The sequence below is a fragment of the Streptomyces swartbergensis genome, from assembly GCF_002148965.1.
GTDB classification, from domain to species: domain Bacteria; phylum Actinomycetota; class Actinomycetes; order Streptomycetales; family Streptomycetaceae; genus Streptomyces; species Streptomyces swartbergensis.
Genome location: NZ_NGFN01000026.1, coordinates 1 through 44,058 on the forward strand (window position 1 = coordinate 1; position 44,058 = coordinate 44,058).

A 44,058-nucleotide genomic window follows, 5' to 3' on the forward strand; every position below is an offset into this window, starting at 1 on the left:
CGCGCGCGTGGTGCCCGGTCAAGCGGACGGTTCGGCATCGGGTGTGCTCGCGGGGCCGGCCGGGGACTCGCAGGACCTGTACGCGGACGCGCGGGACCCGCACGCGCGCGTGGAAGCCGCCGAAGGGCTCGCCCCGGCCGTCGGCGCCCCGCGCGGGGAGTGTGCCGACGGTGCCGCCGTGGCCGACGAGGACGGCCCCGCCTTCGAGGTGATCTACCTCCTGGAGGCCGAGGACGCGGCCGTGGCGCGGTTGCGGGAGCGGCTCGACGCGCTCGGGGACTCCCTCGTCGTGGTCGGCGGCGACGGGCTGTGGAACGTCCACGTCCATGTCGACGACGCGGGCGCCGCCGTCGAGGCCGGTATCGAGGCCGGGCGGCCCTACCGGATCCGGATCACGCACTTCGGCGCCGGGGACGTGCACACCACCGGCGCGGAGCGGCCTCCCCGCGAGCGCGCCCAGCGTGCCGTCGTGGCCGTGGTGCCCGGCGAGGGCCTGGCCGGGCTGTATGCCGAGGCCGGCGCGACCACCGTGCTCGCGCGCCCCGGGGAGCCGCCCGCGAGCGGCGAGCTCGTGCAGGCCGTGCGGCGGGCACACGCGCGCGAGGTCGTGCTGCTGCCCAACGACGCCGAGCTGCGCCACACCGCCGCCGCGGCGGCCGAGCAGGCTCGTACCGAGGGCATCCGCGTGGCCCTCATCCCGACCCGCTCGGCGGTCCAGGGCATCGCCGCGCTGGCCGTGCACGAGCCGGAGCGCCGCTTCGACGAGGACGTGGTGTCGATGACCTCGGCGGCCGGCGCGACGCGCTACGCCGAGGTCACCGTCGCCGAACGCCAGGCCTGGACGATGGCCGGCATCTGCCAGGCGGGCGACGTACTCGGCCTGATCGACGGCGACGTGGCCGTGATCGGCTCGGACGTCACGGCCACCGCCGAGACCGTCCTGGACCGCATGCTCGCGGCCGGGGGCGAGATGGTCACCCTGGTGCTCGGCGACGAGGCTCCCGGCACCATCGCCGAGCACCTGGAGGGCCGGGTCCGCGAGGGGTACCTCGCCGTCGACACGGTCGTGTACCGGGGTGGGCGGCAGGGGGCCGTGCTGCTCATCGGCGTGGAGTGAGTGGAGCGGAGCAACAGGAGCGGAGCGGGTGAGCGGAGTAGGAGGAGCGGAGTAGGAGAGGAGCGGAGTAGGAGGAGCCGTTCAGTCCGGCTGCTCCGCCAGGAGCCGGAGCATCTGCTCCGCCTCCGCCCGCCGGGCCCGTACGATTTCGCCGTCGCCGTCGCCGGTCTCCGCCCCGCCGTGGCCGCGGTATCCGTCGTACGCCGCCAGCACCGCACGCGCGCGGGCCGCCGCGTCGGCCGGGCGGCCCAGGTCGGCCTCCAGTCGGCCGGCGGCGAGTTCGGCGCCGGTGCGGCTGTGCAGGGCGGCGTCCCCGAGGGAGGTGAACACCTCGGCCGACCGCAGCACTTGGGACAGGGCCTCCTCGAACACGGCCCGGGCCGAGGTGTCGTCGGCGTCGTCGGAGACGGACCGGGCCAGCAGGTCGCCGAACTGCCGGTGCGTGTGGCCGAGTTCGGCGACGAGCTGCTGCCGGGACTCCGCGTCGGGCGCCGTGTCCCGTGCCGCCTCGCCCTCCCGGACCGCCTCCGCCATCAGGGCGCGTGCCTCCTCGAGGCCGTCCTGTGCGCGCAACGCCAGCCAGGCGCGGGCGCGCAGGGAGCGGATCAGCCCGTGGACGTTGCCGAGTTCGCGCCACAGGTCGCCCGCGCGCGAGTAGGCCCGGTCCRCATCGTCGGCCAGCCCGGCCTGCCCCAGGGACTCCCCGGCCAGGTGGGCCAGGGTCGCGTGGTCGTGCTGTTCGGGCCAGTGCCGGGCGATCTCGGCGGCCTGGAGACGCCGTTCGGCGGCAGCGCGGTGCTCGCCGAGTTCGCTCAGGCAATCGCCGAGCCACCACTGCGTCTGCACGATCGCCCCGTCGCCGTGCGTCTCGGCGGTCAGGTCGGGCAGCGCCGACTCCAGGACCTCGGCGGCCTCGGCCCACCGTCCCTGCCGCAGCAGGAACCCGCCGAGCTGCTGCCGGGCCCAGGCGCCCAGGGTCGCGCCCTCGCCCGCCTCGTCGGCCCAGTGCGCGGCCTCCAGGGCGTGCTGGGCGGCCTCCACGGCATCGCCCCGGCCGCCGGTCAACTCGGCGAGCTGGAGGTGCAGCTGGGCCCGTCCGGGCGCCTCCAGCTGGGCCCCGCCGTGCTCCAGGGCCGCCCGCAGCGCCCGTTCCGCCTCCGCCATGTCGCCGAGGTGGTGGGCCAGGGAGGCCAGCCGGGCCTCGTACTCCACCGCGAACCACGGCAGCCCCGCCGCGACGAACGCCGCCGCGCCCCGCGCGAACAGCCCCGCGGCCGTCCTCAGATCCCCGCCCAGTCCGGCCAGCTCGGCGAGCATCGCCTGGGCCTCGGCGGCCCGCGCGGCCAGCCGCACGTCCTCCCCGACCCGCCCGTCGACGAGCGCGAGAACCTCCCGGACAGCGGCCTCGGCCTCGCCGAGAACCGCCTCCGGGCCGTCGCGCTCGGCGTGACCCTCCGCGAGACCTTCCCCGGCCTCGTGCGCCCGGCGCATCAGGATCCGGGCCCGGCCCATCAGGACGGACGCCGTCTGCCGTATCCCGGTGTCGCCGGCGGCGTACAGCGCGAGGATCTCGTCGTAGGGTCCGGACACGGCAGCGAGCGCCGCGTCCACGTCACCCCCGAGGGCGCGGACGTACGCCGCACGCGCGCGTGCGGCCAAGGCCTCCCCGGGGTCGCCCGCCGCCGCGTACAGCTCCGCGGCCCGTTCGAAGAGGGCGGCGCCCTCCGGGCCGAGGTCCATCGCCTCGTGGTCGGCCAGTTCGGCCCGGTCGCGCGGGTCCAGCTCCACGCCCTGCGCGGCTTCGGCGACCGCCGCCCACGCCTCCACGGCGTTCGGCCGCAGGTTGTCCGACAGCCGCCGCGCCTCGGCCAGCAGGGCGGGCAGATCCGGCTGCCCGGTGGCGGCGGCCGTGACAACCGGGGGAGCGGGCGGCGGCACCGGCCGTACGGACCGCACCCCGAGCGGCAGCCGCTCCACCAGCGGGCGCCGCTCCATACGCGCGCGTGCCCGCTCGCCGACGTACGTCGTGCCGTTGCGCTCGTCGAAGCGGGCCGCCAGGGCGAGGGCCTCCGTACGCGCGTGCGTGGCCAGTTCCCCGGCAGTCCACTCGCGGCCGGCCGGACCGGGTACCTGTCGGTCGCCCAGCCCCAGCCCGGTCAGGCGGTCCATGAGCAGGGCCACCACGCTCATGAACTCCAGCCTGCTCTGCGGCTGCCCGTCGTCCGTGAAGTACGCCGGCCGCTCCGCGAGCAGTTCCAGACCGCGTGCCTCGTTGCCGGTCAGCGCGCAGAACTCCACGTGCTCCGCGTAGGCGCCGCGCATGCTCTCCATGGCCCGCACGAGCCGCAAGCCCCGCAGATGGTTCGCACGGGCCTCGTCCGGGCGGCCCAGCCGCAGCAGCGGCACCAGGGAGGAGGCGAGGGCGGCGTGCGGCTCGTGGGCGCAGGCGTACTCGCCCTCCAGCACCGGCCGCCACAGCTGAAGCGCCTGCGCGTCCCGGCCCCGCTCCGCCTGCCACCAGCCCTGCCCGTGCAGTTCGCAGGCGTGGCAGTCGGCCATGCCGTCCCGGTCGGCGGCCAGCCACGCGGCATACGCCCGCTCGGCCCGCGCCAGGTCCCCCACATGCGCGGCCACGCTGTGCTCGGCGCTGCGCACGGCCCGCTCGGAGTATCCGGCGAGCCGGTAGCGGTGCTCCATCTCGCCGAGCCACTTCTCGATCGACGCGAGCGGGATGTGCGGCTGGTCGAGCATGCCGGACGACACCCACTTGAAGACCCAGTGCAGCGAGTGGGACTCGTACTCGTCGAAGTCCTCGGGGTGTTCGTCCCACAGGCGCAGCAGGCGCGCCAAGGGGACGAACATCTTCCCCTTCTCGGAGCTGTAGTTGTAGACCTTGAGCTGGTGTCCGAGCGCCTCGATCACGGCGAGCGGGACGTTCAGCTTCTCGGCGGCGGCCAGCAGTTCCTCGGCACGCGCGTTGCGGGCCGGGCCCTCCGGCTGCTCGGAGTTCTCCGCCATCGCCCGGCGCAGGGCGTCGAAGTCGGTGATCTCGCTCATGCCTGACCGTCCTCGCTGTGCGTGGCCCACTCCAGGAGGCCGATGAACGCGCGGTTGAGCAGCGCCGAGTCGGCGGGCCTGAGCGGCCGCTGCGCCATCAGCAGCGCCTGCCCGTACAGCGACTCCGTGGCGGTGCCGATCAGCTCCGGGTCGTGCAGCGAGCTGATCCGCCGGACGAGGGGGTTGAGGTGGTTGAGCACCAGACGCGCGCGCGGGGCGCTGCCGCGCAGGGAGCCGAGGATGCCCGCCCACAGGTCGTCGGCCTGTGCCTCGGCGTCGGCCCGGGCCTGTTCGTGCCGGGCGTCCCGGTCGTCGAGGTGCAGGGCGGGCAGGGAGAGCGGGTGGAAGGCCCGCAGCACGACGTCACAGCCGAGCGGGTCGAGCCGGGCCCGCGCCGCCGCCAGGAAGCCGGACAGGGCCAGCTCCTCGGCCGGGTCGACCGCGTCCAGATGCGCGGTCACCGTCTCGGCGTCCAGCTCGGCGACCACGGTCCCCGGCCGCACCGACGGCAGTGCCTGAACCAGCTCGCTGTCGTACGTGTAGCCGCCGTTGATCACGCCGATGCCCTGCGCGGACGCGATCGGCGCGACCTGCCGGTACTCCTCGACGGTCTGCGTGAAGTGCACCACCGGGTGCCGCTGCGCGAACTCCTCCAGGGACAGCCGCCCGTCGGTCGTCTCGAAGGGCAGCCACGGCAGCATCGTGCGCAGCATCTCCCGGTCGTGCCGGGCCAGGGACTTCACGCCCAGGTGGTGCACCGACAGGAACGCGGCCAGCCGCTCCGGATCACCGGCGGCCAGACCGGTGAGCCAGGCCCGGATCCGCTCGCCCAGCGCCTCCCGTACGGCGGCCAGCGTCTCGTCCTCGTACAGCGCCTCGCGCGACGCCGTCGGCCGCAGACTGTCCGTGTCCAGGACACAGCGCACGAAGAACGCCCAGTCGGGCAGCAGCTGTTCGGCCCGCTCGGTCAGCAGCATGCCCTTGAGGTGCACGCGGTGCCCCGCGCGCTGGGCCGGGCTGACCGCCGACGGCAGCACGTACGCCACCCCGCGGACGCCGGCCAGCGGCACGGACAGGTCGATCGTGTCCAGCGGGGTGAAGCCGAACATCTCGTGGCAGTGCCGGGCGAGGGCGACACGGCGGGTGGCCGGGCTCGGATAGGACCGGTCCCAGGGCGCCGGCAGGTCGGTGACCGGCTCGTCGCCCACCCGGACGTCGTACGGCAGCAGCGACCCGAAATCCCGCGCCAGCGCCTCGACCCGCTCGGGCGTGAGCCACTCCGCGGCCCCGGCCCGCGCCACCAGATGCACGGTGGTGCCCGGTTCGGGACGCTCGGCGTCCGGCAGCGTCCGCACGGTGTACGAACCGTCGTCGGACGCCGTCCACTCCACCGGCGGCGCCCCGGGCGTACGGGCGCTGCGGCTGACCACCCGGATCCGCTCGGCGACGACGAAACAGGCCAGCAGGCCGATGCCGAACTGCCCGAGAAACTCGGAACGCGCCTCCTGAAGGCCCTCGGCGCGTTTGGAACTGCGCCCGATCGTGGCGAGCAGGTCGTGCACGTCCGCCTCGGTGAGTCCGACGCCGGTGTCCTCGACGCGCAGGGCGCCGCCCTCCGCGGACAGCCGCACCCGGGCCGGAGCGTCGGGTTCCGTCGTGCGCCTGGCGGTGATGGCGTCCACGGCGTTCTGCAGCAGCTCCCGCAGGTACACCTTGGGACTGGAGTAGAGGTGGTGGGAGAGCAGGTCCACCAGACCACGCAGGTCGACCTGGAACGTATGAGGTGACTGGGGCGGATGGGACGGCTGGGATGCCTGTGAGATCTGGGAGTCCATCTTCACGGCGCCGGTGGGGGACTCGCGACGGCGCGGGGTCGGGCGGTCCCGGTGAGGCGGTGACCGCGAAAGAGGGCCGGGAGCGCGTCATCCTAAGGCCCGAACCAGCCGCCTGACCAGGGATTTCCGGGACGTATACGGCGACCTGCGCCACGGCCTCTACGGCATTGTCAGTGGTGTGGTGTGCAATGGATCTCGTGCCCGCACTTCACGAACCGCTGCGACAACCACTGAAGTCGGTGCTCGGCCCCGCCACCGCGAAGGTGATGGCCGAGCACCTCGGCCTGCTCACCGTCGGCGACCTCCTCCACCACTACCCGCGCAGATACGAGGAGCGCGGCCAGCTCACGCACCTCGCCGACCTCCCCATGGACGAGCACGTCACGGTGGTCGCCCAGGTCGCCGACGCCCGCCTGCACACCTTCGCCTCCGCCCGGGCCCCGCGCGGCAAGGGCCAGCGCCTGGAGGTCACGATCACGGACGGCAGCGGCCGCCTCCAACTGGTCTTCTTCGGCAACGGCGTTCACAAGCCCCACAAGGAGCTCCTGCCGGGCACCCGCGCGATGTTCGCGGGCAAGGTCTCCGTCTTCAACCACCGCCTCCAACTCGCCCACCCGGCCTACGAGTTGCTCCGAGGCGATCCGGAGGAGTCCGTCGAGACATGGGCCGGCGCCCTGATCCCGATCTACCCGGCCACCGCCAAGCTGGAGTCCTGGAAGATCGGCAAGGCGCTCCAGACGGTCCTGCCCACCGCCCAGGAGGCCGCCGACCCGCTGCCGGAATCCCTGCGCCAGGGGCGCGGCCTGGTCCCCCTCCCCGAGGCACTCCTGAAGATCCACCGCCCGCACACCAAGGCGGACATCGAGGACGCCCGCGCCCGCCTCAAATGGGACGAGGCCTTCGTCCTCCAGGTCGCCCTGGCCCGCCGCCGCCACGCGGACGCCCAGCTCCCGGCGGTCTCCCGCAAACCCAGCCCCGACGGCCTCCTCACGGCCTTCGACGCCCGCCTCCCGTTCACCCTCACCGAGGGCCAGCAGCGGGTTTCCCGGGAGATCTTCGAGGACCTGGCGACCGAGCATCCGATGCACCGGCTGTTGCAGGGGGAGGTCGGATCGGGCAAGGCCCAGCCCCTCGACTCGCTGGTGCTCACACCCACGGGCTTCCGCCCCATGGGGGATCTGCGGGTGGGCGACGAGGTGGTGGTGCCGGACGGGGACATCGCGCTGATCGATGGCGTCTTTCCTCAGGGAGAACGCGATGTGTGGCGCTTGGTCCTGTCCGACGGGAGTTCCGTCGAGTGCGACGACGAGCATCTCTGGATCGTCGGCACGAGCTGTGGTGGGCACCGTGGCCAGGCTCCCAAGGTCATGACGACCCGGGAGATCCGTTTCGACACGTTCGAGGCCGACGGCTCCTCGAAGTGGTACATCCCGCCGGCGAAGCCGGTCGATCTCGGCGGCGACGCCGGGCTGCCCCTCGACCCGTACCTGATCGGACTGCTGCTGGGGGACGGTTCGTTCCGGCACGATCTCCGTCTTTCCACCATCGACGACGAGATCCGTGACGCGGTAGCGGCGGCAGTAGCGCCCGAATGCCTGCTGGTACCGGTGAGGGGATCGCACTGTGACTACACCGACTACACGATCCAGCTCAAGCAGCGTGCGGGAGGCGTGCGCAACCCGGTGATCCAGGTCCTGCGCGAGCTGGGCCTCTGGGGAACGACGTCCCACGACAAGTTCGTCCCGCAGGCTTTCAAGAACGCTCCGATCAAGGACCGTCTCGCCGTGTTGCAGGGACTTCTGGACACGGACGGCACCGTCCAAGCCGACGGCATGAGTATCTCCCTCTGCTCGGCTTCGCGCCGACTCGCGGAGGACGTGGCATGGCTCGTACGCTCTCTGGGCGGCCGGGCGCGAGTGCTGCCGGAGGAGGCCGCGTACACCGTGCAGGTGTGCCTGCCGGACGCTTACGCCCCGTTCCGGCTCACCCGCAAAGCAGAACGCGTGCGTCCGAGGCCGAAGGACGACACGTTCCGACGCGGCATCCGGGCGGTCGAGTACGTGGGGCAAAAGCCCGTCCAGTGCATCAGCGTCGCCCACCCGAGCCATGCGTACGTCACCGACAACTTCACCGTCACCCACAACACCATGGTGGCCCTGCGCGCCATGCTCGCCGTGGTCGACGCCGGCGGCCAGGCCGCCATGCTCGCGCCCACCGAAGTGCTCGCCCAGCAGCACCACCGCTCGATCGTCGAGATGATGGGCGAGCTGGCCGAGGGCGGCATGCTGGGCGGGGCCGAGCAGGGCACCAAGGTGGTGCTGCTCACCGGATCCATGGGCGCGGCCGCCCGCCGCCAGGCCCTGCTCGACCTCACCACCGGCGAGGCCGGCATCGTCATCGGCACGCATGCGCTGATCGAGGACAAGGTGCAGTTCCAGGACCTGGGCCTGGTCGTGGTCGACGAACAGCACCGCTTCGGCGTCGAGCAGCGCGACGCCCTGCGCGGCAAGGGCAAACAGCCCCCGCACCTCCTGGTCATGACGGCCACGCCGATTCCGCGCACGGTCGCCATGACGGTCTTCGGCGACCTGGAGACCTCCGTCCTCGACCAGCTCCCGGCCGGCCGCTCGCCGATCGCCAGCCATGTCGTCCCGGCCGCCGACAAGCCCCACTTCCTGTCCCGCGCCTGGGAACGGGTCCGCGAGGAAGTGGGCAAGGGCCATCAGGCGTACGTGGTCTGCCCCCGCATCGGCGACGAGGACGACGACCCGAAGAAGTCCACCAAGAAGAAGTCCCCCGAGCCCGCCGAGTCCCCGGAGGACGCCGAGAAGCGTCCGCCCCTCGCCGTCCTCGACGTCGCCGAACAGCTCTCCAAGGGCCCCCTCCAGGGCCTCCGGGTCGAGGTGCTGCACGGCCGTATGCACCCCGACGACAAGGACGCGGTCATGCGCCGTTTCGCCGCAGGGGAGACGGACGTCCTGGTCGCCACGACGGTCATCGAGGTCGGCGTCAACGTCCCCAACGCCACGGTGATGGTGATCATGGACGCCGACCGCTTCGGCGTCTCCCAGCTCCACCAGTTGCGCGGCCGCGTCGGCCGTGGCTCGGCCCCCGGCCTGTGCCTCCTGGTCAGCGAGATGCCCGAGGCGAGCCCCGCCCGCCAGCGCCTGAACGCGGTCGCCTCCACCCTCGACGGCTTCGAACTCTCCCGCATCGACCTCGAACAACGCCGGGAGGGCGACGTCCTCGGCCAGGCCCAGTCGGGCGCCCGCACCAGCCTGAGGATGCTCGCGGTCATCGAGGACGAGGAGATCATCGCCGAGGCCAGAGAGGAAGCGGCGGCAGTCGTGGCGAAGGACCCGGAGCTGACCCACCTCCCGGCCCTGCGGACAGCGCTGGACGCCCTCTTGGACGAGGAGAGGGAGCAGTACCTGGAAAAGGGGTGACAGGTGTTGCCGCCAAGGGGCGCGGGGCTGTAGGCCATATGCGGCTACCGCCGCGCGGGCGCGACCAGCCACACTGGTACCTGAAGCCGTCCACGACCAAGGACCGAAGATGACCCGCGTGATCGCCGGCACAGCCGGCGGACGTCGCCTGGCGGTACCCCCAGGCACCGGCACCCGCCCCACCTCCGACCGCGCACGCGAAGGTCTCTTCTCCACCTGGCAATCCCTCCTCGGCGGCCCTCTGGACGGCGAACGCGTCCTGGACCTCTACGCGGGATCAGGAGCCGTCGGTCTGGAGGCCCTCTCCCGCGGCGCCGGCCACGCCCTCCTCGTCGAGGCCGACGCGCGAGCGACCCGCACGGTCCGCGACAACGTGAAGTCCCTCGGACTCCCCGGCGCCGAGGTCAGACCCGGCAAAGCGGAACAGATCATCCGCACGACACCCCCCGGCGACCCGTACGACCTCGTCTTCCTCGACCCGCCGTACGCCGTCACGGACGACGATCTTCGCGAGATCCTGCTCACACTCCTCTCGGAACGCTGGCTCGCCGAAGAAGCCCTCGTCACCGTGGAGCGCAGCACCAGAGGCGGTGAATTCCGGTGGCCCGAGGGTTTCGAAGCCCTCCGGGCCCGTCGGTACGGCGAGGGAACGTTTTGGTACGGTCGCGCCGCCTCTACGTGCGAAGACGCACGATGACCGGACCGGAGAGCGAGGGATCACAAGTGCGCCGCGCCGTATGTCCCGGGTCGTTCGACCCGATCACCAACGGACACCTCGACATCATCTCCCGCGCCTCCAGGCTGTACGACGAGGTCTACGTCGCGGTGATGATCAACCAGTCGAAGAAGGGCCTGTTCGAGATCGACGAGCGGATCGACCTGATCCGCCGGGTCACCGCCGAGTACGGCAACGTCCGCGTCGAGGCCTTCCACGGCCTGCTCGTCGACTTCTGCAAGCAGCGCGAGATCCCCGCCATCGTCAAGGGCCTGCGCGCGGTCAGTGACTTCGACTACGAGCTCCAGATGGCCCAGATGAACAACGGCCTCTCGGGCGTGGAGACCCTCTTCATCCCCACCAACCCCACCTACAGCTTCCTGTCGTCCTCCCTGGTCAAGGAGGTCGCGACCTGGGGCGGCGACGTCTCCCACCTGGTCCCCGCGGAGGTCCTCCAGGCCCTCGGCGAGCGCCTGCGGAAGGACTGAACGCGCCCCGGGCGCCCCACGGGACCCTGACACCCCGTCACCCGGTGTTCCCCGGGTACCCCGTGGCCGTACAGTCGTCCCGTCCGTCTCCAACGCATCTGTAGAGAGTGGCGAGCACACGGTGGACGTGCAGAAGAAGCTCGACGAGATCGTCGCCGCGGTCTCCGGCGCCCGGTCCATGCCCATGTCGGCCTCGTGCGTGGTCAACCGCGCCGAACTGCTCTCCATGCTGGAAGAGGTGCGCGCGGCGCTGCCCGGCTCCCTCGCCCAGGCGCAGGAGCTGATCGGCGACCGCGAGCAGATGGTCGAACAGGCCCGCCAGGAGGCCGAGCGGATCATCCAGAGCGCGCACGCCGAGCGCGGCTCCCTGATCTCCGACACCGAGGTCGCCCGCCGCTCCCAGGCCGAGGCCGACCGGATCCTCGCCGAGGCCCGCCGGGAGGCCGAGGAGATCCGCGCCGAGGCCGACGACTACGTCGACTCCAAGCTCGCCAACTTCGAGGTCGTCCTCACCAAGACCCTGGGCTCGGTTGGCCGCGGCCGCGAGAAGCTCCTCGGCACCGGCCCCGGCACCGACGAGCAGGGCTACCAGGACGAGGACGCCCCCGAGCGCAGCCACGACCCGGAGACCCAGCGCCGCAGCGCCGACGAGTACGTCGACGTCAAGCTCGGCGCCTTCGAGGCGGTCCTCGCCAAGACCCTGGAGGCCGTCGGCCGCGGCCGGCAGAAGCTGCACGGCCGGATCGCCACCGACGACCTCGGCGCCCTCGCCGACGAAACCGGCACCGTGCAGCACACCAGCGACGCCGACTACCTCGCCGGCCTGGTCGCCCTCGCGGAGGAGAAGCCCCCGGCCGAGCAGCCCGCCCAGCAGCAGGACTACGGCCGGCCGCAGCCGGCCTACGCCTACCAGCAGCAGCCCGACCCCTACGGCGGCTACCCGCAGCAGCCGTACGCCGCCCAGCAGGACCAGTACGGCTACCAGGCCGATCCCTACGCCTACCAGGGCTACGACCCGCAGCAGGCCGCGTACGACCCGAACCAGGACCAGCAGGCGCAGCAGTCCCAGCAGCAGCCACAGCCGGGGCACCAAAGCCCTCAGAGCCCTCAGAGCCACCAGGGATACGCCCTGGACGAGACCAGCCTCTTCGACACCGGCATGATCAGCGCCGAGCAGCTCCGGGCCTACGAGCAGGGCCGCGGCAACGGCTGAGCACCGGATTGGGCCGACAGGCAAAGGTCCAGTATCCTGGCTCTTCGGTCGCGCGTACGTCCGCGATCAACGCTGCCCGGGAACACCGAAGGGCGGCGTCTCCCTCAGCTCGGCAGACCGAAAGCAGGAATGGCCCTGAACGCCCGCCTCGACCACCGCAACCCCCTCGTGTTCGACACGCACGAGCTGGGTCGGCGGCCCGGTGCGCTACAGCGCCTGACCCGCACGGTCGACGCTCCCAAGGACTTCGGCATCAAGGAAGTCATCGGAGTGCCGGAAGGCGCTCCGGTGGAGCTCGAACTCCGCCTGGAGTCGGTCATGGAAGGGGTGCTCGTCACAGGCACCGCCCGTGCCACGGCAGAGGGGGAGTGCGTAAGGTGTCTGGAGCCGCTTCAGCTAGACGTCGAAGCGGAGTTCCAGGAGATGTTCTCGTACCCTGACGCCGACGACCGGGGCCGCGCGATCGCGGAACCGGGCGACGACGCCGAGGACGACGAGGACAGGCTCTTCCTCGAGGACGGCCTGTTCGACCTCGAGCCCGTGCTGCGTGATGCGGTGGTGCTCGCACTGCCGATGCAGCCGGTGTGCCAGGAAGACTGCCCTGGTCTGTGTGCCGAGTGCGGCGCACGGCTGGCGGACGACCCGGACCACCACCATGACGCCGTCGACATCCGTTGGGCGGCATTGCAGGGACTCGCCGGCACCATGTCGGACGGCGAGAAGGACGAGATGAGCGGCGCCGAATCTGGCGTCGACGAGAAGCAGGAGAAGTAGCCGTGGCTGTTCCGAAGCGGAAGATGTCGCGCAGCAACACGCGCCACCGCCGGTCGCAGTGGAAGGCTGCGGTCCCCACCCTGGTTGCGTGCGAGCGCTGCCACGAGCCCAAGCTGCAGCACATCGCGTGCCCCTCGTGCGGCACTTACAACAAGCGCCAGGTCCTCGAGGTCTGAGCGGCTGGTGAGAGGCACTGTGTCCACGCCTAAGAACAAGTCTTCCCGCGAGAGCGGGAGCACGACGGCGGACAACCAGGCCTCGTCCCACACGCTTCTGGAAGGGCGGCTCGGCTACAAGGTCGAGTCCGCCCTTCTGGTGCGAGCACTGACCCACCGGTCGTACGCATACGAGAACGGCGGTCTGCCGACCAACGAGCGCCTGGAGTTCCTCGGGGACTCCGTGCTCGGCCTGGTCGTCACGGACACGCTGTACCGCACCCACCCCGACCTGCCTGAAGGCCAGCTGGCCAAGCTGCGGGCCGCGGTGGTGAACTCGCGTGCGCTTGCGGAGGTGGGGCGCGGGCTCGACCTGGGCTCCTTCGTCCGGCTCGGCCGGGGTGAAGAAGGCACGGGCGGGCGGGACAAGGCGTCCATCCTCGCCGACACCCTCGAAGCGGTGATCGGCGCGGTCTATCTCGACCAGGGGCTGGACTCGGCGGCGGAGCTGGTGCACCGCCTGTTCGACCCCCTGATCGAAAAGTCCTCGAACCTCGGTGCCGGCCTGGACTGGAAGACCAGCCTCCAGGAGCTCACCGCGACCGAAGGGCTCGGCGTGCCCGAGTACCTGGTCACGGAGACCGGCCCCGACCACGAGAAGACCTTCACTGCTGCCGCCCGCGTCGGAGGCGTCTCGTACGGCACCGGCACCGGCCGCAGCAAGAAGGAGGCGGAGCAGCAGGCCGCCGAGTCCGCGTGGCGGTCCATCCGGGCCGCGGCGGACGAGCGTGCCAAGGCGGCGAAGGCCGCCGAGGCGACGCAGACGGCGGCGGTTCAGGCCGCCCACACGGCCGTCGACGGCAGCGTCGACGGCTGACAGCCACCGCCCGGCGCCTCAGCCGGGCGGCCGGCACAGCACAGCGCACCCGAGCGCCCGCCCCTGCCCGGGGGCGGGCGCTCGGGTCATCCGCAGGTACGTGACGGGGGACCCCATGCCCGAGTTGCCCGAGGTCGAGGTCGTACGGCGCGGCCTGGAGCGGTGGGTCGCTCACCGGACCGTCGCCGAGGCCGAGGTGCTGCACCCGCGCGCGGTGCGCCGCCACCTCGCGGGCGCCGACGACTTCGCGCACCGTCTGAAGGGCCACCGCATCGGCGTCCCGAGCCGCCGCGGCAAGTACCTGTGGCTGCCCCTGGAGGACACGGACCAGTCGATCCTGGCCCACCTCGGCATGAGCGGCCAGCTGCTGGTCCAGCCGCACACGGCCCCGGACGAGAAGCACCTGCGCATCCGCGTCCGCTTCACCGACGTCCTGGACACCGAACTCCGCTTCGTCGACCAGCGCACCTTCGGCGGCCTGTCGCTGCACGACAACACCCCCGACGGCCTGCCCGACGTCATCGCGCACATCGCCCGCGACCCGCTCGACCCGCTCTTCGACGACGAGGCCTTCCACCGGGCGCTGCGCCGCAAGCGCTCCACGATCAAGCGGGCCCTGCTCGACCAGTCGCTGATCAGCGGCGTCGGCAACATCTACGCGGACGAGGCCCTGTGGCGCGCCCGCATCCACTACGAGCGCCCGACCGCGACCTTCACGCGCCCGCGCTCCCTGCTGCTCCTGGGCCATGTGCGGGACGTCATGAACGCGGCCCTCGCGGTGGGCGGCACCAGCTTCGACAGCCTGTACGTCAACGTCAACGGCGAGTCGGGCTACTTCGACCGGTCCCTCGACGCGTACGGCCGCGAGGGCCTGCCCTGCCGGCGCTGCGGCACCCCGATACGCCGACGGCCCTGGATGAACCGGTCGAGCTACTACTGCCCGAAGTGCCAGCGGCCCCCGCGGATCACGCCCTAGCGGCGTCGTACCGCTCCCGCGCGGCCAGTACGTCGTCCATGCTGCCCTCCACGAAGTGGATCAGGGCGAGCAGCCGCTCGGCCACGCCGCGTCCCAGCGGCGTCAGTTCGTAGTCCACGCGGGGCGGGTTGGTCGGCTGCGCCTCGCGGTGCACCAGGCCGTCGCGCTCCAGCGCGTGCAGCGTCTGGGACAGCATCTTCTCGCTGACGCCGTCGACGCGGCGACGCAGCTCGTTGAAGCGGAGCGAGCCCTCGTACAGGGCGCCCAGCGTCAGTGCGCCCCAGCGGCCCGTGACGTGCTCCAGCGTGCCGCGCGAGGGGCAGGCCCTGGCGAACACGTTGTACGGGAGGTCGTCGAACCCCGCCGTGAGCTCCTGGGTGGTGGTCATATGCCCAGCCTACGCCAGCGCAGCGCTGACCGACAGGTTGCGCTAACTCCTGGTTAGCGTCGGGAGGGCCTAGTAACCGAAGTTCTGGGTCCACCACGGGCCGCCCGACCCGAACTCGACACCGACGCCCAGCGTCTTGAAGTCGCAGTTCAGGATGTTGGCGCGGTGGCCGGGGCTGTTCATCCAGGCGTCCATCACGGCCGCGGCATCGGCCTGGCCGCGGGCTATGTTCTCCCCGCCGAGGTTGGATATCCCGGCCTTCTCGGCCCGGTCCCACGGCGTCCTGCCGTCCGGGTCGGTGTGGTCGAAGAAGCCCCGCGCGGCCATGTCCTCGCTGTAGTTCTGCGCCAGCTCGGTCAGCGCGCTGTTCGCGGCGACCGGGCTGCAGCCCACCTGCGCCCGCTCCTCGTTCACGAGCTTGAGCACCTGGGCCGCGGCGGCGGACTCCTCGGACAGGGCGGCGGGCGCGCTGGGCTTTCGCGGCGCCTTCGTGGCCGTGCGGGAGGGGGTGTTGTCCGGCTTCTCGCTGGGGGTGGCCGCCGGCTTCTTCTTCTCCGGGGTCTTCTCCGGGGTCTTCTTCTGCGTCTTCTCCGGCTTCTCCGGCGTCTTCGTCGGCGCGGCCGACGACTTCGAGGCGGACGGCGACGGCGAGGGGGAGCGCGCGGCGTCCCGGCTCGTGGGCGCGCCGTCCCGGCCGTCGGCGCTGCCGGTGGTGCCGCCCTGCTCGGCCGGGCTGTTCGTCGGCGTGTCCCCGGCCTGCACCTTGTCGGCGCCGCCGTTGCCACCGCCGAGCTTGTAATTGTCGAGGCCGGGCACCGCGCCCGTGGCGACCGCGACCGTGCCGAGGGCGACCGCCGCGGACACGCCGAGCAGCCCGGTGCGCATCGGCCGCGCGGCCTTCTTCCGGCGGCGGTGCGAGCCCGGACGTCGGGTGCCGTAGTCGGGTGTGAAGCCGTCGCCGGCGAAGACGGCCGGGTCGGCGGTCCGGGAGTCATAGCCGTCACCCGGCTCGGAGGCGCCCGTGGCGAACAGGTAGGCCTCACTCTTCGCGTAGGTGCCGGCGTACGCCTCGGGGTTCAGGTAGGGCGCGATGCCCATCGTCGGGCCGTCTGCCGCGGTGGAGTGCAGCGGGTCCTGGCCTGCCACGGAGCCGTCGGCCTGCGTGATCCCCGTGGCGCGGCCCGTGGCGGCGCGGCCGGCGGCGGAGCGTCGGTGGCGTCCCATGTCCTGGCCTTCCTCGTCCTGGCGGTCGACTCGTCCTCGAGATCAACACCAAACTCACTCGATCGTGTGAGTTTCATATGAGATTCGTTGGGTGGGGACGGTACCGCATGGCGCAAGTGGAGGAAGTGCCCGGAGGGAAGATGGGGCGGTTAGGTTGCAGTCATGAGCGAGGATGTGCGACTGGTCGCCTGGGTGCGTGGACGCGTCCAAGGTGTGGGTTTCCGCTGGTTCACACGGGCCAAGGCCCTGGAGATCGGCGGCCTGAGTGGTTTTGCTCTCAATTTGGGCGACGGACGCGTCCAAGTGGTCGCGGAGGGCGCGCGCGAGGGCTGTGAAGGCCTGCTGGAGTGGCTCCGCAGTGACGACACGCCCGGCCGCGTGGACGGCGTCACCGAGATCTGGGACACACCGCGTGGCGGCTACGAGGGCTTCGCCATCCGCTGATCCCATACCGCCGGGCGGCCCCGGGGGCCGCTCGCGGACCGGCCGCCGAGGGCCGCTCAGGACGGAAACTTGCTGGTGATTGCCAAGAATCACTTGCCTTGGCAGGCGGCACACGCAAGGATGATCGCCACGCCCCGAGGGCCCCGCAGAAGCCGCAGCATCGCCGTTCCAGGCCATGTGCGCCCGGGTCGCCCGCCAATACAGGGCGTGATCGTGTTGACCGTCAAACTTTTTGGTGAGACGCTGAAAGCACCCCGCGCACCTAGCTGTTTGGCATGGCTGAACGGCAGCACAACTCCAGGCCCTGCCAAGACTGCGGGTGCGGAATCCCTCACGACCCACACCGCATCGGTCGGTCACTCATTGTGGAGGACCATCCATCATGGCAAAGGCGCTTCTCGGTTACGTCGGCGGCTCCGACCCTCGACTCCTCGCCGAGATGCGACGGCTCCAGCAGCGCGTCCAGGACCTGGAATCCGAACTCGTACGGATCCAGGCCGAGAACGAGGCGCTGACGGCTGCCGCTTCTCACGACAGGATCATGGAGAGCGTTGACGCACACCAGGCGGAGCCTGCGCTCACCTGATCACTGCACCGCTCCACAACAGCACCGCAGTGGTTGGGACGCTCGTCATAACCGCTGAGTTGTCAGAAGTGCAAGGGACGCCGTAGGCGTCCCTTCTTTCTTGCCCCCGCATCCTTTCACCGTCTTTAACGTCTGGTCTGCCCTGTGCGTTCAGTGGCGAAACCGTGGGTTCATGGAGTGAGACGAACCCGAGCGGTAGAGTCCGGCGGCGTGCACCTTAAGGCCCTGACCCTCCGCGGGTTCAAGTCGTTCGCCTCGGCGACCACACTCCGGTTCGAACCGGGGATCACGTGCGTCGTCGGACCGAACGGCTCGGGCAAGTCCAACGTCGTCGACGCGCTCAGCTGGGTCATGGGCGAGCAGGGCGCCAAGTCGCTGCGCGGCGGCAAGATGGAGGACGTCATCTTCGCCGGCACCACCGGCCGCCCACCACTGGGCCGCGCCGAGGTGTCCCTGACCATCGACAACTCCGACGGGGCCCTGCCCATCGAGTACGCCGAGGTCACCATCACGCGGATCATGTTCCGCAACGGCGGCAGCGAGTACCAGATCAACGGCGACACCTGCCGCCTCCTCGACATCCAGGAACTGCTCTCCGACTCCGGCATCGGCCGCGAGATGCACGTCATCGTCGGACAGGGCCAGCTCGACTCCGTGCTGCACGCCGACCCGATGGGCCGCCGCGCCTTCATCGAGGAGGCCGCCGGCGTCCTCAAGCACCGCAAGCGCAAGGAGAAGGCGCTGCGCAAGCTGGACGCGATGCAGGCCAACCTCGCGCGCGTGCAGGACCTCACCGACGAACTCAGACGGCAGCTCAAGCCCCTCGGCCGCCAGGCCGCCGTCGCGCGCCGGGCCGCCGTCATCCAGGCCGACCTGCGCGACGCCCGGCTGCGCCTGCTGGCCGACGACCTCGTACGGCTCCGGGAAGCCCTCAAGGCGGAGGTCGCCGACGAGGCCGCGCTGAAGGAACGCAAGGAGGCCGCCGAGCAGGAGCTGCGCAGGGCGCTCCAGCGGGAGGCGCTCCTGGAGGACGAGGTACGGCAGCTCACGCCGCGCCTCCAGCGCGCCCAGCAGACCTGGTACGAGCTCTCCCAACTCGCCGAGCGGGTGCGCGGCACGATCTCGCTGGCCGACGCCCGCGTCAAGAGCGCCACCTCCGCGCCGCCCGAGGAACGGCGCGGCCGCGACCCGGAGGACATGGAGCGCGAGGCCGCCCGCATCCGCGAGCAGGAGGCCGAGCTGGAAGCGGCCCTGGAGGCGGCCGAACGCGCCCTGGAGGACACGGTCGCCCACCGCGCCGAGCTGGAGCGCGCCCTCACCGAGGAGGAACGGCGCCTCAGGGACGCCGCGCGCGCCATCGCCGACCGGCGCGAGGGCCTGGCCCGGCTCAGCGGCCAGGTCAACGCGGCCCGCTCCCGCGCCGCCTCCGCCCAGGCCGAGATCGAACGCCTGGCCGCCGCCCGCGACGAGGCGCAGGACCGTGCCGTCGCCGCCCAGGAGGAGTACGAGGTCCTCAAAGCCGAGGTCGACGGCCTCGACGCCGGCGACGCCGAACTCGCCGAGCAGCACGAGGCCGCCAAGCAGCAGCTCGCCGATGCCGAGGCCGCCCTCACGGCAGCCCGCGAGGCGACCACGGCGGCGGAACGCAAGCGCGCCGCGACCCAGGCCCGCCACGAGGCCCTGGCGCTCGGGCTGCGCCGCAAGGACGGCACCGGGATACTGCTCGCGGCGAAGGACCGTCTCTCCGGCATCCTCGGCCCGGCGGCGGAACTCCTCACCGTGACCCCCGGCTACGAGGTCGCTGTCGCCGCGGCTTTCGGAGCGGCAGCGGACGCGGTCGCCGTCACGACCCCGGCCTCGGCGGCAGACGCGATCAGACTCCTCCGTAAACAGGATGGAGGCCGGGCAACCTTGCTCCTGGCGGGGGCTGCCGACGACCTCAGGGGCGCGGGGAACTGCGCGAACAGCCCCAACGGACCCGCAGACGCAGGTCGTACCTTCGCCGCAGAACTGGTCCGCGGCCCTTCCGACCTCATGCAGGCCGTCCGCCGTCTCCTCCACGGCATCGTCGTCGTCAGCACCCTCGAAGACGCCGAAGACCTCGTCTACGCCCACCCCGACCTCACCGCCGTAACCGCCGAGGGCGACCTCCTCGGTGCCCACTTCGCCCACGGCGGATCGGCCGGCGCCCCCAGCCTCCTGGAGGTGCAGGCCTCCGTCGACGAGGCCGCAGCCGAGCTCGAAGAGCTCGCCGTCCGCTGCGAGGAGCTCACCGAGACCCAGGCCTCGGCCGTGGCGCGGCGCAAGGAGTGTGCCGCGCTGGTCGAGGAGCTGGGGGAGCGGCGCCGGGCCGCCGACCGGGAGAAGTCGGCCGTCGCCCAGCAGCTCGGCCGGCTCGCCGGGCAGGCACGGGGAGCCGCGGGGGAGGCCGAGCGGTCCACCGCCGCCGCGGCCCGTGCCCAGGAGGCCCTCGACAAGGCGCTCCAGGAGGTCGAGGAACTCGCCGAGCGGCTCGCCGTCGCCGAGGAGATGCCGATCGAGGAGGAGCCCGACACCTCCGTACGGGACCGGCTCGCCGCCGACGGGGCCAACGCCCGCCAGACCGAGATGGAGGCCCGACTCCAGGTCCGTACGCACGAGGAACGGGTGAAGGGTCTGGCCGGGCGGGCCGACTCCCTGGACCGGGCCGCCCGCGCCGAACGCGAGGCACGCGCGCGTGCCGAGCAGCGCCGGGCCCGGCTGCGGCACGAGGCGGCGGTCGCCGAGGCCGTGGGCTCGGGTGCCCGGCAGCTGCTCGCCCACGTCGAGGTCTCCCTCGCCCGCGCCGATGACGAGCGCACCGCCGCCGAGGCCGCCAAGGCCCGCCGCGAACAGGAACTCGCCCGCGCTCGCACCGAGGGGCGCGATCTCAAGGCCGAACTCGACAAGTTGACGGATTCGGTTCACCGCGGCGAGGTACTCGGCGCCGAGAAGCGGCTGCGCATCGAGCAGTTGGAGACCAAGGCGCTGGAGGAGCTGGGTGTCGAACCGGCCGGACTGGTGGCGGAGTACGGACCGCACCAGCTCGTGCCGCCCTCGCCCCCCGCCGAGGGCGAGGAGTTGTTGGAGGACCCGGAGCACCCGCGCAACCGGCCCAGGCCGTATCTCCGGGCCGAGCAGGAGAAGCGCCTGAAGGCCGCCGAACGCGCCTACCAGCAGCTCGGCAAGGTGAACCCGCTCGCCCTGGAGGAGTTCGCGGCGCTGGAGGAGCGCCACCAGTTCCTCAGCGAGCAGCTCGAGGACCTCAAGAAGACGCGGGCGGATCTCCTCCAGGTGGTCAAGGAGGTCGACGAGCGCGTCGAACAGGTCTTCACCGAGGCCTACCGGGACACGGCCCGGGAGTTCGAGGGCGTGTTCAGCCGGCTGTTCCCGGGTGGTGAGGGGCGGCTGATCCTGACCGACCCCGACAACATGCTCACCACGGGCGTGGACGTCGAGGCCCGGCCGCCGGGCAAGAAGGTCAAGCGGCTGTCGCTGCTCTCCGGCGGGGAGCGGTCGCTGACCGCCGTGGCGCTGCTCGTGTCGATCTTCAAGGCTCGGCCCAGCCCGTTCTACGTCATGGACGAGGTCGAGGCCGCCCTCGACGACACCAACCTCCAGCGGCTCATCCGGATCATGCAGGAGCTCCAGGAAGCCTCCCAGCTGATCGTGATCACCCACCAGAAGCGCACGATGGAGGTCGCCGACGCACTGTACGGCGTCTCCATGCAGGGCGACGGTGTGTCGAAGGTCATCAGCCAGCGCCTCCGCTAGATGAGTGTGCTCTACACCGGTCTCACCTGCGGCTCTCGACGGCTTCAATTCTTGAACACATCACCGACACACTCCTGCCTCAGTTTCACAGCTACTGACCTATTGACTTCGAAACTTGAAGGCATAGTCTCGGCAACGTTCCTTTTACCTTCAGGTACCTTCAGGTGGCACCTCGAAGGCTGATTCGCTCCGGCAGCGTTGCCGGTGGCCCGAGGAGTACACGTGACCAGCACAGCGCAGGCACCCAAGTCAGGAGCCAGGACGGCTCATCCCGATCATCTCGGGCACGTCATCTTCATCGCGGCGGCGGCCGCGATGGGCGGTTTCCTCTTCGGCTACGACAGTTCCGTGATCAACGGCGCCGTCGAGGCCATCCGGGACCGCTACGACGTCGGCTCCGCAGCCCTCGCCCAGGTCATCGCCATCGCCCTCATCGGCTGCGCCATCGGCGCGGCGACCGCCGGCCGCATCGCCGACCGCATCGGCCGCATCCGGTGCATGCAGATCGCCGCCGTCCTCTTCACGATCAGCGCCGTCGGCTCGGCGCTGCCCTTCGCGCTGTACGACCTCGCCTTCTGGCGCGTCGTCGGCGGCTTCGCCATCGGCATGGCCTCGGTGATCGGCCCGGCCTACATCGCCGAGGTCGCCCCGCCCGCCTACCGCGGCCGGCTCGGCTCCTTCCAGCAGGCCGCGATCGTCATCGGCATCGCCGTGTCGCAGCTGGTCAACTGGGGTGTACTGAACGCCGCCGACGGCGACCAGCGCGGCAAGCTGATGGGCCTGGAGGCCTGGCAGGTCATGCTCGGCGTCATGGTCGTCCCGGCCGTCCTCTACGGGCTGCTCTCCTTCGTCATCCCCGAGTCCCCGCGCTTTCTCATCTCCGTCGGCAAGCACGAGCGCGCCCGGGAGATCCTCGCCGAGGTCGAGGGCAAGGACGTCGACCTGGACGCCCGTGTCACCGAGATCGAGCACGCCATGAAGAGCGAGCACAAGTCCAGCTTCAAGGACCTGCTCGGCGGCAGCTTCTTCTTCAAGCCGATCGTCTGGATAGGCATCGGCCTGTCGGTCTTCCAGCAGTTCGTCGGCATCAACGTCGCGTTCTACTACTCCTCGACGCTGTGGCAGTCGGTCGGCGTCGACCCGACGGACTCGTTCTTCTACTCCTTCACCACGTCGATCATCAACATCGTCGGCACCGTCATCGCGATGATCTTCGTCGACCGCATCGGCCGCCGGCCGCTCGCGCTCATCGGCTCGGTCGGCATGGTCGTCGGCCTGGCGCTGGAGGCCTGGGCGTTCTCGTACCACCTGGTCGACGGCAAGCTGCCCGCGACCCAGGGTTGGATCGCCCTGATCGCCGCGCACATCTTCGTCCTCTTCTTCGCCCTGTCGTGGGGTGTGGTCGTCTGGGTCTTCCTCGGCGAGATGTTCCCCAACAAGATCCGCGCCGCCGCGCTGGGCGTGGCCGCCGCCGCGCAGTGGATCGCCAACTGGGCCATCACCGCGAGCTTCCCGTCGCTGGCGGACTGGAACCTGTCCGCGACCTACGTGATCTACACCGCGTTCGCCGCGCTCTCCATCCCGTTCGTCCTGAAGTTCGTCAAGGAGACGAAGGGCAAGGCGCTGGAGGAGATGGGCTGAGCCCGTCCCGCACACTCGGGGAGAAGGGCCAAAGTCCCCGCTGCCCCTCTCCCCGTAACCCGCCGTCGCCCCGGTTCGGCCACTGCCCGAGCCGGGGCGGCGGTCCGCTGCCTCACCGGCTCAGAACGCCGGCGCCGCTTTCCAGGGCGCGCAGGGCCGTCGCCTCGATGTCGCGCAGCCGTGACTCCAGCTGGTCCCGGCGCTCCGTGATCCCGCGCGGGCGCTCAGTGGTGGCGGCGATCAGATCGAAGGCGGCCGACACCGCGGCGTCGGCCGCCGCGTCGAGGGCGGCGTCCGGGAGGACCATGGTTCGCCCGCAGCAGTGCCACTTCCCGCAGGAAATCCGGCACCTCCGGGGCCTTAGGGCGTGTATCAAAAGTGGATCATGGGCATGCGATGATCTTGGATCGTGGCGCGTGGAGATCTGACCGACGCACAGTGGGCAGTGCTGAAACCCCTGTTGCCCAAGGGCAAGAAGACCGGTCGGCCGCCGATATGGACCCGGCGGCAGCTGATCGACGGCATACGGTTCCGGGTCCGCACCGGCATCCCCTGGCGGGACATACCCGAGGAGTTTGGGCCGTGGGGCCGGGTGTACGACCTGTTCCGCCGCTGGCAGCGAAACGGCATCTGGCAGCGGATCGTCACCCATCTCCAGGCCCGGGCTGACGCGAAAGACCTGATCACCTGGGACATCAACGTCGACTCCACCGTTGTGCGCGCCCACCAGCATGCCGCCGGGGCGCGGAAAAAGGGGACCTGCAGAAGGAGCCGCCCGGCGGCATCGCCACCGAGCCGGACGATCACGGGCTCGGACGCTCGCGCGGCGGCCTGACCACCAAGCTGCACCTGGCCGTCGAGCAGCGCCAGAAGCCCATGTCGATCGTGGTCACGGCCGGACAGCGCGGCGACTCCCCGCAGTTCGAGGTCGTCCTGGGCCGCATCCGGGTCCCCCGACTGGGGCCGGGCAGGCCGCGTGTTTGCCCCGACCGGGTCCGCGCCGACAAGGCGTACGCCTCCCGCAAGAACCGCGCCTACCTGCGCCGACGTGGTATCCGCTGCACCATCCCGGACAAGGTCGACCAAGCCCGCGACCGCAAGAAGCGCGGCTCCCGTGGCGGCCGGCCGCCGAAGTTCGACCCGGCGGACTACAAGGCGCGGCATGCAGTGGAGTGCGGCATCAATCGCCTCAAAAGGCACCGCGCCGTGGCGACGCGCTATGACAAGCTCGCGGTCCGCTACGAGGCGACCGTCCTCGTCGCGGCCATCAATGAATGGCTGTGACCACTCACACGGCTCGTTCCATGCAGACCAGCTGATCCCGCTCGTCCCACGACTCAGTGACGGTGAATCCGAGCCGCTCGTACACGGCGATCGCTCCTGACCGCCACTTCCACACCGACAGCCGCACCGCGCTGACGTCATTTTCCGCAGCATGCACGAGCGCGGCGCTGACCAGGCTGGACGCGATACCCCGCCCCCGGAACGCCGGGTCCGTCCAGAGCCTCTTGACCTCGGACCGTCCGTCGACAGAGGCGGTCAACACCAGGCAGCCCACTGCGGTGTCCCCGCTCAAAGCCAGCAGCACGACATCGTCAACGAACACGGCCTGTGGATCCGCGACCTCTACCCGGTAGCGCTCCGGCAACCCACCCACACCGGCGACGGCCTCACCCTTCTCGGCCTGCGTCTGCAGATGGTAGGCCGCCAGCAGATCTGCCAGCCCATCCTGGGCGGAAGGAACCTGACCTGGCCAGCGGACGATGGCAACCTCGCGTTGCTCAGTCATGACGTGAGCATCGCATGACACATGCCAGGGCCGGAACGAGTACCTTGATCCACTTTCGATACGCACCCTAGGCGAGCAGATCGCTCTCGGCCAGGACCGGAAGGAAGCGTGCGCTCGGCGAGCGCACCGTCTCGGAGCCCCACACCGTCCGGCGCCACGACTCAAAACCGGCCGAGTCGGCGCAGCCCTCGGGGACGTCCAGGACCCGCCACTCGCCGTCCGCGTCCCGCACCGAACACATCCACCGCCGAGGTCACGAACACATCCACCACCAAGGTCATGCGCGCAGTGCGTCACCGACGGGCGCAGACGTTCCACCGGATACCGGGAGTCTCAGCCCGCCAGCTGCGGCATCACCCGCTCCGCGAACAGCTGCAGACTCCGCCACCCCTCCTCCACCGGCATCCCGCCCGCCAGCGGATGCAGGACGAAGGAGTCCAGCCCCAGCCCCGCACACTGCTCCGGCGTGAGGATCCGGTACACGCCCTCCGCGCGCAGATCCGCGACCGTCGTCGCCGCCGATTTCACCGCCGAGCGCACGCCGCTCGACTGCCAGGAGGCGTACGTCCGCGCCTCGTGCAGGAAGTGCTCCCCGTACTCCGCCCAGGCCCGGTCCGGATCCTCGGCCACATGCAGCAGCGGTGTCTCGGCGGCGGGCATCATCACCCAGCCCTCGGTGCCGTACTCCACGAGCCGCTCCTTGTAGTACGCCTCCAGCTCCGGCAGGTGCGCGCTGGGGAAGAAGGGCAGGCCGAGCCGGGCGGCCCGGCGGGCGGCGGCCTTGGAGGAGCCGCCGACCAGGAGCAGCGGGTGGGGCTCGGTGTACGGGCGCGGGGTGATGCGGACCGTGCGGCCCCGGTAGGAGAAGGGCTCGCCCGTCCACGCCTTCAGCAGCGTCTCCAGCAGCTCGTCCTGGAGCCGCCCGCGCCGGGCGAAGTCCACGCCGAACAGGTCGTACTCCTCGGGCCGGTACCCGATCCCGGCGACCGTCACCAGCCGGCCGCCGCTCAGCAGGTCCAGCACGGCGATCTCCTCGGCGAGCCGCAGCGGGTCGTGCAGCGGGCCGATGACCGCCGAGACGGTGACCGCGACCCGCCGGGTCGCGCCGAAGACCGCCCCCGCGAAGGCGAACGGCGACGGCAGCCAGTTGTTGTCGGCCCCGTGGTGCTCCTCCGTCTGCACGGTGGTCACGCCCCGGTCGTCGGCGTACGACGCCATCTCCAGGGCCGCCCGGTAACGGGCGCCGAGCTCGGCGGGGGTGGCCCCGGGAGCGACGAGGTTGAAGCGTACGACCGAGACGGGCATGGGACGTCTCCCCCTTCACCGGCGGCTGTGCGGGGACCATAGCTGACGGGTCGTCAGACTGCTAGACGCTCTCACCGGGGAAAGGAGGGTGTGTCACGGCCCACCGCATGGGCCGTGACACACCCTGGGGGCGCTGCTCCGCGCACCCTTTGTGTCCAAGCCGATACTGGACGCGTTTTGAACCCTCCCCCAAATGAAGCTGGGGATTCCTGGCTCACGCCGCTCGGTCGCTCAGCGAGCGGTCGAGTCTGACTGCGATCAACACCAGCCGGGTTGGAACCAGCCCGGCGGGGCTTTCGCGGCCCCGCGTGGACAATGAACTGCCGGGCGGGCGGTCACGCCATACTGGGCTTGTTATGGAAATCGTCATCCTTGCTGTAGTCATCRCCGTGGTCGTGCTCGGCGCGCTCGGCGGGCTCATCGTCGGCAGCCGGCGCAAGAAGCAGCTGCCTCCGCCCCCGCCCGCAGCGCCCGACATCACCGCCCCACCGGCCGAGCCGCACGTCGGCGACGAGGCCGAGACGCCGCGGGAGGAACCGCGGCGCACGATAGAGGAGGTGGATCTCCCGGACGGCTCGGCTCCGGTCGTCGTCGAGGAGCCGCCCACCGAGGCTCCCGCAATCGAGATCCCGGAGCCCACCGCCGGCCGCCTGGTCCGGCTGCGGGCCCGGCTCTCCCGCTCGCAGAACGCTCTGGGCCAGGGCTTGCTGACCCTGCTGTCGCGCGAGCACCTCGACGACGACACCTGGGAGGAGATCGAGGACACCCTGCTGACCGCCGACGTCGGCGTGCAGCCCACCCAGGAACTGGTCGAGCGTCTGCGCGAGCGCGTGAAGGTCCTCGGCACCCGCACCACCGAGGAACTGCGCACCCTGCTGCGTGAGGAACTGATCACGCTGGTCGGCCGGGACATGGACCGCACGGTTAAGACCGAGCCGGAGGACCGCAAGCCGGGCATCGTGCTGGTCGTCGGCGTCAACGGCACCGGCAAGACCACCACCACCGGCAAGCTCGCCCGTGTCCTGGTGGCCGACGGGCAGAGCGTCGTCCTCGGCGCCGCCGACACCTTCCGGGCCGCCGCCGCCGACCAGCTCCAGACCTGGGGTGAGCGCGTCGGGGCCTACACCGTGCGCGGACCGGAGGGCGGCGACCCGGCCTCCGTCGCCTTCGACGCGGTCAAGGAGGGCAAGGAGATGGGCGCGAACGTCGTGCTCATCGACACCGCCGGCCGCCTGCACACCAAGACCGGCCTGATGGACGAGCTCGGCAAGGTCAAGCGGGTCGTGGAGAAGCAGGCCCCGGTCGACGAGGTGCTGCTCGTGCTCGACGCCACCACCGGCCAGAACGGCCTGGTCCAGGCCCGGGTCTTCGCCGAGGTCGTCGACATCACCGGCATCGTCCTCACCAAGCTGGACGGCACGGCCAAGGGCGGCATCGTGGTCGCGGTCCAGCGCGAGCTGGGCGTTCCCGTCAAGCTGGTCGGGCTCGGCGAGGGCGCGGACGACCTGGCACCGTTCGAGCCGGAGGCGTTCGTTGACGCCCTTATCGGAGAGTGAGCTGCGGACAGCGCCGGAGCGTGGGCTCCTGACGTCCGTATACAGCAGGGAAGCGCCCGCCCCCGAGATGCAGTCGGGGTCGGGCGCTTCGCTGTGTTGTGGGGCGCGACTCTAGGCCCGTGACCGGTGCGCCACATATGCCAGCGTGCCCAGTACCAGGCGGGCCTCCGGTGGCCTGGATGCCGAGTCGAGGGCGGGGGAGCGCAGCCAGCGCACCGGGCCGAGACCGCCGTGGTCCGAGGGCGGTGCCGTGATGTGCGTGCCGGGGCCGAGGCCGCGCAGGTCGAGGGCGGCCGGGTCGTCCCAGCCCATGCGGTAGAGGAGGCCGGGCAGGTCGGCGGCGGCGCCGGGGGCGACGAAGAACTGGGCGCGGCCGTCCGGGGTCACCGCGACGGGGCCGACGGGCAGGCCCATGCGCTCCAGCCGGGCCAGCGCGCGGCAGCCGGCGGGTTCGGCCACCTCGATGACGTCGAACGCCCGGCCGACCGGCAGCATCACCGAGGCGCCGGGGAACTCGCCCCAGGTCTCGGTGACCTCGTCCAGCGTCGCCCCGGCGGGAACGACCGGCGCGAAGTCCAGCGGGTGCGCGCCCGCTGCCGGGCAGTCACGGCGGCCGCAGGAACAGGCGCCCGCCGCGGCCCGGGCGCCCGGCACCACGTCCCAGCCCCACAGGCCGGTGTACTCGGCCACGGCGGTGCCGTCCGACGTGCGGCCGCGGCGGCGTGAGCCGGACCGGATGTCGCGCATGCCCCGGCTGATGCCGATCGTGAAGCCCATGCCCCCTCCAACGGGTCCGACCCACCGCTAGTTACGCAGCGGACGCGAGACGTGACTCTCTGTTCCCGCCTTCCCGGCGACGATCGGTTCACTCGGCGCCCGGAAGTGCCCAGGGTGGTGTGCCTGGCGACACGCGCCCCTGAGTGCATCGCTGCACCCGCTCCTGGGTGTCCTGTGTCAAGTGAATCGCGGTGACGCGTCCGTGAGTTCATTCGTTGGGGTGGCGAATGGTGGCGTTTCCGTGTGAGCCATGGCTGGACGGGTGATCGTAGGATTACTTTGTGTGCACGAGTCCTGGGGGCACATGCACTCGTGGGTATGCCGGAGGCAAGTCGGTATTCCGTTCGAAGGGCGACAAGGACCGGGTGGACGGCCGTACGAACCGGCATGCTGATAGGCCTTGGCGCACTCGGCGACAAGTGGTCTCAGGGATGGGGGCGTTCCAGTGAGCGGCAACGGCGGAAGCGGGACGAACGCTGCAAACGCGACGCACGCCGACAAGCGCCCGAACGAGCTGCTCACCTCCTGGTTCGTGCGCAGCGGCTGGTCCAAGGGTGAACTGGCCCGCCAGGTCAACCGCAGGGCACGCCAGCTCGGCGCCAACCACATCTCCACGGACACCTCGCGCGTGCGCCGCTGGCTCGACGGCGAGAACCCCCGCGAGCCGATCCCCAAGATCCTGTCCGAGCTGTTCTCGGAGCGCTTCGGCGTCGTCGTCTCCGTCGAGGACCTGGGGCTGCGCACGGCGCGCCAGTCCCCCTCGGCGACCGGCGTCGACCTGCCCTGGACGGGCCCGCAGACCGTGGCCCTGCTCAGCGAGTTCTCGCGCAGCGACCTGATGCTGGCGCGGCGCGGCTTCCTCGGGAGCTCGCTGGTCCTGTCTGCGGGCCCGGCCCTCATCGAGCCCATGCAGCGCTGGCTCGTCCCCTCGCCACCGGCCCCGCGGTCGGAGCCCGAGCCCGCATCAGGCCCGTCCGGGCGGGCCCGCGGCCGGCTCTCCAAGCCCGAGCTGGACCTGCTGGAGTCCACGACCGTGATGTTCCGGCAGTGGGACGCCCAGTGCGGTGGCGGCCTGCGCCGCAAGGCGGTCGTCGGGCAGCTGCACGAGGTGACGGACCTGCTCCAGGAGCCCCAGCCCGAGGCCACCACCCGGCGTCTGTTCAAGGTCGCCGCGGAACTCGCCGAGCTGGCCGGCTGGATGTCGTACGACATCGGGCTCCAGCCGACGGCGCAGAAGTACTTCGTCCTCGCGCTGCACGCCGCGAAGGAGGCCGGTGACCGGCCCCTCGGTTCGTACGTGCTGTCCAGCATGAGCCGGCAGATGATCCACCTCGGCCGGCCCGACGACGCGCTGGAGCTGATCCACCTCGCGCAGTACGGCAGCCGGGACTGCGCGAGCCCGCGCACCCAGTCGATGCTGTATGCGATGGAGGCCCGCGCCTACGCCAACATGGGCCAGCCCGGCAAGTGCAAGCGGGCGGTCCGGATGGCCGAGGACACCTTCGCCGAGGCCGACGAGTGGGACGAGCCCGACCCCGACTGGATCCGCTTCTTCTCCGAGGCCGAGCTGTACGGCGAGAACTCGCATTCGTACCGCGACCTGGCCTATGTCGCCGGCCGCAGCCCCACGTACGCCTCGCTGGCCGAACCCCTGATGAAGCGGGCCGTGGAGCTCTTCGCCGAGGACGACGAGCACCAGCGGTCGTACGCGCTGAACCTGATCGGGATGGCCACGGTGAACCTCCTCCAGCGCGAGCCCGAGCAGTGCACGGTCTTCGCCTCCCAGGCCATGCAGGTCGCCAAGAAGGTCCGCTCCGAGCGGGTCAACACTCGTATCCGAAAGACGGTCGACACGGCCGCACGCGACTTCGGTGACCTCGGCGAAGTCGTCGACCTCACCGAGCGGCTGGCCGCCGAGCTGCCCGAGACCGCCGAGGCGGTCTGAGCCCCACTCTCCGGGGATCTGCCCGCGCCCCCTGAACCCCGGCCGCGGCCGGCCCTCCCGAACTGCCCGACTCGGCTCCCCCATGCCAGGTCATCGGAAGGCCGACCGCGGCCGGACCCGCTTCCGCGCGGAAGATTGCGTCACGATAACGATCGACGCGCTCACAATCCGGCAGTTCATCGAGGCGTAACACACAGAGGGCCTTCGTCACGGCGGCGAAACAACGAGGGGCTTCCACCGAAACCGCGCTGCGCCAATCTCGTGGCGCATAACCGGCCCACCCCTCATTCCGCTCGAGGCTTCGCCCGCACGGGGCCGTACCAACGACGAGGAGACGCCGATGGCACCAGCCATCACCCTTGCCGCAGAAGCACCCAAGCTGTCTGCCGCCAACACAGGGTTCATGCTCATCTGTTCCGCCCTGGTGATGCTCATGACCCCGGGCCTGGCCTTCTTCTACGGAGGCATGGTCCGCGTCAAGAGCACCCTGAACATGCTGATGATGAGCTTCATCAGCCTCGGGATCGTCACCATCCTGTGGGTGCTGTACGGCTTCTCGATGGCGTTCGGCACCGACTCCGGCCACATCATCGGCTGGAACTCGGACTGGATCGGCCTCAGCAACGTCGACAAGGGCGAGCTGTGGAGCTCGGCCGGCACGACGTACAACATCCCGCTGCTGGTCTTCTTCGTCTTCCAGCTGATGTTCGCGATCATCACACCCGCCCTGATCAGCGGCGCCCTCGCGGACCGCGTGAAGTTCTCGGCATGGGCGCTGTTCATCACGCTGTGGGCCACGGTCGTGTACTTCCCGGTCGCCCACTGGGTCTGGGGCGCGGGCGGCTGGGCCTTCGACATGGGTGTCATCGACTTCGCCGGTGGTACCGCGGTCCACATCAACGCGGGTGCCGCGGCGCTCGGTGTGATCCTGGTCATCGGCAAGCGGGTCGGCTTCAAGCGGGACCCGATGCGTCCGCACAGCCTCCCGCTGGTCATGCTCGGCGCCGGTCTGCTGTGGTTCGGCTGGTTCGGCTTCAACGCCGGCTCGTGGCTCGGCAACGACGACGGCGTCGGCTCCCTGATGTTCGTCAACACGCAGATCGCCACCGCCGCCGCCATGCTGGCCTGGCTCGCCTACGAGAAGATCCGCCACGGCGCGTTCACCACGCTGGGCGCCGCCTCCGGTGCGGTCGCGGGTCTGGTCGCCATCACCCCGGCCGGTGGTTCGGTCACCCCGATGGGCGCGATCGCCGTCGGCGCCATCGCCGGTGTCCTGTGCGCCATGGCCGTCGGCCTGAAGTACAAGTTCGGCTACGACGACTCGCTCGACGTCGTGGGCGTCCACCTCGTCGGTGGTGTGGTCGGCTCCATCCTGATCGGCTTCTTCGCCAGCGGTAAGGGCCAGTCCGATGCCGCGGGCGTCTTCTACGGCGACCACACGTTCGACCAGCTGTGGAAGCAGCTCGCCGGTGTCGGCGGTGTGCTCGCCTACTCGCTGATCGTCTCGGCGCTCCTCGCCTTCATCCTCGACAAGACCATCGGCATGCGGGTCCCCGAGGACGACGAGATCGCCGGCATCGACCAGGCCGAGCACGCCGAGACCGCATACGACTTCAGCGGCGCCGGTGGCGGTGCCGCCAAGACCGGCACCGTCGCGGCCGCCGTGGCCGGCGCCGAGAGCAAGAAGGTGGACGCATGAAGCTCATCACCGCCGTCGTCAAGCCGCACCGGCTCGACGAGATCAAGGAAGCCCTCCAGGCCTTCGGCGTGCACGGCCTGACGGTCACCGAGGCCAGCGGCTACGGTCGGCAGCGGGGCCACACCGAGGTCTACCGCGGTGCCGAGTACACCGTCGACCTGGTCCCGAAGATCCGCATCGAGGTCCTGGTCGAGGACGACGACGCCGAGCAGCTGATCGATGTCGTGGTCAAGGCGGCCCGAACCGGCAAGATCGGTGACGGCAAGGTCTGGTCCATCCCGGTCGACACGGCCGTACGGGTCCGGACCGGCGAGCGCGGTCCCGACGCGCTCTGAGGCAGGAAAACAGAACAGGAGTCGCTGGGTGACGGGTACGGACGTGCAGAAGGAAGCAGAAGACTCGGGACCCAGCGGCTACGCGGCGGCCCGGCTGCGTCTCCTCACCGAGGAGGCGCGGTCCGGGCCGCCGCGCCGTGCGGCCCTGGCCGAACTGACCGACGACTGGCTCACCGGCCTGTTCACCGCGGGCGCGGAGGGGCTGCGCGGGGTCTCCCTGGTCGCCGTCGGCGGCTACGGACGCGGCGAACTCTCCCCGCGCAGCGACCTCGACCTGCTCCTGCTGCACGACGGCAGCGACCCCAAGGCGGTCGCCGCCCTCGCCGACCGGCTCTGGTACCCCGTCTGGGACCTGGGCCTGGCCCTCGACCACTCCGTCCGTACGCCCGCCGAGGCCCGCAAGACCTCCGGCGAGGACCTCAAGGTGCAGCTCGGCCTGCTGGACGCCCGGCACATCGCCGGTGACCTCGGCCTCACGGCCGGGCTGCGTACGGCCGTACTGGCCGACTGGCGCAACCAGGCGCCCAAACGCCTCCCCGAACTCCAGGAGCTGTGCGCGGAACGCGCCGAGCGCCAGGGCGAGTTGCAGTACCTCCTGGAGCCCGACCTGAAGGAGGCGCGCGGCGGGCTGCGCGACGCCACCGCCCTGCGCGCCGTCGCCGCCTCCTGGCTCGCCGACGCCCCGCGCGAGGGCCTCGCCGACGCCCGGCGCCGGCTCCTCGACGTACGGGACGCACTGCACCTGACCACCGGGCGGGCGACCGACCGGCTCGCCCTCCAGGAGCAGGACCAGGTGGCCGCCGAGCTCGGCCTGCTCGACGCGGACACGCTGCTGCGGCAGGTGTACGAGGCGGCGCGGCTCGTCTCGTACGCCAGTGACGTCACATGGCGCGAGGTGGGGCGCGTGTTGCGATCGCGCGCCGTGCGGCCCCGGCTGCGCGCCATGCTGGGCGGCGGGAAGCCGACCGCCGAGCGTTCTCCGCTGGCCGAAGGCGTGGTGGAGCAGGACGGCGAGGTGGTGCTCGCCCGTGCCGCACGCCCCGAGCGCGACCCCGTCCTGCCGCTGCGCGCCGCGGCCGCCGCCGCACAGGCCGGGCTCCCTCTCTCCCTGCACGCCGTACGGCGCATGGCGGCCACCGTGCGCCCGCTGCCCGCGCCCTGGCCCGCCGAGGCACGCGAACAGCTCGTCACCCTGCTCGGCTCCGGCCGCCCGACCATCGAGGTCTGGGAGGCGCTGGAGGCCGAGGGGCTGATCACCCGGCTGCTGCCCGACTGGGAACGGGTGCGCTGCCGCCCGCAKCGCAACGCCGTGCACATCTGGACCGTCGACCGGCACCTCATCGAGACCGCCGTACGCGCCTCCGAGTTCACCCGCCGCGTCAGCCGCCCCGACCTGCTGCTGGTCGCCGCGCTGCTGCACGACATCGGCAAGGGCTGGCCCGGCGACCACTCGGTGGCCGGCGAGATCATCGCCAAGGACGTGGCCGCCCGCATCGGCTTCGACCGCCACGACGTGACGGTCGTCGCCACCCTCGTCCGGCACCACCTGCTGCTCGTCGAGACGGCCACCCGGCGTGACCTGGAGGACCCGGCCACCGTGCGCTCGGTCGCCGAGGCCGTCGGCTCCCAGGGCACCCTGGAACTGCTGCACGCGCTCACCGAGGCCGACGCCCTGGCCACCGGCCCGGCCGCCTGGTCGTCCTGGCGCGGTTCGCTCGTCGCCGACCTGGTCGAGCGGGTCTCGGCGGTGCTCGCCGGGGACGTCCCGGCCGACCCCGAGGATGCCGCGCCGACCGCCGAGCAGGAGCGGCTCGCCATCGAGGCGGTCGCGACGGGCAGCCCGGTCCTCTCCCTGCGGGCGCAGACCGAGCCGCCCGCCGGGCAGGAGCCCTCCGGCGACCCCGAGCCGCTCGGCGTGGAACTGCTCATCGCCGTGCCCGAGCAGCCGGGTGTGCTGCCCGCGGTGGCCGGTGTCCTCGCCATGCACCGGCTGACCGTACGGACGGCGGAGCTGCGGTCGCTGACCCTCCCGGACGGTGTCGACGGCACCGTCCTGCTGCTGGACTGGCGGGTCGCCGCCGAGTACGGCTCCCTGCCGCAGGCCGCCCGCCTGCGCGCCGACCTCGTGCGGGCGCTGGACGGCTCCCTGGACATCGCCGGCCGCCTCGCCGAACGGGACGCGGCCTATCCGCGGCGCCGGGGCGTGGTGGCCCCGCCGCCCCGGGTGTCGGTCCACCCCGCCGCATCCCGGCTGGCCACCGTCATCGAGGTCCGCTCCCAGGACGCCCCGGGCCTGCTGTTCCGCATCGGCCGCGCCCTGGAGGACGCGAGCGTACAGATGCGCAGCGCGCACGTCTCGACGCTCGGTGCCAACGCCGTGGACGCCTTCTACGTCACCGGCCCTGAGGGCGCGCCGCTGCCCGGCGACGAGGCCGAGTCGGTGGCGCGGAAGCTGGAGGAGACCCTGCGTGGGTGAGGGCGACCCGGCGACTTGTCACGCCGGGATACCCTGGAGGGCGATTCCCCAGTCTGTCTCCGACCCCGAGGACCGCGAGCGCCGTGTTCGATACTCTTTCCGATCGCCTCTCAGCGACCTTCAAGAACCTGCGCGGCAAGGGACGGCTCTCCGAGGCGGACATCGACGCCACGGCGCGCGAGATCCGGATCGCGCTGCTCGAGGCGGACGTGGCGCTTCCGGTCGTCCGGACGTTCATCAAGAACGTCAAGGAGCGCGCCCTCGGCGCCGAGGTCTCCAAGGCGCTGAATCCGGCCCAGCAGGTCCTCAAGATCGTCAACGACGAACTGGTCACCATCCTCGGCGGTGAGACCCGGCGCCTGCGCTTCGCCAAGCAGCCGCCCACCGTGATCATGCTGGCCGGTCTGCAGGGTGCCGGTAAGACCACCCTCGCGGGCAAGCTCGGCCACTGGCTGAAGGAGCAGGGCCACTCGCCGCTGCTGGTCGCCTGTGACCTCCAGCGCCCGAACGCCGTGAACCAGCTCAGCGTCGTCGCCGAGCGCGCCGGTGTCGCGGTCTACGCGCCCGAGCCGGGCAACGGCGTCGGCGACCCGGTCAAGGTCGCCAAGGACTCCATCGAGCACGCCAAGTCCAAGGTCCACGACATCGTCATCGTGGACACCGCCGGCCGCCTGGGCATCGACCAGGAGATGATGCAGCAGGCCGCGGACATCCGGGACGCGGTCAGCCCCGACGAGATCCTGTTCGTCGTCGACGCGATGATCGGTCAGGACGCCGTCAACACCGCCGAGGCCTTCCGCGACGGCGTCGGCTTCGACGGCGTGGTGCTCTCCAAGCTCGACGGTGACGCCCGCGGTGGTGCGGCCCTGTCGATCCGGCAGGTCACCGGCAAGCCGATCATGTTCGCGTCGAACGGCGAGAAGCTCGACGACTTCGACGCCTTCCACCCGGACCGGATGGCCTCCCGCATCCTCGACATGGGTGACCTGCTCACCCTGATCGAGCAGGCGGAGAAGACCTTCGACCAGGCCGAAGCCCAGAAGATGGCCGAGAAGCTGGCCTCCAAGAAGGGCCAGGACTTCACCCTCGACGACTTCCTGGCCCAGATGGAGCAGGTCAGGAAGATGGGCTCCATCTCCAAGCTGCTCGGCATGCTCCCGGGCATGGGCCAGATGAAGGACCAGATCAACAACCTCGACGAGCGGGACGTCGACCGCACGGCCGCGATCATCAAGTCGATGACCCCGGTCGAGCGCCAGGACCCGACGATCATCAACGGCTCGCGGCGCGCCCGGATCGCGCGGGGTTCCGGTGTCGACGTCAGCGCGGTGAAGAACCTGGTCGAGCGGTTCTTCGAGGCCCGCAAGATGATGTCCCGCATGGCCCAGGGCGGCGGCATGCCCGGGATGCCCGGCATGCCGGGCATGGGCGGCGGTCCCGGCCGGGCGAAGAAGAAGCAGAAGCAGGCCAAGGGCAAGCAGCGCTCCGGCAACCCGATGAAGCGCAAGCAGCAGGAGCAGGAGGAGGCCGCCCGCCGTGCGGCCGCCGCCGAGGGCGGAGGCGCCTTCGGGCTGCCGCAGCAGGGCGCCAAGGACTTCGAACTCCCCGACGAGTTCAAGAAGTTCATGGGCTGATTGAAGAAGTTCACCGGCCGGCCGCTCGTTTCCGTACGGCGCGGGTTCCTGAACGGCGCTGAGGGCGCCCCCCTTTTCGAAGGGGGGCGCCCTCAGTGGTTCGTCGCCGGCTCGCCGGTCAGCCGTTCGGGAACTTCCAGATGTACGGCTCGCCGTCCTCCTCGGACCAGTGGACCTCGACGCTCTTGGCGTTCGCCGGGATCACGTACGTCTCGCAGAAGACGTGGCTCTCGCCCTGCTTCCAGCTCTCGACGTCGTACGGGTCCTCGCAGCCCGTCGCGTCGTCGGACGCGCCGATGAGGACGCTGCCGCGCTGCCCGTCGGCGAAGACCGTGGTGCCGTCGTGCACGTCGGAGCCGTCGGTGAGGGCGGGCCCGCTCTTGTGCGTGTACTTCACGTGGGCGACGGCCAGCACCATGCCCTTGACCTTGTCCGGCTCCGACACGGCCTTGGCCGCCTCCGCCTCGGTGCCCACGTCGACCTGCTGCGCCACGACGTCGTAGGTGACCGCTCCCGGGTCCTCCGCGACCTTGCCCGTGGCGCTCTCGCCGGTCCCCAGCTCGCCACCGGACGTCGGCTCCGGCGACGGGAAGACCTTGGCCTTCTCGGTGTCCGGGCTCTTCGCGTCGGCCTTGTCGTCGCCGCCACCGCAGGCGGTGAGCGTCAGAGCGAGGACGGCGACGGGCGCGACGAGACGCAGCGCGGTCTTGTGGTGCGGCAAAACAGCTCCTGTATGCAGATGTGTAGGTCCCCCGAGCGGTGGATCACATTAAGCGTTCATGATCAACCTGGTGAAACCCAAAGGACCTCATGGTGCTTTCTTCACACCATTCACACCTGCACTGAAGACCTGCTCGTCACCGTGTCCGGGCGATCAGATACCGGAACACGTTCGGCATCCACACCGTCCCGTCCTGCCGCTGGTGCGGATGCAGCGCCTCGGTCAGCTCCTTGTCCACCTGCACCTGGTCCGTCGCCGTGATCGCCGCGTCGAACAGCCCCGTCGACTTGAGCCCGCGCACCGCGCTGTCCACATCGGCGTACCCGAAGGGGCACGCCACCCGCCCGGACCCGTCCGGCTTGAGACCGGCCCGCTGGGCGACGTCCTCCAGGTCGTCGCGGAGGGCGGGGCGCCAGCTGCCCGTGCTGCGCAGCGGCTCCGCCAGCTTGGTGGCGACCCGCAGCACGGACGTCGTCGCGCATCGCTCCGGCGGACCCCAGCCGGCCAGCACCACGGCCGCTCCGCGCCCCGCCAGCGGCGTCGCCTCCGCGAGCAGCCCGCCCAGCCCCTCCGAGTCGCCCGCGAGGCACCCGATCGGCTCGAAGGCGGTCACCAGGGTGTACGCGGGAGCGCCCGGCTCCAGCGTGTCCCGGGGGGAGCCGTCGACCAGCCGGGCTCCCGCACGCGCGCGCGTGGCCCCGGCCTCGGGCAGCAGCCGCTGCCGTGCGAGGGCCATTCTTTCGGGGGATGCGTCGACACCGGTGACCGCCGCTCCCCGGGCGGCGGCCATCAGCAGGGCGAGTCCGGAACCGCAGCCGAGGCCGAGCAGCCGCGTCGCGGGACCCACGTCCAGTCGCTCGTAGACGGCCTCGTAGAGCGGTACGAGCATCCGCTCCTGGATCTCGGACCAGTCACGCGCGCGTGCACGCAGGTCCACGCGGGGTGCGGCCCCCGCGTGAGGCAGCTGCTGCCGCACGAGCGTAGGTGTCATAAGTAAGCGCCCCAATCCGCCGAGAGTTGCCTCTTGCCCGATTCCATGGCCCCCGTGACAGTGCGCTCGCACTACCCCCGTATGCCAGGAAACTCCCCCCTCGACCTGTCGTCCAGTGGAATGCGGCTCGGTATATGAGTTGTCATGTGCCTATGGCGAGATTTCACATTCCGGCAACGCGGGCCCGTACCATCTCGCCATGGCCAAGGCACCCGTACTCACCCCCCAGGCGGACGATTTCCCGCGCTGGTACCAGGACTTGATCACCAAGGCGGAGCTCGCCGACAACGGACCGGTGCGCGGCACCATGGTCATCCGACCGTACGGGTACGGGCTGTGGGAGCGGATGCAGGCCGAGATGGACGCCCGCATCAAGGAGACCGGCACCCAGAACGCGTACTTCCCGCTCCTGATCCCGCAGTCGTACCTCACCCGCGAGGCGGACCACGTCGAGGGCTTCGCGCCGGAACTCGCGGTCGTCACGCACGGCGGCGGCAAGGAACTCGAGGAGCCGGCGGTCGTCCGACCCACCTCCGAGATGATCATCAACGACTACTTCTCGAAGTGGGTGCAGAGCTACCGCGATCTGCCGCTGCTCATCAACCAGTGGGCGAACGTCGTGCGCTGGGAGCTGCGGCCCCGCCTCTTCCTGCGGACCACCGAGTTCCTCTGGCAGGAGGGCCACACCGCGCACGCCACGTACGAGGAGGCGCGCGATTTCGCCGCCCACATCCACCGGCGGGTCTACGAGGACTTCATGGTGAACGTCCTCGCGATGGACGTCGTCCCCGGCCGCAAGACCGTCAAGGAGCGGTTCGCCGGCGCGATCAACACCCTCACGCTCGAAGGCATGATGGGCGACGGCAAGGCCCTGCAGATGGCCACCAGCCACGAACTGGGCCAGAACTTCGCCAAGGCCTTCAACACGCAGTACCTGTCGAAGGACGGCCGGCAGGAGCTGGTCTGGCAGACCTCCTGGGGTTCCACGACCCGCATGATCGGCGCCCTGGTGATGATGCACGGCGACGACAACGGCCTGCGCGTCCCGCCGCGGCTGGCGCAGATCCAGGCCGTGGTGCTCGCGATCAAGGGCGATGAAGCGGTTCTGGCCAAGGTCCGCGAGCTCGGCGACCGGCTGAAGGCGGCCGGGATCCGTGTCCACGTCGACGACCGCACCGACACCCCCTTCGGCCGCCGCGCCGTCGACTGGGAGCTCAAGGGTGTGCCGGTCCGCATCGAGATCGGCCCGCGCGACCTGGAGAACGGCACCGCGATGCTGGCCCGCCGTATCCCGGGCGGCAAGGAGCCGGTCTCCCTGGACGCCCTGGTGCCGTTGTTGCCGAAGGTCCTCGAAGAGGACCAGGCGCTGCTGTTGAAGCAGTCCCGGGAGCGCCGCGAGTCCCGTACCACCGAGGTCGCGACGATCGACGAGGCCGTCGAGGTGGCCGGCGCCGGCGGCTGGGCGCGCATCCCGTGGGCGGTGCTCGGCGAGGAGGGCGAGGCCAAGCTGGCCGACCACGCGGTGACCGTACGGTGTCTGGTCGCCGAGGACGGGTCGGTGCCGGACGCCGACGACGCACCCGGTAACGTCGCGGTCGTCGCACGCGCTTACTGAGTGGGGCGCAAGGCGACCGAAATGCCTCTTGCGTAACTGCGGAACCCAAAGTCCCCGGCGCACAGACATCATCTACGCGCCGGGACGTACGCGGGACTACGCACCACCTTGTGGTGAGCTGCGAGGCTTCTCCCCAGATCAGCGCACCCGCCCTCGTCGGGACGCATCAGAGGCAACTGACGGGTACGTGCAAATTATTTGGGATGCCCCGGAATCGGAACACTGGGGCACCCCGGCTCGTTGTCATTACGTGAGCACGACACAGACACCACCTGTTCTCGCCGCAGAGCTGGCACAGGCGTGGGCCGACATTCAGCGGTACCACCCCGAGCTGCCCGACCTTGCCGCGCCAGAGTCCCTGATCGGGGAGTCGTCGTCCGCGTGCGGTCACGAGCTCTCCTTCGAGCGACTGCTCCATGAGGCAGTCCATGGCATCGCCGCCGCCCGCGGCGTCCGCGACACCTCCCGTGCCGGCCGCTACCACAACCGCAGATTCCTCGCGATCGCCGAGGAGCTGGGCCTGGACCACCCCGAGGAACCGCATCCCAGCAGCGGTTTCTCCCTGGTCACGCTCACCCCCGAGGCGAAGCGCCGCTACCGCCCGACGATGGAGCGCCTCCAGCGCGCCCTGAAGGCCCACACGGCCGCGACCTCATCCGACACCTCCCGCACCTTCCGGGGCCCGGCCGCCCGGCACGGCTCCTCCGGCGGCGGCGTCCGCGTCAAGGCGGTCTGCGACTGCGGCCGCAACGTACGCGTCGTACCGTCGGTCCTCGCCCAGGCGCCCATCGTCTGCGGCGGCTGCGGCAAGCCGTTCCGGATCCCGGACGTCGTGGGAGCGGGGGCGGTGGCCGGCTGACGTCCACAACCGGCATCTCGTGGCTGCCGGTCGGGACAGCGCGCAGGGCACCCGACGTACCTCACCTCCACGCCGGGTGCCGGCTCGGCGTGCCCGCACGGTGCCTCACCCCTGGCCAAGAGTGACCCCCAGGGTGTGGCACAATGGCTAGCTGTACTCGACAGCCGCACAGGACCCCTCTCTCCTCCGGCTGACGCGTCCATCGGGCACTCGGGTACCGCAACCCCACGCGGCCATCTCGCCGTGCCCAACCACGTCAAATCCAGGAGAACCCACTCCCGTGGCAGTCAAGATCAAGCTGAAGCGTCTGGGCAAGATCCGTTCGCCTCACTACCGCATCGTCGTCGCCGACTCCCGTACCCGTCGTGACGGTCGTGCGATCGAGGAGATCGGCAAGTACCACCCGACGTACAACCCGTCGGTGATCGAGGTCGACGCCGAGCGTGTGGCGTACTGGCTCGGTGTCGGCGCGCAGCCGACCGAGCCCGTGATGGCCATCCTCAAGAAGACCGGCGACTGGCAGAAGTTCAAGGGCGAGCCCGCCCCGGCTCCGCTGCTGACGCAGCCCGAGAAGGCCGCGCGTCCGTCGTTCGAGGCTCTCGGCGGTGACGACGAGGGCAAGGGTGAGGCGATCACCCAGAAGAAGAAGGCTGAGAAGAAGGACGAGGCTTCCGCCGAGTCCGCTTCGACCGAGGCCTGAGCATGCTCGAGGAGGCTCTCGAGCACCTCGTGAAGGGCATCGTCGACAACCCTGACGATGTGCAGGTCGCCTCGCGCGACCTGCGCCGCGGGCGGGTGCTCGAGGTCCGGGTCCACCCGGACGACCTCGGCAAGGTGATCGGCCGCAACGGCCGCACCGCACGCGCCCTGCGTACCGTCGTGGGCGCCATCGGCGGTCGCGGTGTCCGCGTCGACCTCGTCGACGTGGACCACGTCCGCTGACGCTTATCGCAACCGGCTCGGGCCGGGGAGGGCCTGAGGGCCGTCCCCGGCCCGCAGTCGTATGACAGGAGACTGGACACGTGCAGCTGGTAGTCGCACGGATCGGCCGTGCCCATGGCATCAAGGGCGAGGTCACCGTCGAGGTACGGACCGACGAGCCGGAACTGAGGCTCGCCCCCGGCGCCGTACTCACCACCGATCCCGCTTCCGCGGGACCGCTCACCATCGAGACGGGCCGCGTCCACAGCGGCCGTCTCCTGCTGCGCTTCGAGGGCGTCAGCGACCGCACCGGCGCCGAGGCCCTGCGCAACACCCTCCTGATCGCCGATGTCGACCCGGAGGAACTGCCCGAGGGCGAGGACGAGTACTACGACCACCAGCTGATCGACCTCGACGTGGTCACCGCGGACGGCACGGAGGTCGGCCGGATCACGGAGATCTCGCACCTGCCCACCCAGGACCTGTTCATCGTGGAACGTCCGGACGGCAGCGAGGTGATGATCCCCTTCGTCGAGGAGATCGTCGCCGAGATCGACCTGGAGGAGCAGAAGGCCGTCATCACCCCGCCGCCGGGCCTGATCGACGACCGCGCCGAGATCGCCTCCAGCCGGGAAGACGTCTCCGGCCGGGAAGAGTCGTGATGCGCCTCGACGTCGTCACGATCTTCCCCGAGTACCTGGAACCGCTGAACGTCTCCCTCGTGGGCAAGGCACGCGCGCGTGGACAGCTGAACGTGCACGTCCACGACCTGCGCTCGTGGACCTACGACCGCCACAACACCGTCGACGACACGCCCTACGGCGGCGGCCCCGGCATGGTCATGAAGACCGAGCCCTGGGGGGAGGCGCTGGACTCCGTCCTGGCCGACGGCTATGAGACCGGCTCCCACGCGCCGGCCCTCATCGTGCCCACGCCCAGCGGCCGCCCCTTCACCCAGGAGCTCGCCGTCCACCTCTCCGAGCGCCCCTGGCTGATCTTCACGCCGGCCCGCTACGAGGGCATCGACCGCCGGGTCGTCGACGAGTACGCGACGCGGATGCCGGTGTACGAGGTGTCCATCGGCGACTACGTCCTGGCCGGCGGCGAGGCGGCCGTCCTGGTCGTCACGGAGGCCGTGGCGCGGCTGCTGCCCGGCGTCCTGGGCAACGCCGAGTCCCACCGGGACGACTCCTTCGCACCCGGAGCCATGGCGAGCCTGCTGGAAGGGCCCGTCTACACCAAGCCGCCCGAGTGGCGCGGCCGGGACATCCCCGACGTGCTGCTCAGCGGCCACCACGGGAAGATCGCCCGGTGGCGGCGGGACGAGGCCCTGAAGCGCACGACGGCCCACCGGCCCGACCTCATCGAGCGCTGCGACCCCAAGGCCTTCGACAAGAAGGACCGCGAGATGCTGTCCATCCTGGGCTGGGAACCGGACCCCGAGGGGGAGCCGTACGGCCGATTTTGGCGCAGGACCGACGGCGTGGAAGAATAGCCAGCTGTTGTGCGTCCGTCCGGCGCGCGCCCCTGCCACAGGGGGAGACGACGCCCGCTCCGACTCGCACAGCCCTGATCCGATCCACCTAGTTTCCGTTGATGACCTGTGGCATCAGCGAGGAAAGCAGACGAAATGTCTCACCTGCTCGACACCGTCGACACCGCGTCGCTGCGCAGCGACGTCCCCGCCTTCCGCCCGGGCGACACGGTCAACGTGCACGTCCGCGTCATCGAGGGCAACCGCTCCCGTGTGCAGCAGTTCAAGGGCGTCGTGATCCGCCGCCAGGGCTCCGGCGTCCGCGAGACCTTCACGGTCCGCAAGGTCTCCTTCTCCGTCGGCGTCGAGCGCACCTTCCCGGTGCACACCCCGATCGTGGAGAAGATCGAGCTCGTCACCAAGGGTGACGTCCGCCGCGCCAAGCTGTACTACCTGCGCGAGCTGCGCGGCAAGGCCGCGAAGATCAAGGAGAAGCGCGAGAACTGAGCGCTCTCCGGGGTTCGTGTCGGGGCCGGATAGCATCTGGCTCCGATGGACACCGAAGCTCAGCACGCGGAGCGCGACCGCTCCTCCCGCCCTTCCGACTCCGAGGACACCTCGGATCCCGGAGGGCCGGAGGAACGGTCGCGTTTCGCGTTGTCGCGTGTCACCGAGTGGGTCCCGGGCGGCCGGATCACTCTGACGCTGCTGGCCTGCCTGCTCTTCCTGCTGCTGCTCAGCACGTTCGTGCTGCGGCCGTTCCAGATCCCCAGCGGATCCATGGAACAGGGATTGAGGATCGGGGACCGGGTTCTCGTAAATAAGTTGGCGTACCGTTTCGGTGCCGAGCCGCGGCGGGGAGACATCGTGGTGTTCGACGGGACCGGGTATTTCGGGCACGCGGACTACATCAAACGCGTTGTCGGCGTGGGGGGAGACCACGTCGTCTGCTGTGACGAGGAGGGGAGGATCCAGGTGAACGGCCGGCCGGTCGACGAGTCGGGCTTCCTGTACCCCGGAGACAGCCCCTCCACGGTGCCCTTCGACGTCGCCGTCCCCGCCGGCACTCTGTTCGTCCTCGGTGACCACCGCGGCGACTCCAGCGACTCCCGTGACCACCTCGGCTCACCGGGCGGCGGCATGGTCCCGGTCGACGAGGTGATCGGCCGCGCCGACTGGATCGTCTGGCCCTTCGGCCACGCCACCCGGCTGCACCGCCCCGACGCCTACGCG

The 44,058-nt window shown here is 71.0% G+C and carries 39 protein-coding genes; 28 read left to right on the plus strand and 11 right to left on the minus strand.

Translation table 11 applies throughout. From position 1 onward, the window contains the following. The coding region (locus CA983_RS06890) for a DAK2 domain-containing protein (RefSeq protein WP_483027210.1) at window positions 1–1,117 on the plus strand (1,117 nt) is incomplete at its 5' end. Between the two features lie 81 nt (window positions 1,118–1,198). Here the strand turns inward: CA983_RS06890 and CA983_RS06895 are convergent. Further along, entirely contained in the window at window positions 1,199–4,174 is a 2,976-nt protein-coding gene (locus CA983_RS06895) for a hypothetical protein (RefSeq protein ID WP_086599988.1), read from the minus strand. Then, a complete protein-coding gene (locus CA983_RS06900; RefSeq protein WP_086599989.1) occupies window positions 4,171–6,009 on the minus strand; it encodes an HSP90 family protein in 1,839 nt (612 codons plus the stop codon). Before CA983_RS06900 ends, CA983_RS06895 begins: the two co-directional genes overlap by 4 nt. 188 nt (window positions 6,010–6,197) lie before the next feature. Here CA983_RS06900 and CA983_RS06905 point away from each other — a divergent pair, with 188 nt between their 5' ends. The 8 genes from CA983_RS06905 to mutM all read left to right on the plus strand — a co-directional run bounded on the left by CA983_RS06905 (window position 6,198) and on the right by mutM (window position 14,653). After that, a complete protein-coding gene (locus tag CA983_RS06905) occupies window positions 6,198–9,455 on the plus strand; it encodes a helicase-related protein (RefSeq protein WP_086599990.1) in 3,258 nt (1,085 codons plus the stop codon). A gap of 109 nt (window positions 9,456–9,564) precedes the next feature. Then, entirely contained in the window at window positions 9,565–10,152 is a 588-nt protein-coding gene (gene rsmD / locus CA983_RS06910; RefSeq protein WP_086599991.1) for a 16S rRNA (guanine(966)-N(2))-methyltransferase RsmD, read from the plus strand. A 26-nt stretch (window positions 10,153–10,178) separates the two neighbouring features. Next, on the plus strand, window positions 10,179–10,658 hold the full coding sequence (gene coaD, locus CA983_RS06915) for a pantetheine-phosphate adenylyltransferase (protein WP_086599992.1): 480 nt from the start codon (window positions 10,179–10,181) through the stop codon (window positions 10,656–10,658). A gap of 121 nt (window positions 10,659–10,779) precedes the next feature. Further along, a complete protein-coding gene (locus CA983_RS06920; RefSeq protein WP_086599993.1) occupies window positions 10,780–11,871 on the plus strand; it encodes a cell division initiation protein in 1,092 nt (363 codons plus the stop codon). Window positions 11,872–12,000: 129 nt separating this feature from the next. After that, entirely contained in the window at window positions 12,001–12,645 is a 645-nt protein-coding gene (locus CA983_RS06925) for a YceD family protein (protein ID WP_086599994.1), read from the plus strand. A gap of 2 nt (window positions 12,646–12,647) precedes the next feature. After that, window positions 12,648–12,821: a 50S ribosomal protein L32 gene (gene rpmF, locus CA983_RS06930; protein ID WP_007493396.1), complete on the plus strand. Its 174-nt coding sequence runs from the start codon at window positions 12,648–12,650 to the stop codon at window positions 12,819–12,821. Between the two features lie 19 nt (window positions 12,822–12,840). Beyond that, window positions 12,841–13,677, plus strand: coding sequence for a ribonuclease III (gene rnc / locus CA983_RS06935; RefSeq protein ID WP_086599995.1), 837 nt, complete (start codon window positions 12,841–12,843; stop codon window positions 13,675–13,677). 115 nt (window positions 13,678–13,792) lie between these two features. Beyond that, entirely contained in the window at window positions 13,793–14,653 is an 861-nt protein-coding gene (gene mutM, locus CA983_RS06940) for a bifunctional DNA-formamidopyrimidine glycosylase/DNA-(apurinic or apyrimidinic site) lyase (protein WP_086599996.1), read from the plus strand. Here the strand turns inward: mutM and CA983_RS06945 are convergent. Together CA983_RS06945 and CA983_RS06950 are read right to left on the minus strand one after the other, a co-directional pair. Beyond that, window positions 14,643–15,041, minus strand: coding sequence for a winged helix-turn-helix transcriptional regulator (locus CA983_RS06945; protein ID WP_086599997.1), 399 nt, complete (start codon window positions 15,039–15,041; stop codon window positions 14,643–14,645). The genes mutM and CA983_RS06945 overlap by 11 nt on opposite strands. A 69-nt stretch (window positions 15,042–15,110) precedes the next feature. Beyond that, entirely contained in the window at window positions 15,111–16,265 is a 1,155-nt protein-coding gene (locus tag CA983_RS06950) for a CAP domain-containing protein (protein ID WP_086599998.1), read from the minus strand. A 162-nt stretch (window positions 16,266–16,427) separates the two neighbouring features. Here CA983_RS06950 and CA983_RS06955 point away from each other — a divergent pair, with 162 nt between their 5' ends. The 4 genes from CA983_RS06955 to CA983_RS06970 all read left to right on the plus strand — a co-directional run bounded on the left by CA983_RS06955 (window position 16,428) and on the right by CA983_RS06970 (window position 22,728). Next, window positions 16,428–16,709 (plus strand): acylphosphatase, encoded by a 282-nt coding sequence (locus CA983_RS06955; protein ID WP_059421923.1) that lies wholly within the window; start codon window positions 16,428–16,430, stop codon window positions 16,707–16,709. A 382-nt stretch (window positions 16,710–17,091) separates the two neighbouring features. After that, entirely contained in the window at window positions 17,092–17,295 is a 204-nt protein-coding gene (locus CA983_RS06960; protein ID WP_003993245.1) for a hypothetical protein, read from the plus strand. 210 nt (window positions 17,296–17,505) lie between these two features. Further along, window positions 17,506–21,087, plus strand: a complete 3,582-nt coding sequence (gene smc / locus CA983_RS06965; protein ID WP_086599999.1) for a chromosome segregation protein SMC — start codon at window positions 17,506–17,508, stop codon at window positions 21,085–21,087. Window positions 21,088–21,309: 222 nt separating this feature from the next. Next, complete coding sequence (locus tag CA983_RS06970) at window positions 21,310–22,728, plus strand: sugar porter family MFS transporter (protein WP_086600000.1); 1,419 nt, start codon at window positions 21,310–21,312, stop codon at window positions 22,726–22,728. A 112-nt stretch (window positions 22,729–22,840) separates the two neighbouring features. Here the strand turns inward: CA983_RS06970 and CA983_RS06975 are convergent, their stop codons facing one another. Then, the gene (locus CA983_RS06975; RefSeq protein ID WP_086600001.1) at window positions 22,841–23,035 is read right to left on the minus strand and encodes a hypothetical protein; all 195 of its coding nucleotides are present in this window, start codon (window positions 23,033–23,035) and stop codon (window positions 22,841–22,843) included. A 99-nt stretch (window positions 23,036–23,134) separates the two neighbouring features. On the opposite strand from CA983_RS06975, the gene CA983_RS06980 reads away from it, so the two are divergent. Continuing rightward, window positions 23,135–24,012, plus strand: a protein-coding gene (locus CA983_RS06980) for an IS5 family transposase (protein WP_425276426.1) whose coding sequence is annotated in 2 segments (ribosomal slippage) — window positions 23,135–23,495 and window positions 23,495–24,012 — 879 coding nt in all. Because the reading frame shifts where the segments join, the coding sequence is not laid out codon by codon here. Window positions 24,013–24,016: 4 nt separating this feature from the next. Here the strand turns inward: CA983_RS06980 and CA983_RS06985 are convergent. From CA983_RS06985 to CA983_RS06990, 3 genes are all read right to left on the minus strand, one after another. Beyond that, complete coding sequence (locus tag CA983_RS06985) at window positions 24,017–24,517, minus strand: GNAT family N-acetyltransferase (RefSeq protein ID WP_086600002.1); 501 nt, start codon at window positions 24,515–24,517, stop codon at window positions 24,017–24,019. Between the two features lie 67 nt (window positions 24,518–24,584). Continuing rightward, window positions 24,585–24,749 (minus strand): hypothetical protein, encoded by a 165-nt coding sequence (locus tag CA983_RS46155; RefSeq protein ID WP_167407339.1) that lies wholly within the window; start codon window positions 24,747–24,749, stop codon window positions 24,585–24,587. A gap of 101 nt (window positions 24,750–24,850) precedes the next feature. Continuing rightward, complete coding sequence (locus tag CA983_RS06990; protein WP_086600003.1) at window positions 24,851–25,822, minus strand: LLM class flavin-dependent oxidoreductase; 972 nt, start codon at window positions 25,820–25,822, stop codon at window positions 24,851–24,853. 356 nt (window positions 25,823–26,178) lie between these two features. On the opposite strand from CA983_RS06990, the gene ftsY reads away from it, so the two are divergent. After that, window positions 26,179–27,378 carry a signal recognition particle-docking protein FtsY gene (ftsY, locus tag CA983_RS06995; protein WP_086600004.1) on the plus strand — a complete coding sequence of 400 codons (1,200 nt, stop codon included), beginning with the start codon at window positions 26,179–26,181 and terminating at the stop codon, window positions 27,376–27,378. A 111-nt stretch (window positions 27,379–27,489) separates the two neighbouring features. Here the strand turns inward: ftsY and CA983_RS07000 are convergent, their stop codons facing one another. Next, complete coding sequence (locus CA983_RS07000) at window positions 27,490–28,155, minus strand: bifunctional DNA primase/polymerase (protein ID WP_086600005.1); 666 nt, start codon at window positions 28,153–28,155, stop codon at window positions 27,490–27,492. A 445-nt stretch (window positions 28,156–28,600) separates the two neighbouring features. Between CA983_RS07000 and nsdA the strand changes: the two genes are divergently transcribed. From nsdA to ffh, 5 genes are all read left to right on the plus strand, one after another. Next, window positions 28,601–30,100 carry a transcriptional repressor NsdA gene (gene nsdA, locus CA983_RS07005; protein ID WP_086600006.1) on the plus strand — a complete coding sequence of 500 codons (1,500 nt, stop codon included), beginning with the start codon at window positions 28,601–28,603 and terminating at the stop codon, window positions 30,098–30,100. Between the two features lie 340 nt (window positions 30,101–30,440). Then, window positions 30,441–31,799 (plus strand): ammonium transporter, encoded by a 1,359-nt coding sequence (locus tag CA983_RS07010; RefSeq protein WP_086600007.1) that lies wholly within the window; start codon window positions 30,441–30,443, stop codon window positions 31,797–31,799. Beyond that, entirely contained in the window at window positions 31,796–32,134 is a 339-nt protein-coding gene (locus CA983_RS07015) for a P-II family nitrogen regulator (RefSeq protein WP_003993253.1), read from the plus strand. Before CA983_RS07010 ends, CA983_RS07015 begins: the two co-directional genes overlap by 4 nt. A gap of 28 nt (window positions 32,135–32,162) precedes the next feature. After that, complete coding sequence (locus tag CA983_RS07020) at window positions 32,163–34,610, plus strand: [protein-PII] uridylyltransferase (RefSeq protein WP_086600008.1); 2,448 nt, start codon at window positions 32,163–32,165, stop codon at window positions 34,608–34,610. 83 nt (window positions 34,611–34,693) lie between these two features. Continuing rightward, on the plus strand, window positions 34,694–36,244 hold the full coding sequence (gene ffh / locus CA983_RS07025; protein WP_086600009.1) for a signal recognition particle protein: 1,551 nt from the start codon (window positions 34,694–34,696) through the stop codon (window positions 36,242–36,244). A gap of 118 nt (window positions 36,245–36,362) precedes the next feature. Here ffh and CA983_RS07030 read toward each other — a convergent pair whose 3' ends face one another. Further along, the gene (locus tag CA983_RS07030) at window positions 36,363–36,965 is read right to left on the minus strand and encodes a hypothetical protein (RefSeq protein WP_086600010.1); all 603 of its coding nucleotides are present in this window, start codon (window positions 36,963–36,965) and stop codon (window positions 36,363–36,365) included. A 136-nt stretch (window positions 36,966–37,101) separates the two neighbouring features. Then, window positions 37,102–37,956: a methyltransferase domain-containing protein gene (locus CA983_RS07035; RefSeq protein ID WP_086600011.1), complete on the minus strand. Its 855-nt coding sequence runs from the start codon at window positions 37,954–37,956 to the stop codon at window positions 37,102–37,104. 199 nt (window positions 37,957–38,155) lie between these two features. On the opposite strand from CA983_RS07035, the gene proS reads away from it, so the two are divergent. The 8 genes from proS to lepB all read left to right on the plus strand — a co-directional run. After that, window positions 38,156–39,571: a proline--tRNA ligase gene (gene proS, locus CA983_RS07040; protein WP_086600012.1), complete on the plus strand. Its 1,416-nt coding sequence runs from the start codon at window positions 38,156–38,158 to the stop codon at window positions 39,569–39,571. Window positions 39,572–39,821: 250 nt separating this feature from the next. Continuing rightward, window positions 39,822–40,430: a hypothetical protein gene (locus CA983_RS07045; RefSeq protein ID WP_010044496.1), complete on the plus strand. Its 609-nt coding sequence runs from the start codon at window positions 39,822–39,824 to the stop codon at window positions 40,428–40,430. Window positions 40,431–40,710: 280 nt separating this feature from the next. Beyond that, on the plus strand, window positions 40,711–41,130 hold the full coding sequence (rpsP, locus tag CA983_RS07050; protein ID WP_059421895.1) for a 30S ribosomal protein S16: 420 nt from the start codon (window positions 40,711–40,713) through the stop codon (window positions 41,128–41,130). Window positions 41,131–41,132: 2 nt separating this feature from the next. Then, window positions 41,133–41,372, plus strand: coding sequence for an RNA-binding protein (locus CA983_RS07055; RefSeq protein WP_005479813.1), 240 nt, complete (start codon window positions 41,133–41,135; stop codon window positions 41,370–41,372). A gap of 80 nt (window positions 41,373–41,452) precedes the next feature. Next, window positions 41,453–42,013 (plus strand): ribosome maturation factor RimM, encoded by a 561-nt coding sequence (gene rimM / locus CA983_RS07060; RefSeq protein ID WP_086600013.1) that lies wholly within the window; start codon window positions 41,453–41,455, stop codon window positions 42,011–42,013. Then, on the plus strand, window positions 42,013–42,846 hold the full coding sequence (trmD, locus tag CA983_RS07065) for a tRNA (guanosine(37)-N1)-methyltransferase TrmD (protein ID WP_020270728.1): 834 nt from the start codon (window positions 42,013–42,015) through the stop codon (window positions 42,844–42,846). Before rimM ends, trmD begins: the two co-directional genes overlap by 1 nt. A gap of 135 nt (window positions 42,847–42,981) precedes the next feature. Then, a complete protein-coding gene (rplS, locus tag CA983_RS07070) occupies window positions 42,982–43,332 on the plus strand; it encodes a 50S ribosomal protein L19 (protein WP_086600014.1) in 351 nt (116 codons plus the stop codon). Window positions 43,333–43,377: 45 nt separating this feature from the next. Next, the coding region (lepB, locus tag CA983_RS07075; protein WP_086600015.1) for a signal peptidase I at window positions 43,378–44,058 on the plus strand (681 nt) is incomplete at its 3' end.

Bases quoted from the DNA above. Each gene is read 5' to 3' on its own strand.
- mutM (WP_086599996.1), top strand. From the start codon at position 13,793: ATGCCCGAGTTGCCCGAGGTCGAGGTCGTACGGCGCGGCCTGGAGCGG.
- trmD (WP_020270728.1), top strand. From the start codon at position 42,013: ATGCGCCTCGACGTCGTCACGATCTTCCCCGAGTACCTGGAACCGCTG.
- CA983_RS06950 (WP_086599998.1), bottom strand. From the start codon at position 16,265: ATGGGACGCCACCGACGCTCCGCCGCCGGCCGCGCCGCCACGGGCCGC.
- CA983_RS06900 (WP_086599989.1), bottom strand. From the start codon at position 6,009: ATGGACTCCCAGATCTCACAGGCATCCCAGCCGTCCCATCCGCCCCAG.
- CA983_RS07035 (WP_086600011.1), bottom strand. From the start codon at position 37,956: ATGACACCTACGCTCGTGCGGCAGCAGCTGCCTCACGCGGGGGCCGCA.
- CA983_RS06975 (WP_086600001.1), bottom strand. From the start codon at position 23,035: ATGGTCCTCCCGGACGCCGCCCTCGACGCGGCGGCCGACGCCGCGGTG.
- CA983_RS07055 (WP_005479813.1), top strand. From the start codon at position 41,133: ATGCTCGAGGAGGCTCTCGAGCACCTCGTGAAGGGCATCGTCGACAAC.
- CA983_RS06960 (WP_003993245.1), top strand. From the start codon at position 17,092: ATGGCAAAGGCGCTTCTCGGTTACGTCGGCGGCTCCGACCCTCGACTC.
- CA983_RS06905 (WP_086599990.1), top strand. From the start codon at position 6,198: ATGGATCTCGTGCCCGCACTTCACGAACCGCTGCGACAACCACTGAAG.
- rplS (WP_086600014.1), top strand. From the start codon at position 42,982: ATGTCTCACCTGCTCGACACCGTCGACACCGCGTCGCTGCGCAGCGAC.
- CA983_RS07000 (WP_086600005.1), bottom strand. From the start codon at position 28,155: ATGGGCTTCACGATCGGCATCAGCCGGGGCATGCGCGACATCCGGTCC.
- CA983_RS06985 (WP_086600002.1), bottom strand. From the start codon at position 24,517: ATGACTGAGCAACGCGAGGTTGCCATCGTCCGCTGGCCAGGTCAGGTT.
- CA983_RS07015 (WP_003993253.1), top strand. From the start codon at position 31,796: ATGAAGCTCATCACCGCCGTCGTCAAGCCGCACCGGCTCGACGAGATC.
- rsmD (WP_086599991.1), top strand. From the start codon at position 9,565: ATGACCCGCGTGATCGCCGGCACAGCCGGCGGACGTCGCCTGGCGGTA.
- CA983_RS06990 (WP_086600003.1), bottom strand. From the start codon at position 25,822: ATGCCCGTCTCGGTCGTACGCTTCAACCTCGTCGCTCCCGGGGCCACC.
- proS (WP_086600012.1), top strand. From the start codon at position 38,156: ATGGCCAAGGCACCCGTACTCACCCCCCAGGCGGACGATTTCCCGCGC.
- CA983_RS06955 (WP_059421923.1), top strand. From the start codon at position 16,428: ATGAGCGAGGATGTGCGACTGGTCGCCTGGGTGCGTGGACGCGTCCAA.
- CA983_RS06945 (WP_086599997.1), bottom strand. From the start codon at position 15,041: ATGACCACCACCCAGGAGCTCACGGCGGGGTTCGACGACCTCCCGTAC.
- CA983_RS06925 (WP_086599994.1), top strand. From the start codon at position 12,001: ATGGCCCTGAACGCCCGCCTCGACCACCGCAACCCCCTCGTGTTCGAC.
- CA983_RS07010 (WP_086600007.1), top strand. From the start codon at position 30,441: ATGGCACCAGCCATCACCCTTGCCGCAGAAGCACCCAAGCTGTCTGCC.